The organism is Streptomyces sp. NPDC042638 (assembly GCF_040647235.1).
In the GTDB taxonomy this organism is placed as follows: domain Bacteria; phylum Actinomycetota; class Actinomycetes; order Streptomycetales; family Streptomycetaceae; genus Streptomyces; species Streptomyces rameus.
Window position 1 is genome coordinate 1 of record NZ_JBEZBT010000040.1, and the last position, 55935, is coordinate 55935.

52 protein-coding genes (1 of these 52 only partly in view) are annotated in these 55935 nt (G+C 72.0%); 26 read left to right on the plus strand and 26 right to left on the minus strand.

The features are described 5' to 3' along the window. Together AB0B40_RS26925 and AB0B40_RS26930 are read left to right on the plus strand one after the other, a co-directional pair. The coding region (locus AB0B40_RS26925) for a hemolysin family protein (protein ID WP_362266005.1) at nt 1-812 on the plus strand (812 nt) is incomplete at its 5' end. Continuing rightward, the gene (locus AB0B40_RS26930; protein ID WP_345057907.1) at nt 809-1168 is read left to right on the plus strand and encodes an MmcQ/YjbR family DNA-binding protein; all 360 of its coding nucleotides are present in this window, start codon (nt 809-811) and stop codon (nt 1166-1168) included. The genes AB0B40_RS26925 and AB0B40_RS26930, both read left to right, overlap by 4 nt. Here the strand turns inward: AB0B40_RS26930 and AB0B40_RS26935 are convergent. Continuing rightward, the gene (locus tag AB0B40_RS26935; protein WP_362266007.1) at nt 1130-2569 is read right to left on the minus strand and encodes an MFS transporter; all 1440 of its coding nucleotides are present in this window, start codon (nt 2567-2569) and stop codon (nt 1130-1132) included. The two genes, AB0B40_RS26930 and AB0B40_RS26935, sit on opposite strands and share 39 nt — an antisense overlap. 148 nt (nt 2570-2717) lie before the next feature. Here AB0B40_RS26935 and AB0B40_RS26940 point away from each other — a divergent pair, with 148 nt between their 5' ends. From AB0B40_RS26940 to AB0B40_RS26960, 5 genes are all read left to right on the plus strand, one after another. After that, a complete protein-coding gene (locus tag AB0B40_RS26940; protein WP_345058057.1) occupies nt 2718-3539 on the plus strand; it encodes a helix-turn-helix transcriptional regulator in 822 nt (273 codons plus the stop codon). 28 nt (nt 3540-3567) lie between these two features. Next, nucleotides 3568-3921, plus strand: a complete 354-nt coding sequence (locus AB0B40_RS26945) for a cytidine deaminase (protein WP_345057902.1) — start codon at nt 3568-3570, stop codon at nt 3919-3921. A gap of 200 nt (nt 3922-4121) precedes the next feature. Continuing rightward, entirely contained in the window at nt 4122-4598 is a 477-nt protein-coding gene (locus tag AB0B40_RS26950) for a hypothetical protein (RefSeq protein WP_362266009.1), read from the plus strand. 151 nt (nt 4599-4749) lie between these two features. Continuing rightward, nucleotides 4750-6078 carry a beta-xylosidase gene (locus tag AB0B40_RS26955; protein ID WP_345057897.1) on the plus strand — a complete coding sequence of 443 codons (1329 nt, stop codon included), beginning with the start codon at nt 4750-4752 and terminating at the stop codon, nt 6076-6078. A gap of 103 nt (nt 6079-6181) precedes the next feature. Next, nucleotides 6182-7201, plus strand: a complete 1020-nt coding sequence (locus AB0B40_RS26960; RefSeq protein ID WP_362266011.1) for a DUF916 domain-containing protein — start codon at nt 6182-6184, stop codon at nt 7199-7201. Here AB0B40_RS26960 and AB0B40_RS26965 read toward each other — a convergent pair. Next, entirely contained in the window at nt 7095-7433 is a 339-nt protein-coding gene (locus AB0B40_RS26965; RefSeq protein ID WP_225821224.1) for a P-II family nitrogen regulator, read from the minus strand. The two genes, AB0B40_RS26960 and AB0B40_RS26965, sit on opposite strands and share 107 nt — an antisense overlap. Then, nucleotides 7430-8740, minus strand: coding sequence for an ammonium transporter (locus AB0B40_RS26970; RefSeq protein ID WP_345057887.1), 1311 nt, complete (start codon nt 8738-8740; stop codon nt 7430-7432). The genes AB0B40_RS26965 and AB0B40_RS26970 overlap by 4 nt, the downstream gene beginning before the upstream one ends. 152 nt (nt 8741-8892) lie before the next feature. Between AB0B40_RS26970 and era the strand changes: the two genes are divergently transcribed. Further along, nucleotides 8893-9846: a GTPase Era gene (gene era, locus AB0B40_RS26975; RefSeq protein ID WP_345057884.1), complete on the plus strand. Its 954-nt coding sequence runs from the start codon at nt 8893-8895 to the stop codon at nt 9844-9846. Here the strand turns inward: era and AB0B40_RS26980 are convergent. Beyond that, a complete protein-coding gene (locus tag AB0B40_RS26980) occupies nt 9843-10697 on the minus strand; it encodes a helix-turn-helix transcriptional regulator (protein WP_345057881.1) in 855 nt (284 codons plus the stop codon). The genes era and AB0B40_RS26980 overlap by 4 nt on opposite strands. A 123-nt stretch (nt 10698-10820) precedes the next feature. On the opposite strand from AB0B40_RS26980, the gene AB0B40_RS26985 reads away from it, so the two are divergent. Beyond that, a complete protein-coding gene (locus AB0B40_RS26985; RefSeq protein WP_362266014.1) occupies nt 10821-11669 on the plus strand; it encodes an NAD(P)-dependent oxidoreductase in 849 nt (282 codons plus the stop codon). A 37-nt stretch (nt 11670-11706) separates the two neighbouring features. Here AB0B40_RS26985 and AB0B40_RS26990 read toward each other — a convergent pair whose 3' ends face one another. Genes AB0B40_RS26990 through AB0B40_RS27000 form a run of 3 tightly spaced genes read right to left on the minus strand, consistent with a single transcriptional unit; the run spans nt 11707 to nt 14437 of the window. Continuing rightward, nucleotides 11707-13020, minus strand: coding sequence for a GH1 family beta-glucosidase (locus AB0B40_RS26990; protein ID WP_345057875.1), 1314 nt, complete (start codon nt 13018-13020; stop codon nt 11707-11709). A gap of 57 nt (nt 13021-13077) precedes the next feature. Next, the gene (locus tag AB0B40_RS26995; protein WP_362266016.1) at nt 13078-13344 is read right to left on the minus strand and encodes a protealysin inhibitor emfourin; all 267 of its coding nucleotides are present in this window, start codon (nt 13342-13344) and stop codon (nt 13078-13080) included. A 22-nt stretch (nt 13345-13366) separates the two neighbouring features. After that, entirely contained in the window at nt 13367-14437 is a 1071-nt protein-coding gene (locus tag AB0B40_RS27000) for a M4 family metallopeptidase (RefSeq protein ID WP_362266017.1), read from the minus strand. A gap of 334 nt (nt 14438-14771) precedes the next feature. Here AB0B40_RS27000 and leuA point away from each other — a divergent pair, with 334 nt between their 5' ends. From leuA to AB0B40_RS27025, 5 genes are all read left to right on the plus strand, one after another. Next, nucleotides 14772-16493: a 2-isopropylmalate synthase gene (gene leuA / locus AB0B40_RS27005; protein WP_362266019.1), complete on the plus strand. Its 1722-nt coding sequence runs from the start codon at nt 14772-14774 to the stop codon at nt 16491-16493. A gap of 185 nt (nt 16494-16678) precedes the next feature. Continuing rightward, nucleotides 16679-17374, plus strand: a complete 696-nt coding sequence (locus AB0B40_RS27010; protein WP_345057864.1) for a TerB family tellurite resistance protein — start codon at nt 16679-16681, stop codon at nt 17372-17374. 50 nt (nt 17375-17424) lie between these two features. After that, nucleotides 17425-18606 carry a sialidase family protein gene (locus tag AB0B40_RS27015; protein WP_345057862.1) on the plus strand — a complete coding sequence of 394 codons (1182 nt, stop codon included), beginning with the start codon at nt 17425-17427 and terminating at the stop codon, nt 18604-18606. Between the two features lie 75 nt (nt 18607-18681). Further along, a complete protein-coding gene (locus tag AB0B40_RS27020) occupies nt 18682-19047 on the plus strand; it encodes a DoxX family protein (protein ID WP_345058054.1) in 366 nt (121 codons plus the stop codon). Then, a complete protein-coding gene (locus AB0B40_RS27025) occupies nt 19044-19967 on the plus strand; it encodes an RNA polymerase sigma-70 factor (protein ID WP_345057859.1) in 924 nt (307 codons plus the stop codon). Before AB0B40_RS27020 ends, AB0B40_RS27025 begins: the two co-directional genes overlap by 4 nt. Before the next feature lie 13 nt (nt 19968-19980). Here AB0B40_RS27025 and AB0B40_RS27030 read toward each other — a convergent pair whose 3' ends face one another. The 5 genes from AB0B40_RS27030 to AB0B40_RS27050 are packed head-to-tail and all read right to left on the minus strand — an operon-like array spanning nt 19981 to nt 26486. Then, the gene (locus AB0B40_RS27030; RefSeq protein WP_345057856.1) at nt 19981-20928 is read right to left on the minus strand and encodes a dihydrodipicolinate synthase family protein; all 948 of its coding nucleotides are present in this window, start codon (nt 20926-20928) and stop codon (nt 19981-19983) included. Then, nucleotides 20929-21933, minus strand: a complete 1005-nt coding sequence (locus AB0B40_RS27035) for an ABC transporter ATP-binding protein (protein ID WP_345057853.1) — start codon at nt 21931-21933, stop codon at nt 20929-20931. It abuts the gene before it with no gap. Further along, complete coding sequence (locus AB0B40_RS27040) at nt 21930-23906, minus strand: dipeptide/oligopeptide/nickel ABC transporter permease/ATP-binding protein (protein ID WP_362266022.1); 1977 nt, start codon at nt 23904-23906, stop codon at nt 21930-21932. The genes AB0B40_RS27035 and AB0B40_RS27040 overlap by 4 nt, the downstream gene beginning before the upstream one ends. Then, nucleotides 23906-24862 carry an ABC transporter permease gene (locus tag AB0B40_RS27045; RefSeq protein ID WP_345057848.1) on the minus strand — a complete coding sequence of 319 codons (957 nt, stop codon included), beginning with the start codon at nt 24860-24862 and terminating at the stop codon, nt 23906-23908. The genes AB0B40_RS27040 and AB0B40_RS27045 overlap by 1 nt, the downstream gene beginning before the upstream one ends. A 4-nt stretch (nt 24863-24866) precedes the next feature. Continuing rightward, on the minus strand, nt 24867-26486 hold the full coding sequence (locus AB0B40_RS27050; protein ID WP_362266024.1) for an ABC transporter substrate-binding protein: 1620 nt from the start codon (nt 26484-26486) through the stop codon (nt 24867-24869). Nucleotides 26487-26842: 356 nt separating this feature from the next. Between AB0B40_RS27050 and AB0B40_RS27055 the strand changes: the two genes are divergently transcribed. The 4 genes from AB0B40_RS27055 to AB0B40_RS27070 are packed head-to-tail and all read left to right on the plus strand — an operon-like array spanning nt 26843 to nt 28943. Continuing rightward, entirely contained in the window at nt 26843-27070 is a 228-nt protein-coding gene (locus AB0B40_RS27055; RefSeq protein WP_345057843.1) for a hypothetical protein, read from the plus strand. Continuing rightward, nucleotides 27067-27282, plus strand: a complete 216-nt coding sequence (locus tag AB0B40_RS27060) for a hypothetical protein (RefSeq protein ID WP_345057840.1) — start codon at nt 27067-27069, stop codon at nt 27280-27282. Before AB0B40_RS27055 ends, AB0B40_RS27060 begins: the two co-directional genes overlap by 4 nt. Before the next feature lie 39 nt (nt 27283-27321). After that, the gene (gene recO, locus AB0B40_RS27065) at nt 27322-28068 is read left to right on the plus strand and encodes a DNA repair protein RecO (protein ID WP_345057837.1); all 747 of its coding nucleotides are present in this window, start codon (nt 27322-27324) and stop codon (nt 28066-28068) included. Between the two features lie 26 nt (nt 28069-28094). Continuing rightward, the gene (locus tag AB0B40_RS27070) at nt 28095-28943 is read left to right on the plus strand and encodes an isoprenyl transferase (protein ID WP_345057835.1); all 849 of its coding nucleotides are present in this window, start codon (nt 28095-28097) and stop codon (nt 28941-28943) included. Nucleotides 28944-29107: 164 nt separating this feature from the next. On the opposite strand, the gene AB0B40_RS27075 is transcribed toward AB0B40_RS27070, so the two are convergent. From AB0B40_RS27075 to AB0B40_RS27090, 4 genes are read right to left on the minus strand one after another with little or no spacing between them, the layout of a single operon-like run. Beyond that, nucleotides 29108-29524, minus strand: coding sequence for a transcriptional repressor (locus tag AB0B40_RS27075; RefSeq protein ID WP_345057833.1), 417 nt, complete (start codon nt 29522-29524; stop codon nt 29108-29110). Between the two features lie 60 nt (nt 29525-29584). Beyond that, the gene (locus tag AB0B40_RS27080; protein ID WP_345057830.1) at nt 29585-30487 is read right to left on the minus strand and encodes a metal ABC transporter permease; all 903 of its coding nucleotides are present in this window, start codon (nt 30485-30487) and stop codon (nt 29585-29587) included. Next, nucleotides 30487-31257 carry a metal ABC transporter ATP-binding protein gene (locus tag AB0B40_RS27085; RefSeq protein WP_345057827.1) on the minus strand — a complete coding sequence of 257 codons (771 nt, stop codon included), beginning with the start codon at nt 31255-31257 and terminating at the stop codon, nt 30487-30489. The genes AB0B40_RS27080 and AB0B40_RS27085 overlap by 1 nt, the downstream gene beginning before the upstream one ends. A 17-nt stretch (nt 31258-31274) precedes the next feature. Then, nucleotides 31275-32231: a metal ABC transporter substrate-binding protein gene (locus AB0B40_RS27090; RefSeq protein ID WP_345057824.1), complete on the minus strand. Its 957-nt coding sequence runs from the start codon at nt 32229-32231 to the stop codon at nt 31275-31277. 161 nt (nt 32232-32392) lie between these two features. Between AB0B40_RS27090 and AB0B40_RS27095 the strand changes: the two genes are divergently transcribed. After that, a complete protein-coding gene (locus AB0B40_RS27095) occupies nt 32393-33775 on the plus strand; it encodes a glycine--tRNA ligase (RefSeq protein WP_345057822.1) in 1383 nt (460 codons plus the stop codon). Nucleotides 33776-33842: 67 nt separating this feature from the next. On the opposite strand, the gene AB0B40_RS27100 is transcribed toward AB0B40_RS27095, so the two are convergent. Further along, nucleotides 33843-34895: a chitinase gene (locus tag AB0B40_RS27100; protein WP_362266029.1), complete on the minus strand. Its 1053-nt coding sequence runs from the start codon at nt 34893-34895 to the stop codon at nt 33843-33845. A 155-nt stretch (nt 34896-35050) separates the two neighbouring features. Between AB0B40_RS27100 and AB0B40_RS27105 the strand changes: the two genes are divergently transcribed. Together AB0B40_RS27105 and AB0B40_RS27110 are read left to right on the plus strand one after the other, a co-directional pair. After that, on the plus strand, nt 35051-36061 hold the full coding sequence (locus tag AB0B40_RS27105; RefSeq protein WP_345057817.1) for an aldo/keto reductase: 1011 nt from the start codon (nt 35051-35053) through the stop codon (nt 36059-36061). Between the two features lie 25 nt (nt 36062-36086). After that, nucleotides 36087-36677, plus strand: a complete 591-nt coding sequence (locus AB0B40_RS27110) for a TetR family transcriptional regulator (RefSeq protein WP_345057815.1) — start codon at nt 36087-36089, stop codon at nt 36675-36677. On the opposite strand, the gene AB0B40_RS27115 is transcribed toward AB0B40_RS27110, so the two are convergent. From AB0B40_RS27115 to AB0B40_RS27125, 3 genes are all read right to left on the minus strand, one after another. Next, nucleotides 36664-37080: a hypothetical protein gene (locus tag AB0B40_RS27115; RefSeq protein ID WP_345057813.1), complete on the minus strand. Its 417-nt coding sequence runs from the start codon at nt 37078-37080 to the stop codon at nt 36664-36666. The genes AB0B40_RS27110 and AB0B40_RS27115 overlap by 14 nt on opposite strands. Before the next feature lie 189 nt (nt 37081-37269). Beyond that, on the minus strand, nt 37270-37494 hold the full coding sequence (locus tag AB0B40_RS27120; protein WP_345057810.1) for a hypothetical protein: 225 nt from the start codon (nt 37492-37494) through the stop codon (nt 37270-37272). A 102-nt stretch (nt 37495-37596) separates the two neighbouring features. Beyond that, nucleotides 37597-39024 (minus strand): MFS transporter, encoded by a 1428-nt coding sequence (locus AB0B40_RS27125; protein WP_345057809.1) that lies wholly within the window; start codon nt 39022-39024, stop codon nt 37597-37599. A 224-nt stretch (nt 39025-39248) separates the two neighbouring features. Between AB0B40_RS27125 and AB0B40_RS27130 the strand changes: the two genes are divergently transcribed. Continuing rightward, on the plus strand, nt 39249-40130 hold the full coding sequence (locus AB0B40_RS27130; RefSeq protein WP_362266032.1) for a helix-turn-helix transcriptional regulator: 882 nt from the start codon (nt 39249-39251) through the stop codon (nt 40128-40130). Between the two features lie 52 nt (nt 40131-40182). On the opposite strand, the gene AB0B40_RS27135 is transcribed toward AB0B40_RS27130, so the two are convergent. Then, complete coding sequence (locus AB0B40_RS27135; protein WP_345057806.1) at nt 40183-41634, minus strand: MFS transporter; 1452 nt, start codon at nt 41632-41634, stop codon at nt 40183-40185. An 87-nt stretch (nt 41635-41721) separates the two neighbouring features. Continuing rightward, nucleotides 41722-43146 (minus strand): MFS transporter, encoded by a 1425-nt coding sequence (locus AB0B40_RS27140; RefSeq protein WP_362266034.1) that lies wholly within the window; start codon nt 43144-43146, stop codon nt 41722-41724. 102 nt (nt 43147-43248) lie between these two features. On the opposite strand from AB0B40_RS27140, the gene AB0B40_RS27145 reads away from it, so the two are divergent. After that, nucleotides 43249-44118, plus strand: coding sequence for a helix-turn-helix transcriptional regulator (locus AB0B40_RS27145; RefSeq protein ID WP_362266036.1), 870 nt, complete (start codon nt 43249-43251; stop codon nt 44116-44118). 59 nt (nt 44119-44177) lie between these two features. After that, nucleotides 44178-45311 carry a tRNA dihydrouridine synthase DusB gene (dusB, locus tag AB0B40_RS27150; RefSeq protein WP_345057798.1) on the plus strand — a complete coding sequence of 378 codons (1134 nt, stop codon included), beginning with the start codon at nt 44178-44180 and terminating at the stop codon, nt 45309-45311. Between the two features lie 105 nt (nt 45312-45416). On the opposite strand, the gene AB0B40_RS27155 is transcribed toward dusB, so the two are convergent. The 3 genes from AB0B40_RS27155 to AB0B40_RS27165 all read right to left on the minus strand — a co-directional run bounded on the left by AB0B40_RS27155 (nt 45417) and on the right by AB0B40_RS27165 (nt 50901). Further along, the gene (locus tag AB0B40_RS27155) at nt 45417-46985 is read right to left on the minus strand and encodes a CDP-alcohol phosphatidyltransferase (RefSeq protein WP_362266058.1); all 1569 of its coding nucleotides are present in this window, start codon (nt 46983-46985) and stop codon (nt 45417-45419) included. A gap of 392 nt (nt 46986-47377) precedes the next feature. Beyond that, entirely contained in the window at nt 47378-49315 is a 1938-nt protein-coding gene (locus AB0B40_RS27160) for a glycogen debranching N-terminal domain-containing protein (RefSeq protein WP_345057795.1), read from the minus strand. Further along, the gene (locus AB0B40_RS27165) at nt 49312-50901 is read right to left on the minus strand and encodes a hypothetical protein (protein WP_345057793.1); all 1590 of its coding nucleotides are present in this window, start codon (nt 50899-50901) and stop codon (nt 49312-49314) included. The genes AB0B40_RS27160 and AB0B40_RS27165 overlap by 4 nt, the downstream gene beginning before the upstream one ends. A gap of 120 nt (nt 50902-51021) precedes the next feature. On the opposite strand from AB0B40_RS27165, the gene AB0B40_RS27170 reads away from it, so the two are divergent. Next, entirely contained in the window at nt 51022-52242 is a 1221-nt protein-coding gene (locus AB0B40_RS27170) for an ROK family protein (RefSeq protein ID WP_362266038.1), read from the plus strand. 408 nt (nt 52243-52650) lie between these two features. After that, on the plus strand, nt 52651-55371 hold the full coding sequence (gene ppdK / locus AB0B40_RS27175) for a pyruvate, phosphate dikinase (RefSeq protein WP_362266040.1): 2721 nt from the start codon (nt 52651-52653) through the stop codon (nt 55369-55371). A 297-nt stretch (nt 55372-55668) separates the two neighbouring features. Here ppdK and AB0B40_RS27180 read toward each other — a convergent pair whose 3' ends face one another. Continuing rightward, nucleotides 55669-55935, minus strand: partial view of a ricin-type beta-trefoil lectin domain protein gene (locus AB0B40_RS27180; RefSeq protein ID WP_345057787.1) — the 3' portion only. The gene runs 261 nt beyond the window's last position; only the last 267 of its 528 coding nucleotides appear in the window; its start codon lies off the right edge, out of view; its stop codon occupies nt 55669-55671.

The window sequence follows — 55935 nt, forward strand, 5'->3', positions numbered from 1 at the left end:
CCGAGGCGGAGCTGCGCGCGCTGGTCGACCTCGCCGAGAAGGAGTCCCTGATCGAGGACGAGGAGCGCCGGATGGTGCACTCGGTCTTCGAGCTGGGCGACACGCTGGTGCGCGAGGTGATGGTCCCGCGGACCGACCTGGTCGTCATCGAGCGGTACAAGACCATCCGCCAGGCCCTCACCCTCGCCCTGCGCTCCGGGTTCTCCCGCATCCCGGTCACCGGCGAGAGCGAGGACGACATCGTCGGGATCGTGTACCTGAAGGACCTGGTCCGCAAGACACACATCAGCCGTGAGGCGGAGGGCGACCTGGTGTCCACGGCCATGCGCCCGGCCGTGTTCGTACCCGACACCAAGAACGCCGGCGACCTGCTGCGCGAGATGCAGAAGGAACGCAACCACGTCGCCGTCGTCATCGACGAGTACGGCGGCACCGCCGGGATCGTCACCATCGAGGACATCCTGGAGGAGATCGTCGGCGAGATCACCGACGAGTACGACCGGGAGCTCCCGCCCGTGGAGGACCTCGGCGACGACCGCTTCCGGGTCACGGCCCGCCTGGACATCACCGACCTCGGCGAACTGTACGGGCTGGAGGAGTACGACGACGAGGACGTGGAGACCGTCGGCGGCCTGCTCGCCAAGGCGCTCGGCCGGGTGCCGATCGCCGGTGCCTCCGCCGAGGTCGAACTGCCCGACGGGCGCCGGCTGGAGCTGACGGCGGAGGCCGCCGCCGGCCGCCGGAACAAGATCGTCACCGTTCTGGTGGAGCCGGTGCCCATGCCCGTCGCCGAGGAGGCCGAACCGGAGTGACCCCGAAGGAGCTGCGGGCCTTCTGCCTGTCCTTCAACGCCGTGGTGGAGGACTTCCCGTTCAACCCGGAGACCTCGGTCTTCAAGGTGCTGGGCAAGATGTTCGCCCTGACCGACCTGAACGCGCGGCCCCTGACGGTCAACCTCAAGTGCGATCCGGAGGACGCGATCCGGCTGCGCGGCGAGCACGAGGGGCTGATCGTCCCCGGCTGGCACATGAACAAACGGCACTGGAACACCGTGACGGTGGACGGCCGGCTCCCGGACCGGCTGGTCCGGGAGCTGATCGAGGACTCGTACGACCTGGTCGTCGCCGGTCTACCGCGCGCCGAGCGGCTGCGCCTCGACCGTCCGTGACCTGAGTCCCAGACCGATCAGGACGGCCGCCACGAGGACCACGCCCGCGTCCAGGGCGAGGACCGTGTGCGCCCCGGCCAGCAGGTCGTCCGAGGTGGTTGCCAGCACGCCCAGCAGCGGGATGCCGACCGTGATACCGACCTGCTGGGTGGAGGTCACCAGGCCGGTGGCCAGGCCCTGCTCCTCGTCGGGGACCCCGGAGGTCACGGTGAGCCCGTACGAGATGATCGCGCCCAGGTGGCACATGCTCGCCAGGGACACCGCGGCGGTGGCGAGCCACACCGACCAGACGTGGGCGTTCAGCAGGACCAGGGTCGCCACCAGCGTGCCCTGGCCGGCCAGCGAGCCCACCAGGGTGCGGCGGGCGCCGAAACGGCCGATGACCCTGGCCGCGAGGGTGCCGGCGACGGCCGACAGGACGCCCTGGACGCCGAAGACCAGCCCGGTCTCGAAGGCCGACAGACGCAGGACCTCCTGGAGGTACAGGGTCAGCACGAAGACCACCGTCGACATCATCGAGAAGGTGACCAGACCGCCCAGATTGCCCCAGGCCACCGTGCGGCGGCGCAGCATGGGCAGCGAGACGAGGGGGGCCGCCGAACGGGACTCGATCACGGTGAACGCGGTCAGCAGCAGCAGGCCGGCGACCAGCGTGGTGATGACGTCCGTGTGGCCGAAGCCGTGGTCGGCGGCCGTGGACAGGGCGTAGATCAGCGACAGCAGACCGGTGGTGACGGTGACCGCTCCGGGGATGTCCAGCCGCGGGCGCTGGGGGGTGCGGGACTCCGGCAGCAGGCCGGGCGCCAGCGGCAGGACGATCAGCGCGAACACCGTGAGCAGGGCCATCGTGGAGCGCCAGCCCAGCGTGTCGGTGAGTACGCCGCCCGCGACCATGCCGATGGTGAAGCCCAGCGACAGCAGCGTGCCGGAGATGCCGAGGGCGCGGTCCCGGGCCGGGCCCTCCGGGAAGGTGGTGGTCAGCAGGGACATGCCGGTCGGCACGATCGCCGCCGCGCCGAGGCCCTGCAGCGCGCGTCCGGCCAGGAAGGACGCCGGGTCCCAGGCCAGCGTCGCCAGCAGCGAGGCCGCGCCGAACAGGGCCAGACCGATCAGGAACAGTCTGCGGCGGCCGTACAGGTCGCCGATGCGGCCGAACAGGAGCAGGAAGCCGCCGGAGGGCAGCGCGAACGCGGTGACCGCCCACTGCAGGGCGGACTGGCTCATGCCGAGGTCGCTCCCGAGAACGGGCAGGGCGACGTTGAGGACGGAGAAGTCCAGCGCGACCATGAACTGGGCCGCGCACAGGACGAACAGGACGAGCTTGTCGCGCGTCGACAGCCGGGGGGTGCCGAGCGATTCGCCCGCGGGGGCGGTGGGTTGGGTGGTGGTGTCGATCGCCATGGCAAGAGCTTGTGGCCGCCGGAACAATCCTGGGGAGTCGGAACTTATGGTGGTGGTGGTACCACCAGAGACGACGGGGGAGGAGCGGTACGTGCCTGCTGTGGGGGCGACGAGGAGCGAACGGCACAACGAGCTGCGCGAGTTCCTGATGAGCCGGCGGGCCCGGGTCAGTCCCGAGGACGCCGGACTGCCGGTCGGCGGGGGCCGGCGCCGTACGCCCGGACTGCGCCGTGAGGAGGTCGCCGTGCTCGCCGGCGTGGGCGCCTCCTGGTACCAGTGGCTGGAGCAGGGACGGGACATCTCCGTCTCCCCCCAGGTCCTCGACGCCGTCGCCCGGGTGCTCCGGCTCAGCGACGCCGAACGCCGGCACCTGTACCTGCTGGCCGGGCTGAACCCGCCCACGCCCGAGGTGGCCCCGGGGAGGCGGGACATGTGCGACGGGCTGCGACGGCTGATCGACACCTGGATGCCGTACCCGGCGCACATCATGGACCTGTACTACAACTGCGTGATGTACAACGACGCGGCGGCCATCGTGCTCGGGATGCGGCCGGGGAGCACGCAGAACTGCCTGGTCGACTTCTTCGTCGATCCGCTGTACCGGTCGCGCAGCAACAGCTGGGAGCGGAACGCGCGCACGGTCGTGGCGCAGTTCCGGGCCGCGTGCGCGGCCCGGCCGGACGACGAGGGGTTCCAGTCGGTGCTCGCCGAGGTCAGCGCGGCCAGCGCCGAGTTCCGGCAGATGTGGGCGCAGCGGGACATCGAGGACCAGGGGCAGATCCGCAAGGAGCTGAACCATCCGGCGGCCGGGCTGCTGGTGGTGGAGTCGACCGCGATGAAGGTGCCGGCCCGGCCCGACCTGCTGATCGTGCTGCACACCCCGCTGGACGAGGCGAACACCGCGGCGAAGCTGGAGTGGCTGGCCTCCCCCGAGGGGCGGCGGGGCGCGATGTACCCCGTGGCGGGATGACGGCGCGAGGGCTTCGTATGCTCTGGGCATGACTGAGAGCAGCGGGCTTGACCCCGAGGACCGCAAGATCGTGACCCTGGCCCGTTCCGTGCGGGCCCGCAACGGTGTGCCCGAGGGGGCGGCCGTACGGGACGACACCGGGCGTACGTATGCCGCCGGGTCGGTGGAGCTCGCGTCGCTGAAGCTGAGCGCGCTGCGCACGGCCGTCGCCATGGCGGTGGCGTCCGGTGCCACGTCCCTGGAGGCGGCGGCGGTGGTGAGCGAGGCGGAGTCGGTGCGGGACGAGGACCGGGCCGCCGTCGCCGACCTGGGGGGCGCTCGGACGCCGGTACTGCTCGCCGGGCCCGACGGGAGTGTGCGGGTCACGGTCACCGCCGGCTGAGCGGGCGTCGAACCGAACAGAAGGTCGGCTGGAATTCAACCTTGTTGGGTCCTCCGTGTCGCGGGTCAATGGGCCATAGGTTCCGACGGACCGTCAGATCCGCACCGCCGTGCAGTGTGCCGCACCCGCCTGCTCAGGCCTCCCCGTCCGTCGGCGTCGCCACATGGCACCCCCCCACACGGAAAGGGAAGCGGATCCCCATGAGAGGCAAGCGCACGGCAACAGGTGCGGCTCTGGCCGCCGGGGCCCTCGCGGTCACCGGACTCGCCTTCGCGCCCACCGCGGCCGCCGTCACTCCCCAGACGGCGACCATCAACGCGAGCTGCGGCATCTTCGGCGGTGGTGCGGCCACGCTCACCGCCACCCAGAGCGGCACCTCGGCCACCCTCACCCTCACCTCGTCCGCGATCACCACGCCGGTCGCGGTGGCCAAGGACTCGATCAGCTCCACGCTCACCATGGCCAAGGCCAGCGGCGGCACCGTCGTGTTCAGCGGCACGAAGAACCCGGCCATGAGCGCGGGCTCCCCGGTCAGCGTCGGCCCGCTCCCCGGCACCGTCACCTCCGGCGCCATCCTGGACGCCTACGGCGGCTCGCTGAAGATGGTGATCTTCGGCGTCACCGTGACCTGTACGGCGACGGCGAAGCAGTCGCCCGGCCCGTTCGTCTTCAGCTGACGGGACCGAGCGATCTGTTCCGGATGCCGCAGAAACTGATGAACCGTCAGCTTTCTGCGGCATCTCCATTGACTTCTCACCCCCGCTCCACATCAATGCCCCCTGTCGGCGCAGACGAGCCGCTGCGCCAGCAACCCTCAGGAGGGGGCCCATGGGTCCGACACCCCGAAGAGCCCGACGGTGGCGCTGGGCGTCACTGCTCGGGGCGACCGCCCTCGCGGTCACCGCGGGCGGAGCGCTGGCCTGTCCGGCCGGCGCCGCCGGCACGAACGTGGACTTCGCCACGCACTGCATTCCGCCCGCCGTCGCCGGCATCCCGCCGATCGACGGCACCACCACCGCGAACGTGTCGGTGGACAACACCACTCCCAAGGTCGGCGACACGGTCACCGTGACGTACACCGTGGTCACCGCCGCCGCCAGCAACCCCACCGACCTGGCCCTGCCGGCCGACATCATGACCCCCACCGGCAAGGTCACCCTCGGCGGCGCCCAGACCGGGGGCGTCACCGTCGCCGGACCGAAGAAGAACCCGCCGGTGCCGGGGAAGGCCGCCTTCCCGTCCTTCTCCATGACCGGCACCTTCACCGTCACCAAGGCCGGGCGGATCACCCTCTCGCCGGGCGACTACAACATCCACACCAGCTACATCCTGGAGCTGGACACCCCCTGCACGGTCATCTCCCCGCCCGCCCCGGCCTCGCAGACCATCACCGCGACCGACGGCACCCCGGCCAACACCCGCGCCATCTCGCTGAGTTCCGCCTCCGGTGACGCCGGTGCCGGGGTCACCGTCAGCGGGTCGCACTTCACCCCGGGCGCGACCGTGACCCTGGCCGGGCGGGCCGGCGACACCCAGACCGCGGACACCGCGACCGTGACCGCGAACGCCCAGGGTTCCTTCAGCGGCTCCCTCGTCGTCAACGACAGGACGACGACCGGGATCGTGGCCTACGAGGGCGGCTCCTGGAACGCGGACAAGGGCGCCGGTCCCGCGGCCTACGTCGTCAACGACACCACGCCCGTCCCGGACGGCAGCCAGAAGCTGACCACCACCGTCAAGGCGGGCACCCTGTCCATGTCCCAGGCCGGGGACTCCGTCGCCCTGTCGGCGGTCGACTTCGGCCAGGGCGGGGCCTCCACCGGCAGCCTGAACACGGTGACCGTCAAGGACTTCCGCGGCGGCCCCGCGGGCTGGTCCCTGACCGGCAAGGTCACCGACTTCACCGGCCCCGGCGCCAAGATCGACGCGGGCGCGCTGAGCTGGACGCCGGACTGCGCGACCAAGGCGGGCAGCCCCAGCACCTGCCAGGCCGGTTCGGCGGGCACCGTGGGCACCTCGGGAGCGACTCTCGCGTCCACCCCGAACGGCACGCTCACCGGCGGCGAGTTCACCGTCGGCGCCGGCCTCTCCCTGGACGTACCGGCGTTCACGCCCCCGGGCGCGTACTCCGCCGTCCTGACCCTCACCCTCACCTGACCGACCGCACCCCGCCACCGGTGGCCGGGCGCCCCGCCGTACGACCGGGGCCGCATCCGCCCGACCGCCGCCGCCCGCCCGAGCCCATGGGGGGTCCGCACCCGTGCGCAAGCCGTACGTCCTCCTGCTGAGCCTTCTCGCCCTGCTCCTCGCAGGCGCCGAAGTCCCCGCCCACGCCGCCGACAACGGCAGCTGGGCCGTCTACCCGGTCGCCTCGCAGACCGCCGCGCGGCCCTACTTCACCCTCGCCGCCGAACCCGGCCAGACCCTCACCGACAAGGTCGCCGTCCAGAACAGGACCGGCCGGCCGCTCACCTTCCGGCTGTACGCGGCCGACGCCTACAACACCGCCCGGGACGGCGGATTCGCCGTGCGGACCGTCCGGGAACGCATGCGCGGGGTCGGCGCCTGGGCCAAGCCCGCGAAGTCCCGGATCACCGTGCCCGCCCACCGGACCGTCACCGTGCCCTTCACCCTGCGCGTCCCCGACGGAGCCGGGCCCGGCGACCACCCTGGCGCCCTCGTGGCCCTGGACGAGCGGGTCGACCGGGGCGGCGGCGGACTCGCGCTCGGCGTGCAGCGGGCCGTCGGCGCCCGCGTCTACCTCCGCGTCGGCGGACCCGCACTGACCGCGCTCTCCGTGGAGCACGTGCACATCAGCCACCACCAGCCGCTGCTCCCCGGCCTCGGCGACAGCACGGCGACCGTCTCCTACACCCTGCGCAACACCGGGAACGTCACCCTCGCCCCCAGGGTGCGACTGACGGCGCGCGGGCTGTTCGGCCGGACGCTGCTCGACCGGGACCTCACCCGCGTGCCCGCCGAACTGCTGCCGGGCCAGCGGGTGCGGCTCACCGAGACCTGGCCCGGAGCGCCCCAGTTCGACCGGGGCGAGGTGACGCTCACCGCCCGCGCCCGGGACACCCGCCAGTCGGCGAGCGCATCCTTCCTCGCGCTGCCCTGGCTGCCGGTGCTGCTGGTGTTCGCCGCCGCCGCGCTGGCCGGGGCGCTGCTGGTCAGAGCGCGTCGGGTCCGCGCTCGCCGGTCCGCACCCGCACGACCGTCTCCACGGGGACGGACCACACCTTCCCGTCCCCGATCTTCCCCGTCTGCGCGGCCCTGACGATCGCGTCGATCACGTCCTCCGCCACGGCGTCCTCCACCACGACCTCGATACGCACCTTCGGCACCAGGTCGACCCGGTACTCGGCCCCCCGGTACACCTCGGTGTGGCCGCGCTGCCGGCCGTAGCCGCTCGCCTCGGTCACGGTCAGACCGTGCACCCCCAGCTCCTGCAGGGCGGTCTTGACCTCGTCCAGACGGTACGGCTTGACGATCGCGGTGATGAGCTTCATGCCTGGCTCTTGCCCTTCTGGGCGGGGGAGAGGACGGACGAGCTGACCGGGGCGCCGTGGCCCAGGACGCCGTGATCGTATGCCGTCTCGGCATGCACCGTCAGGTCCAGTCCGGTGTGCTCCTGCTCCTCACTCGCCCGGAAGCCCAGCACCCTGCCGATCAGCCTGCCGAGCCCGTACGTCACCGCGAAGGCGTACCCGGCCACGGCCGCCACGGCGAGCAGCTGCCTGCCGAGTGGGGCGAGCCCGCCGCCGTACAGCAGACCCTGCGTGCCGCCGGTCATCGCCTTGTCGGCGAACAGGCCGATCAGCACGGTGCCGATGATCCCGCCGACCAGGTGCACACCGACGACGTCCAGGGAGTCGTCGTAGTTCAGCCTGAACTTCCAGCTCACGGCGTAGGAGCAGACGACACCGGCGGCGAGGCCCACGACGAGCGCGCCGAGCAGGGAGACCGTGCCGCAGGACGGGGTGATCGCGACCAGGCCGGCCACCGCGCCGGAGGCGGCACCCAGGGTGGTGGGGTGGCCGTCGCGCCGCTGCTCCACGAAGAGCCAGCCGAGCAGCCCGGTGCAGCCGGCGGCCAGGGTGTTGAGGAACGCGGCGGCGGCCAGGCCGTTCGCGCCGAGCGCCGAGCCCGCGTTGAAGCCGAACCAGCCGAACCAGAGCAGACCGGCGCCGAGGATCACCATCGGCAGGTTGTGCGGGCGCATGGCGTCCTTCTTGAAGCCCAGGCGGGGGCCGAGGACGAGGCACAGGGCGAGACCGGAGGCGCCGGAGGTGATCTCGACCGGCAGACCGCCGGCGAAGTCCAGCGCGCCGAGCCCGTCGAGAATCCAGCCGCCCGGCCCCCACACCCAGTGCGTCACCGGAACGTATACGAGGAGCGCCCAGAGGGGGACGAACACCAGCCAGGCCGAGAACTTCGTCCGGTCGGCGACCGCGCCGCTGACCAGCGCGGCGGTGATGACCGCGAAGGTCAGCTGGAAGGTGGCGAAGAGGAGGGTGGGGACCGTGCCGTGGACGCTGTCCGGGCCGAGGCCGCGCATGCCGGCGTGCCCGAGCCCGCCGATCAGCCCGCCGCCGATGTCGTCCCCGAAGGCGAGGGAGTAACCGGCCGCCAGCCACACCACCGTGACCAGGGCGATCGACACGAAGCTCATCATCAGCATGTTCAGGACGCTCTTCGTGCGGACCATGCCGCCGTAGAACAGGGCCAGGCCCGGCGTCATCAGCAGGACGAGGGCGGTCGCGGCGAGCAGCCAGGCGGTGTCGCCGGTGTCGACGTGGGCTGCGGCGAGGGTCACGGGCGTCTCCAACGGTGCGGGGGCTGCGTCAGAGGGTCACGGGTGTGCGTTTCCGGCCGCCTACGGGTGTGTTTCCGTGACGTTTCATCGCCTGAGGGTCACCGGAAGCGTGCGGTACGGCGGACCTCCGTGGATCAGGGACAATGAACGCCATGAGCGTTCGCACCCCGTCATCCGAGCAGCCGGCCGAGACCGTCCACCGCGCCGGCTTCGCCTGCTTCGTGGGCCGCCCCAACGCGGGCAAGTCCACCCTCACGAACGCTCTGGTCGGGCAGAAGGTGGCGATCACCGCGAACCAGCCGCAGACCACGCGGCACACGGTCCGCGGCATCGTGCACCGGCCCGACGCCCAGCTGATCCTGGTGGACACGCCCGGGCTGCACAAACCGCGCACCCTGCTCGGCGAGCGGCTCAACGACGTCGTGCGCACGACGTGGGCCGAGGTCGACGTGATCGGCTTCTGCCTGCCGGCGAACGAGAAGATCGGCCCCGGTGACCGGTTCATCGCCAAGGAACTGGCCGGGATCAAGAAGTCCCCGAAGGTCGCCATCGTGACGAAGACCGACCTCGTCGACTCCAAGGCCCTCGCCGAACAGCTGATCGCCATCGACCAGCTGGGCAAGGAGCTGGGCATCGAGTGGGCGGAGATCGTGCCGGTGTCGGCGGAGGGGGCCAAGCAGGTGGACCTGCTGGCCGACCTGCTGATCCCGCTGCTGCCCGAGGGGCCGGCCCTCTACCCGGAGGGCGACCTCACGGACGAGCCCGAGCAGGTCATGATCGCGGAGCTGATCCGCGAGGCCGCGCTGGAGGGCGTCCGGGACGAGCTGCCGCACTCGATCGCCGTGGTCGTGGAGGAGATGCTCCCGCGCGAGGACCGGCCGGCGGACAAGCCGCTGCTGGACATCCACGCCAACGTCTACATCGAGCGCCCCAGCCAGAAGGGCATCATCATCGGCCCCAAGGGCAAGCGCCTGAAGGAGGTCGGCATCAAGTCCCGCAAGCAGATCGAGGCCCTGCTCGGCACCCCCGTCTTCCTCGACCTCCACGTGAAGGTGGCGAAGGACTGGCAGCGGGACCCCAAGCAGCTGCGCAAGCTGGGCTTCTAGCCGACGGCTCCCCGCGGAGCCATGTCCTGCAGACCCACCACCCGCAGCAGCTGCAGCCTGTCGTGGGACTCCGTGCCCGGGCGGGCCGTGTGCAGGACGAGGTGGTGGTGGTCCTCGTGGCTCAGCAGGACCTCGCAGTCCACTTCCAGCAGACCCACCACCGGGTGCAGGAACCGTTTCGTGGCCGGGTGGCGCAGGGACACCTCGTGGGTGTCCCAGAGCCGGGCGAACTCCTCGCTCGCCGCGCGCAGTTCGGCCACCAGGGCGGCCGGTTCCGGGTCGTCGGGACGGGCCGCCGCCACCGCGCGCAGGTGGGCCACATGGTCGCGGGCCCGCGCCGGGTGGTCCTCCGGCGGGAACAGCTCGCGGGCGGCGGGGTCCAGGAAGAACCGCCGGGTCAGGTTCCGCTCCCGCGGCGGGCGGGCGAGCACGTCGCCGATCAGGGCCCGGGCCAGCGCGTTCTGCGCGAGCACCGTGCCGCAGTCCGTCACCACCTGGGCCGGTGAGTCGTACACCCGGTCCAGCACCAGCAGCAGCCCGGGCCGGACGTGGGCCGAGGCCGGGTCCCGGCGCGGCGGCTGCTCGCCCACCAGGTGGAAGAGATGGTCCCGCTCGTCGTCGGTCAGCCGCAGCGCACGGGCCAGCGCCGTCAGCATCTGGCGGGAGGGGCGCGGGCCACGGCTCTGCTCCAGGCGCGTGTAGTAGTCCACGGACATCCCGGCCAGCAACGCCACCTCCTCCCGGCGCAGTCCGGGCGTACGGCGGCGGGCGCCGGGCGCGAGGCCCACGTCGGAGGGCTCCAGACGGGCACGGCCACGGCGCAGGAAGTCGGCGAGTTCCGTTCGGTTCACCCCTCCAGGCTGCGCCGGACCGGCGCACTTATCCAGGGACTGCCGGTCCCCCGATCAGGAGGTCTCTCCCGCCCCCGCCGGCACCGGCCGAGGGTGGGAGCACCGAACGAGAGGAAAACAGCCATGCTGACCCTGATCACCGGCGCCACCGGACAGGTGGGACGCGGCTTCGTCCCCCGGCTGCTCGCCCAGGCCCGGCCCGACGAGCGGATCCGGGTGATCGTCCGCGACGAGAGCCGTGCCGCCGCCCTCGCCGACCGCGGCGCCGAGGTGGTCGTCGGCGACCTGCGCGACACGGAGGTCCTCGGCAAGGCGCTCGCCGGAGCGGACGCCGTCGTCAACATCGCGGCGTCCTTCCGGGGCGTGCCCGACGAGGAGGTGTGGGCCGTCAACCGGGACGCCGCGCTGGAGCTGGGCCGGGCGGCCGTCGCCTCCGGGGTACGCCGGTTCGTGCAGGCCAGCACCGTCCTGGTGTACGGCGCCGGGCGCGGCCGGCCACTGGTGGAGGACGACCCCACCGTGCCGGGAGGACCGCTGTGGACGGCGTACCCGCGGTCCAAGGCGGAGGCCGAGCGCGGGCTGCTGGCGCTGGACGGGCTGGACGTCCGGGTGGGCCGCCTCGGCTTCGTCTACGGCGACGGCGACCCGCACCTGGTCAACGCCCTGCCGCAGACCGCCGGCTGGCCCGCCGCCAAGCGCTTCTTCCAGCTCGCGCACGTCGCCGACGTCGCCCAGGGCCTGCTGCGCCTGCTGTACGCCCCCGGTGCGGCCGGCCGCGCCTACAACATCGCCGACGACGCCCCCGTCACCCTCCTGGAAGTCCACCAGCTCCTCGGCATGGAGCCGCCGGCGGACGGCCCCGACCCCGACCCCTGGTACGCGATCGCGTCCACCGACCGCATCCGCCGCGAGCTGGGCTACCGGCCGCTGTTCCCGACCCTGTGGTCCGCCCGCGACGCCGGAGCCCTCTGACGCACTCCGCCCCTCGGTCCGCCCGCGCGGCGGGTGGTCATCTCTGCGCCCGCAGCAGCTCCCGGAACCAGTGGTAGGAGGACTTGGGCGTGCGGGCGAGCGTCGTGCGGTCCACGTGCACCAGGCCGAACCGGCGGGCGTAGCCCTCCGCCCACTCGAAGTTGTCCATCAGGGACCACACGAAGTAGCCGCGCACGTCGACCCCGGCCTCGACCGCCCGGTGCAGGGCCCGGATGTGGGCGTCCAGGTAGGTGATGCGGTCCTGGTCGTCGACGCCCTCGTAGGAGCAGCCGTTCTCGGTGATGACGACGGGCGGGAGCCGGTCGCCGTAGCGGTCGCGGAAGCCGGTGAGCAGTTCGGTGAGCCCCTCCGGTACGACCGGCCAGCCGAAGTCGGTCACCGGGCGGTCCCGGATCTCCCGCACCGAGAAGGGGAGTCCGGCGGGGAGGGCGAGCCCGCCGTACTCCCCGCCGCCGCTGCCGGGAGCGCCCACCAGGGAGGGCGCGTAGTAGTTGACGCCGTACCAGTCGACCGGCTCGGCGATGACCAGCAGGTCCTCCGGCACGTCCCCGGGCATCAGCTCGCCCATGCCGTCCGGGTAGGCGCCGAGGATGACCGGCTCGGCGAACAGCCGGTTGAGCAGGAGGTCGTAGAAGCCCGCCGCCTCCACGTCGGCCGGTTCCCCGGAGGCGGGCCAGGTGGGGCCGTGGGAGTTGGCGATCCCGATGTCCGTGGCGCCGGCCGCGCGCAGCGCCCGTACCGCGAGGCCGTGCGCGAGGAGCTGGTGGTGGGCGACCGGGAGGGCGTCGAAGAGCAGCCGCCCGCCGGGGGCGTGGGCGCCGATCGCGTGCCCCAGCAGGGTGTGCTCGGCGGGCTCGTTCAGCGTGATCCAGGTGCCGACGCGGTCGCCGAGCCGCGCGGCGACGGCCGTCACGTAGTCGGCGAACCGGGCCGCGGTGTCCCGTTCCAGCCAGTCCAGCGAGGCGGGCAGGTCCCAGTGGAAGAGGGTGGGGACGGGGCGTACGCCGGCCGCGCACAGCTCGTCCACCAGACGGTCGTAGAAGTCCAGGCCGCCGGGGGAGTTCACCCGGGGCCAGGAGACCGAGAAGCGGTACGCGTCCACGCCCAGACCGGCGAGCAGGGCCACGTCCTCGGCGTAGCGGTGGTAGTGGTCACAGGCCACCGCCGCAGTCGAGCCGTCCTTCACCCGCCCGGGCTCGGCCGTGAACACGTCCCACACGGACGCCTCCCGCTCCTCGGCCGCCCCCTCGATCTGATGGGCGGAGGTCGACACGCCCCACAGGAAGCCGGCCGGGAACCGGGGGATCTCGGTGCCTGCGTCAGTCGCCATGGGCGGATCATCCGTACCCCCGGTAACAGAAGTCAACGCCCCGGAGGGGAACGGTCCTCACGCCCCCTCCTTCAGCACCCGTGACACCAACTCCCTTTCCGTCTCCGTCAGCCGGGGGTCCGCCGTGTACACCGTGCGGCCGTCCACCGTGATCTCGTAGCCGAAGCCGTCCGGGACGCCTGCCGGAGGCGTGCCCCGGCCGCACGTGAGGACCTCTTCGGCCAGGGTCTGCCACTCGTGGGCGTCGGGCCGGCCCGAGGTGTCCACCTCGGCCCGGCGCTCGATGCCCGCGAAACCGCCTGTGCGTCGTACTCGAATCCGCATGGGTCCGATGTCTAGTACGGAACTACAGAGTCCGCACCCCCACCTGTTCCCACGCCTTCTGCACGGCCCGGAGTTCGTCCCCGGCGCCGTACCGCTCCCGGGTCGCCTTCACCGTCAGTGTGGCGAAGTCGGCGAAGAGGGCGTCCTTCTTCAGCTCGCCGCCGGTGAGCACGTCGTACCAGATCTGCCCGGCCTTCTCCCAGGCGTGGCCGCCGAGGGCGGTGGCGGCCAGGTAGAAGGCGTGGTTGGGGATGCCGGAGTTGATGTGCACCCCGCCGTTGTCGCGGCCGGTGCGGACGTAGTCCTCCATCGTCGCCGGCTGCGGGTCCTTGCCGAGGACGTCGTCGTCGTACGCCGTGCCCGGGGCCTTCATCGAGCGCAGGGCGGTGCCGGTGACGCGCGGGGCGAGGAGCCCGGCGCCGATCAGCCAGTCGGCCTCGGCGGCGGTCTGGCCCAGCGTGTACTGCTTGATCAGCGAGCCGAAGACGTCGGAGACCGACTCGTTGAGCGCACCGGGCTGCCCGAAGTAGGTCAGGTTGGCGGTGTGCTGGGTGACGCCGTGGGTCAGCTCGTGGCCGATGACGTCGACCGGGATGGTGAAGTCGAGGAAGATCTCGTTGTCGCCGTCGCCGAACACCATCTGCTCGCCGTTCCAGAAGGCGTTGTCGTAGCCCTCGCCGAAGTGCACCGTGGCGTCGAGGGGGAGCCCGCTGTCGTCGATGGAGTGCCGGCCGTACGCCTTCAGGTACAGCTCGAAGGTGGCGCCGAGACCCGCGTAGGCCCGGTTGACGGTGGCGTCGGAGCCGGGCTCGGAGCCCTCCTCGCGGACCTTGGTGCCGGGCAGGTCCTGGGTGTGCCCGGCGTCGTAGACCGTGCGGTGCGGCCGGTCGGCGGCGGCGCCCGCGGGCGGGGCGACGGAGGGTGCGCCGATCACCGTGGTCAGCCGGCGCTTGGTGCGCTGGTAGGCGTCGTGCTCCAGGGACCGGCGGGCCGGGCCGGAGAGTGCGGGGTCCTCGTGGCGGGCGAGCCTGTCGAGGACGTGCGGCGGCACGATCGTGCAGAAGACGGGCTCGAAGCCCCCGTTGGTCGTCATGTCCGGCACCATCGCACTGCGTGACCCAGGTGTCACTACCTGCCACCATGATTGGTGAAATACCAGGACACGGAGCGCGACGCTCCGTGACGATGTGGTAGAGCGATGTGGGGCGGCGCACTTTTTGTCCCCTTTTGCCGCACGGTCCCGCATACTGGGACAGGCCCGCGCACCCCGGAGCGGCTCGGCTAGGCTGCGGAGCATCATGCGTTTCGGGCTGCTTCTTCTTAGCTGCCGCGGCGAGGGCCTGTAGTCGAGGCCGACTCCCTCCCCGCGGAGCTTGGCGTTGCGTCGTCGGCCGTCCTTCCGGACACTCTGAGGAGCCTTACGCATCATGGCCAACCGCCAGCAGCCCAGCCCCATGCCGATCCACAAGTACGGCCGCTACGAGCAGGTCGACATCCCGGACCGCACCTGGCCCGGCAAGCGGATCACCACCGCGCCCCGCTGGCTCTCCACCGACCTGCGTGACGGCAACCAGTCCCTGATCGACCCCATGTCGCCCGAGCGCAAGCGCCGGATGTTCGACCAGCTGGTCAAGATGGGCTACAAGGAGATCGAGGTCGGCTTCCCCGCCTCCGGCCAGACCGACTTCGACTTCGTGCGCTCGATCATCGAGGAAGAGGGCGCGATCCCGGACGACGTCACCATCTCCGTGCTGACCCAGGCCCGCGAGGACCTGATCGAGCGGACGGTGGAGTCCCTGAAGGGCGCCAGGCGGGCCACCGTCCACCTGTACAACGCCACGGCCCCCGTCTTCCGCCGGGTGGTGTTCCGCGGCTCCAAGGACGACATCAAGCAGATCGCCGTCGACGGCACCCGCCTGGTGATGGAGTACGCCGAGAAACTGCTCGGCCCGGAGACGGACTTCGGCTACCAGTACAGCCCCGAGATCTTCACCGACACCGAGCTGGACTTCGCGCTGGAGGTCTGCGAGGCGGTCATGGACGTCTACCAGCCCGGCCCGGGCCGCGAGATCATCCTCAACCTGCCCGCCACCGTGGAGCGTTCGACCCCGTCCACGCACGCGGACCGCTTCGAGTGGATGCACCGCAACCTCTCCCGCCGTGAGTACGTCTGCCTGTCCGTCCACCCGCACAACGACCGCGGTACGGCCGTGGCGGCGGCCGAGCTGGCCCTGATGGCCGGCGCCGACCGCATCGAGGGCTGCCTGTTCGGGCAGGGCGAGCGCACCGGCAACGTCGACCTGGTCACGCTGGGCATGAATCTCTTCTCCCAGGGCGTCGACCCGCAGATCGACTTCTCCGACATCGACGAGATCCGTCGTACGTGGGAGTACTGCAACCAGATGGAGGTCCACCCGCGCCACCCGTACGTGGGCGACCTGGTCTACACGTCCTTCTCCGGCTCCCACCAGGACGCCATCAAGAAGGGCTTCGACGCCATGGAGGCCGACGCCAAGGCCAAGGGCGTCACGGTCGACGACATCGAGTGGGCGGTGCCGTACCTGCCGATCGACCCGAAGGACGTCGGCCGCTCCTACGAGGCCGTCATCCGGGTCAACTCGCAGTCCGGCAAGGGCGGTGTCTCCTACGTCCTGAAGAACGACCACAAGCTGGAACTGCCGCGCCGGATGCAGATCGAGTTCTCCCGGCTCATCCAGGCCAAGACCGACGCCGAGGGCGGCGAGATCACGCCGAAGGAGATCTGGGCGGTCTTCCAGGACGAGTACCTGCCGAACCCGGACAATCCCTGGGGCCGCATCCAGGTGAGGACCGGCCAGTCGACCACCGACACCGACGGCGTGGACACCCTGACCGTCGAGGCCACCGTCGACGGCGAGGACACCGTCCTGACCGGCTCCGGCAACGGACCGATCTCGGCCTTCTTCGACGCCCTGCAGTCCATCGGCATCGACGTACGCCTGCTGGACTACCAGGAGCACACGATGAGCGAGGGCGCCTCCGCGCAGGCCGCCTCCTACATCGAATGCGCGATCGACGGCAAGGTCCTGTGGGGGATCGGCATCGACGCGAACACGACGCGTGCTTCGCTCAAGGCGGTCGTCTCCGCGGTGAACCGCGCGACCCGCTGACCCCGCCCGACCGGGCCTTTCGACGCCCTGACCGCCGCTCACGGCGGTCAGGGCGCCGTCGATTGTCGGCCATCGCGCCCCTCAGATCACGGAAAGGTCTCCGACGGGGTACTGACTCCACCTCGGTGATGTGGCTAACATCACGCCAGCGCGGCGATGTTGCCGCGCGGTTACGGAGGTGCGACGTGCTGCCAGTACGGGGACGAGACGGCCGTGCCGCCAGGGCTGCGCGCATCCTGGGCACCCGCACCGCGTGGACACCCGTCGGGGACGGCGAGTTCTTCTGCCCCGGCTGCGGCGGTGACCGCAACTACCAGCGGCTCACCGGCCGCCGCAGGCTCACCCTCCTCGGGGTGCCCGTCCTGCCGCGCGGCGCCACCGGGCCCGTCGTGGAGTGCGCGGCCTGCCGGCACCACTTCGGCACCGAGGTCCTGGACCACCCCACCACCCGCCGCTTCTCCGCGATGCTCCGCGACGCCGTGCACACCGTCGCCCTCGCGGTGCTCGCCGCGGGCGGCACCTGTTCCCGTCCGGCCCTGGAGACGGCCGCCGCCGCGGTCCGCGCGGCCGGCTTCGCCGACTGCACCGAGGACCAGCTGGCCGCCCTCGTCGAGGCCCTCGCCGCCGACACCGGCCGGTTCTTCGAGCAGCCCTGCGGGGCCGGGCTGACCATAGAGCTGCACGAGGCCCTGGACCCGCTCGCCCCGCACCTGGCCCCGGCCGGCCGCGAGTCCCTGCTCCTCCAGGCCGCCCGCATCGCCCTCGCCGACGGCCCCTACACCCCCGCCGAACGCGACGCCCTCGCCACCGTCGGCGCGGCCCTCACCATCTGCGCCGACGACGTGACCCGCTTGCTGGCGGCGGCGCGCACCCCCTCCTGATCACCCGTTCGGAGTAAGAGCGGCGCCCCCGTCGCGGGCAGCATCAGGGCGTGATCCCGCGCAGCCGTTCCCTCCTCGCCAGCCTGGTGCTCCTCACCTCGCTCACCGTCCGGATGCCCGCGCACGCCGCGCCCGGCGGCTGCGGATCCTCCGAGCCGTACGTCTCCGGGCAGGGCGGCTACGCCGTCTACCGCATCCCCGCCGTGGTCAAGACCCGGCACGGCACCGTCCTGGCCTTCGCCGAGGGCCGCCGCGGCGGCGCCGGTGACACCGGTGACATCGACGTCGTCCTGCGCCGCTCCACCGACGACGGCTGCACCTGGGGCCCGCTGACGGTGGTGACCGCCGGGCGGGGCCACACCCGGGGCAACCCGGCGCCCGTCATCGACCCGCGCACCGGCGCGGTCGTCCTGGTGACCTGCGCCAACGGCGGAACCGTGACGGAGGCGCAGATCATGCGCGGCGAGGCGGCCCCGGGGCAGGGCCGCCGGGTGTTCGTGCAGCGCAGCTGGGACGACGGCAGGCGCTTCACCGCACCCCTGGACATCACGGCCCAGGTGACGCGGCCGGGCTGGCGCTGGTACGCCACCGGCCCCGGCCACGCGCTCGCGCTCACCCGGGGCCCGCACTCCGGCCGGCTGGTGATCCCCGCCAACCACTCCGCGGCCCCGCGCCCCGGCTCCCGCGACACCGGGCGGGAGCCCCGGTACTACGGCGGGCACGCCCTCTACAGCGACGACGGCGGCCGGCACTGGCACCTCGGCTTCGTGGACGGCGGGTACGACGGCGTGACCAACGCCAACGAGACCAGCGCCGCCCAGCTCCCGGACGGCCGCGTCTACTTCAGCGCCCGCGACCAGAACGGCACCGCCCCGGGCAACCGGCTCGACACCTACTCCAGCGACGGCGGCCGGACCCTGGACCGCCCCTACGCCCCCCAGCCGGCCCTGAACGCCGTCCCCGTGGTCCAGGGCAGCGTCCTGCAGATGCGCGGCCCCTGGGGTCCCCTGCTGTTCTCCGGGCCCTCCGTGCCGACCGCCCGCCGCGCCCTGGCCCTGTGGGACAGCACGGACGCCGGCCGCACCTTCACCGGGCTCGGCACCCTCACCCGCCGCCCGGCGGCCTACTCCGACCTCGTCCAGCTCACCCCCGGCACGGTCGGCGTCCTCTACGAGACCGGCGCCGAGAGCCCGTACGAGACCCTGACGTTCCGCAGGATCCGGCTGTCCTAGACGCCGGCGCGTGTCACGGGCGGGACGGCTGTCCCGTCGTACGGGGTGCGACATTCCTCGATCAAGGAGCGGATGATGAACCTCGTCCTGTGGCTCGCCGCCGGACTGCTCGCTGCGGTGGCTCTCCTCGGCGGCGTCACGAAGACCTTCGTGCCCAGGGAGAGACTGGCCGCCGTGCACGGCGGTGGATGGACCGGGGACGCCGGCGCCGGCTTCGTGAAGGCCCTCGGGATCCTGGAACTCCTGGCCGCCGCCGGCCTCGTCCTGCCCGCCGCGCTCGGCGTCGCGCCGGTACTGGTGCCGGTGACCGCCGGGTGCTGGATCCTGTTGATGGCCGGTGCGATGATCACACACGGCCGGCGCGGCGAGACCGCGTTCGTGCTGCTGAACCTCGTCTATCTGGCACTTGCCGCGTTCATCGCATGGGGGCGTTTCCTGTGAGCAGGACCGAGGAGTTCCAGGAACTGCGGCCCCTGCTGTTCTCGATCGCGTACCGGATCCTGGGCAGTGTGAGCGAGGCGGAGGACGCCGTCCAGGAGACCTGGCTGCGCTACTCCGCCACCCCCACCGAGCCCAGGTCGGCCAGGGCGTTCCTGTCGACCACGGTCACCCGGCTCTCCATCGACGTGCTGCGCTCGGCCCGCGTCCGCCGCGAGACCTACGCCGGGCCGTGGTTCCCCGAGCCGCTGCTCGCCGACCCCTACGAGGACCCCGCGCGATCGGCGGAGCTGGCCGACTCGGTGTCCATGGCGGCCCTGCTGCTGCTCGAACGGCTCAGCCCGCTGGAGCGGGCGGTCTTCGTCCTGCGGGAGGTGTTCGACTTCGGTTTCCCCGAGATCGCCTCTGCGGTGGGGCGCTCGGAGGCGGCCTGCCGCCAGCTGGTGGTACGGGCACGGCGCCACATGACCGAGGGCCGGCCCCGCTTCGAGGCGGACCGCACCGAACGGGAGGAACTGGCGTCCCGCTTCTTCGACGCCCTGCGCGAGGGTGACGTCGCCGGGCTGCGGGAACTGCTCGCCGCCGATGTGTCGATGGTCGGCGACGGCGGCGGCAAGGCACCCCAGCTGGCCCGGGCCCTCCTGGGCGCCGAGCGCGTCTCCCGGGTGCTCGGCACCGTCTTCCCCCAGATGGCCGGACTCGACGTCACGTTCGAGCCGCACGAGGTCAACGCCCAGCCGGGCGCGGTCTTCCGGGACCGGGACGGCAAGGTGCTGCACACCATGACACTCGACGTGCTCGACGGCCGGATCCAGGCGATCCGGCTGGTGGCCAACCCCGACAAGCTCGGACACGTGGGCCCGGTCGCGGACGCCTGGGCGGTCCACCGGGAACTGGGGCGGGCCCGCCGGACCGCGCGATGACGGCCCCCCGGCCTCAGCGCCGGTCCGTCCCCGCGCCGAGCAGCCCGGCCGCGGCCAGGAACTTGCCGACCTGTTCGACCTCCTCGCCGGACAGCGGCACCTGCGGCTCCGCCGTCACCGGGCAGTCGATGACACCGCGCAGATGCAGCGCCGCCTTGAACGCGCCCAGGGCCGAGGAACTGCCGCCCATCCGCGCCGGGGCGCCGGCGCCGACGATCCCGAACAGGGCGCACAGCCGCTCCTGCTCGGCCCGCGCGCCCTCCCAGTCGCCCGCCCGGCACTGCCGGTACAGACGCACGTAGCCGTGCGGGTCGACGTTGGCGAGACCCGGGACGGCCCCGTCGGCGCCCAGCGCCAGCGCGGAGTCGGTCACCAGCTCGGAGCCGGTCAGGACACTGAACCCGGGGTGGCTGCGGGCACCCGTGACGATCTCCCGGAAGGCCGCCAGATCCCCGCTGGAGTCCTTGATCCCGGCCAGTACGCCGTCCCCGGCGAGCCCCAGCACCAGATCGGCGGGGAGTTTGGTGTGCACGGCGACGGGGATGTCGTAGGCGATCACCGGGACCGGGCTGGCGGCGGCGATCCGGCGGTAGTGGTGGACGATCTCCGAGGGATGGGTGCGGGCGTAGAACGGGGCGGTGACGACGACGGCCTGCGCGCCGGCCGCGGCGACCGCCGAGACGTGTTCCAGGACGCGCGGGGTGGTCATGTCGATCGCACCCGCCAGGACGGGCAGCTGACCGCCCACGTGCGCGGTGACCGCCTCCACCACCTGCCTGCGCTGCCCGTCCGTCAGGAAGGCCGCCTCCGAGGTCGAGCCGAGCAGGAACAGCCCGTGCACCCCGGCCTCCAGCAGGAAGTCCACCAGACGCAGCAGCGAGGGAACGTCCACCTCCCGCCCGGGCGTGAGCGGCGTGCAGACGGGCGGGACGACACCGGTGAGGGGCGCGGGGAAGGTCATTCAGGGCTCCTGGCGAGCTAGGTCTCGGGTCGACGTGTCCTCCTCCACAGGATGGTGACAACGGTAGCGGTGTCCGGGCTGCGACGCGGCCGAGAAGTCCGGCATCACCCGGGCGCACACCTCGTCGGCCTTCCAGCAGCGGGTGCGGAACGGGCAGCCGCTCGGCGGCCGGGTCGCCGAGGGCACCGGCCCGCTCAGCGGGATCGGTTCGATCGGGTCCAGCAGGCCGGGCGTGGCCGAGAACAGGGCACGGGTGTACGGGTGCCGGGCGGCGTCGGTGACCCGGCCCGCCGGGGTCTCCTCCACGATCCGGCCGAGGTACATGGTGACCACCCGGTCGCTCATCCGCCGTACCGTCTGGATGTCGTGCGAGACGAACACCAGGGCGAGACCGAGGCGTTCCTTCAGGTCGAGCAGCAGATTGAGGATCTGCGCCCGGACCGAGACGTCCAGGGCGCTGGTCGGCTCGTCGGCGACGACCAGGGCCGGGTCCAGGGCGAGCGCGCGGGCGATGGCGACGCGCTGCCGCTGCCCGCCGGACAGCTGCCCCGGCAGCGCGTCGGCCAGCGCCCGGGGCAGGCCCACCAGGGCCATCAACTCCCGGACCCGGTCCTCCCGTTCGGACCGGGTACCGCGCCGGTGGACGTCCAGCGGGTCCCGCAGGACCCGGCGGACCGTCAGCCGGCGGTTCAGTGCGGTCGACGGGTCCTGGAAGATCATGCCGGTGCCCGCGCCGACCGTGGCCCGGCGCTCCGCGGCCGGCATCGCCCACAGGTCCCGGCCACCGAACGACACCGACCCGGAGACCGGTCGCTCGATGCCCACCAGCACCTTCGCCAGCGTCGACTTCCCGCACCCCGACTCGCCGACCACGCCGACCGTCTCACCGGGCGCGACGCGGAGATCGGCGCCGGTCAGGGCGTACACCCGGTCCCGCCGGAACAGGCCGCCGCTGCGCGCCCTGTGCACGACGTGCGCGTCCCGCACCTCCACGACAGCGGTCACGACAGGGCCTCCTCGCTCTCCGCGGACGTCAGCTCCACCGCCGGGTGGTGGCAGGCGGCCGTGTGCACCGGGGTGCCCGCGAGGACCGGGGCGGTGCGGTGGCACACCTCGGTGGCGAGCGGGCAGCGGTCGGCGAACCGGCAGCCCGCCGGGAAGTCGGCGGGCGCCGGTACGACCCCCTGGATCTGCGTCATCCGCTCCTCGGCCGACTCCAGCGAGAGCACGCTGCCGAGGAGCCCGCGCGTGTAGTGGTGGGCGGGTGCCGCCACCAGGTCCGCGGTCACCCCGGTCTCCACGATCTGCCCGCCGTACATCACCACCACCCGGTCGGTGATGTCGGCGACCAGCGCCAGGTCGTGCGAGACCAGGATCAGCGCGAAGCCCAGCTCCGCCCGCAGCCTGAGCAGCAGCTCCATGACCTGTGCCTGCACGGTGACGTCCAGGGCGGTGGTCGGCTCGTCGGCGACGATCAGCTTCGGCTCGCGGGACAGGGCCATGGCGATGAGCACGCGCTGGCGCTGCCCCCCGGACAACTCGTGCGGATAACTGCGCAGGGTGCGCTCGGGATCCAGGCCGACCAGCGACAGCAGCTCCCGTGGGCCGCGGCGGCCACCGCGCCGGACGAGCTGCTTCAGCTGGGCCCGGATGGTCATGGCCGGGTTCAGCGAGGACAGGGCGTCCTGGTAGACCATGGCCATCTCGTGGCCGAGCAGCCGCCGCCGTGCCCGCATCGGCTCGGCGAGCAGATTCCGCTGCCGGAACCGCACCTGGCCGCTGATCCGGGCGCCCTTCGGCTGCAGGCCCATGACCGTGAGCGCGGTCAGCGACTTCCCGCACCCCGACTCGCCCACCAGGCCGAGCACCTCACCGGGGTGCACCTCGAAGCTGACCCCCGCCACGATGTCCACGCCCCGGTGCCGGTCCGGGAAGCCGATGGCCAGGTTCTCCACGGCCAGCACCGGCTGCCCGCTCCGGTCGGGCAGCGGCCGGGCCCGGGAGCGCAGCCGCCGGGCGGCCTCGGTGAGCTCGGGCAGCGGGAGCACCTCGCCGCTGCCGGGCCCGGGCGTCTCCAGCCGGTCCTGCGGCGCCCGCACCTCCCGCGGGGCGGGCGCGGCCCACGCGTCCGACACGCCCTCGGACAGGACGTTCAGCGACAGCACGGTGAGCAGGATCAGCAGCCCGGGGAAGACGGTCGCCCACCAGCCGCCCGTCAGCACCATGTTCTTGCCGTCGGCGATGACACTGCCCCAGGACGGGTCCGGGGGCCGCACGCCCGCGCCGATGAAGGACAGCGACGCCTCGAAGACGATGGCCTCGGCGACCTGGACCGTGCAGAACACCAGCACCGGGGCGGCACAGTTGACGGCCACGTGCCGCAGCACGATGTGCGGGGTGCGGGCGCCGATCACCCGCTCGGCGGTGACGTAGTCCTCCCCGTACTGGTCCAGCACGTTGGCCCGCACCACCCGCGCCACCGGCGGTGTGAACAGGAAGGCGATCGCGCAGATCAGCACGGTGATCCCACCGCCGAACACGGCGACCAGCACGGCCGCCAGCGCGATCCCCGGGAACGCCATCACGACGTCCAGGCAGCGCATCAGCGTCTCGTCCACCGCCTTGCGGGAGGTGGCGGCCAGCGCCCCGAGCAGGGCACCGGCGACGAGCGCGAGCGCCGTCGCGCCCAGACCGATCGCCAGCGACCAGCGGGCGCCGTACATCAGCCGGCTCAGGATGTCCCGGCCCAGGCTGTCCTGCCCCATCCAGTGCGCGGCGGACGGCGCCCCGGACCCGCCGGCCGGGTCCTGCTGGTCGAGCGGGTCGTCCGGCGCCAGCACCGGCGCGAGGACGGCGACCAGGACGACCAGGGCCAGGAAGCAGACGGCGACCTTCGACGGCAGCGGCAGCCGGCGCGGGCCGCGCAGCCGGACGCCGGGCCGGGACAGCCGCTCCGTGAGGCTCGCGCGCGTGACCATCAGCCCGCCCTCAGTCGTGGGTTGACCAGCAGATACAGGATGTCGATGACGAGGTTGACGACGACGAACCCGGTGGCCGTGGTGAGGACGACCCCCTGGACGACGGCCGGGTCGCCGTTCTGCACGGCGTCGATCATCAGCTTGCCCATGCCGGGCAGCGAGAAGATCGTCTCGATCACGACGGCGCCGCCGAGCAGATAGCCGACCCGCAGACCGAGCACGGTCAGCGGATTGACCAGGGCGTTGCGCAGCACGTTCCGTCCGACCACGACCCGGGGCGGCAGTCCGCTCCCGATGGCCGTACGGACGTAGTCCTTGTCCAGCTCCTCCACCACGGAGGTCCTGACGATCCGGGTCAGCTGGGCGGCGACCGGCAGGGACAGGGCGAAGGCGGGCAGGGCCATCGTCCTCAGCCAGCCGGTGACGGAGTCGGCGGGGTTGACGTAGCCGCCGGTCGGGAACCAGCCCCGGTCCACGGCCAGGTACTGGATCATCAGCAGCGCCAGCCAGAACCCCGGCGCGGCCACCCCGACCAGCGAGACGACCCGGATGACCTGGTCCGGCAGCCGGTCCCGGTACACCGCCGCCGTCACCCCGCCGGCCAGCGCCAGCACGACCGCGACGGCGAGGCCGAGGAAGGTCAGCTGGAGGGTGAGCGGCAGGGCGGTGGTGACCTGGTCGACCACCGGGGCGCGGGTCAGGGCGCTGGTGCCGAGGTCGCCGTGGACCAGATCGCCGACGAAGTGGACGTAGCGCACGGGCAGCGGGTCCAGCAGCCCGTTGCGCTCCCGGAAGTCGTGCAGCTGCCGCGGGGTCGGATTGGCGCCCTGGAAGAACGCGGACGCCGGGTCGACGTCCGAGAACCGCATCACCAGGAACACGAACAGCACGATGCCGAGGAGCAGCGGCACCAGCAGGGCGACCCGGCGGAGCAGGATCCGTACGACGGTCGTCATCCGGTCAGATCCACTGGGCCTGGAGGAGGTTGACGCCCGGGTACGGCTGCGCCCTTATCCCGCTGAGCTTGCGCGCGTCCCAGGCGGTCATCAGCTCGTTGTGGACGACCGGGTAGAGCACGGCCTGCTCGGCGACGACGTCGACGTAGTCCTGGACCATCGCCTTCTTCTTCGCGGGATCCGGCTCCCGGGTCGCCCGGTCCATGTCCTTGAAGAGCTGTTTGGCGACCGGGTCGTCGGCCCACCGCGTGTACTGCATCCACAGGTTCCCGGGCCCGTAGTTGTAGTGCATGATCAGGTCGGCGTCGAGCCCGAACTGGTTGGGGTTGGAGGCCGCCGCCACCACCTGGTAGTCCTGCTTCTGGTCCATCTTGGTGAACACGGCCGTGGTCTCCTGCGGCGCCAGGGTGGTCCGCACGCCGATCGCGTCCCAGGAGGACTTGATGGTCGGCAGGCAGTCCACGATCCAGCTGACGTTGACCGCCAGGATGTCGACCTTCAGGTTCGTCACCCCGGCGGCCTTGAGCAGCGCCTTGGCCCGGTCGGGGTCGTAGTCGTAGACGGTCCTGGCCCGCCGGTAGCTGGGATTGCCCTCGTTGAGGAACGAGGACGCGGGCTTCCCGTGGCCCTTCAGCGCGACCTGCACCATCTTCTCGGTGTCGATGGCGTAGTGCAGGGCCTGCCGCACCCGGACGTCGTCGAAGGGCTTGTGCCGGGTGTTGAACATCAGGAAGAGGTTGTTCATCCCGGCGCCGCCGGCCACCTTCAGCCCGCCCTGCTCCAGGCGCGCGATGTTGGCGTAGGGGATGTTGTCGGCGATCTGCGCGCCGGCACCGGTGCCGGAGATCTTCGCCACGCGCGGGGCCGCGTCCACTATGGTCAGCCAGTTCATCCTGCGGAAGGCGGGCTTGCGGGGGCCGTTGTAGCCGGCGAACGCCTCGAAGGTGGTGTTCGACTTCGGGTGGTGCGCGGTCTGCCGGTACGGCCCCGAGCCCACGGCCAGCCCCTTGATCGCGTCGTCCCAGGCGCCGGGCCTGGAGTAGACGTGCTTCGGCATGACCTTGGCCAGCGTGAGCCGGGAGAGCCCGTCCGGGAAGGGGAACTTCAGGGCCAGTTCGACGGTACGCGCGTCGACCCTCCGCACCGAGTCCAGCCAGGGGGCGAAGAAACCCTTGGCGAGGGTCTGGGTCTTCGGGTCCAGGATCCGGTCGAAGACGAACACGACGTCGTCGGCGGTCACCGGCTTGCCGTCGTGGAAGGTGGCACCGGGGCGCAGGGCGAACCGCCAGCGGGTGGCGCCCGGATCCTTCGGCACCTCGGTGGCCAGTGCCGGATACGGCGCCCGGGTGATCGGGTCGGTGTCCAGCAGCCCCTCGTAGATGTGGTTGTTGGCGGCCATCGCGAACGCCGACGCCGTCTGGGTCGGGTCCCAGCTGCCGTCGTTGCCGTAGCCGATCACGGCGGTCAGTGTCCGGTTCCTGCCGGTGCCGCCGCCGGTCTCGTTGGTCGACTCCGGTCCGGTGGAACAGCCCGCCAGCAGCGCGCCCGCCCCCAGCGCTCCGGCGCCCTTCAGCAACGACCGGCGGCGCGGTGCCGGTACGTCGGGGTTCACGTCGTCGCGCACGGGTCCTCCAGCAGGTGGGTGGGGGAGGGGTGGGGTGATACGACGTCCTACGTCCTACGTCCGGTCGGTAGCGCGACCATAAGAGGGCCTGTGGGGGCGGTCAAGACAGCGCACACGAATGGCCTAGCCGCCAGAGGTCGCACCACTGGGGGTGCCGCCCGGGCGGCCGGCCCCAGCTCCCGGCGCCTCTTCAACTCCGCGCTGAAGAACTCCGGACCGCCTGCCGTGAACCGCTGGCCATAGCCAACCCCCTTGACCTGCCATGCACTTGTAGGGCGCAGACGCCTGTCGAGTGTAGACGCGGAGCGTCACCCTGGATGTACGAAGCGTGAAATCCGGAAAGGAAGGGGAGCACGGTGAAGGCGCGACGTACCACCCACGCGGCGCTGTGTGTCGAAGAAGCGGAGGAAGCGTTGAAAGAATTGCGGTCGGCTCTCGAAAAGGCCGGAGTTGTTCTCCCGTCATTGGGGCTCGACCCGCTGAGTCTCGCGCGGGAGGCGCCCTGTCCGCTCGTTGAGCTGGGGCGCTGTTCCCCGGAGACCGCACGCCGGCTCGCGGCGGCGCTGGCGGCGGTGGCGCGGTGAGGCCCGCCGTCGGCAGCCATGTGATGGACACCGGCACCGGAAGGGTCGGCATCGTCATGGGGCACGAGGGACCGTACGTACAGCTGAGACCGTACGGCGGCGGGCGGGAGTGGGACGCCGAGCCGGACGCGCTGCGCAGCGCGACCCCCGCCGAACGGCTGAGCGCGGCGACCGCTTACGCCAACGCCCGCAGCCGCGGCGAGGCGCTCTAGCCGTCCGGACCGCTTCCGGCATGGGCGAGAATGGTGGGCATGAGTCTGTTCCGCGACGACGGCATCGTGCTGCGCACCCAGAAGCTGGGTGAGGCGGACCGGATCATCACGCTGCTCACGCGTGGTCACGGGCGGGTGCGGGCAGTGGCGCGCGGGGTGCGGCGCACCAAGTCGAAGTTCGGGGCCCGGCTGGAGCCGTTCTCCCATGTCGACGTGCAGTTCTTCGCGCGGGGCAGCGAGCTGGTCGGGCGCGGTCTGCCCCTGTGCACACAGAGCGAGACGATCGCTCCCTACGGTGGCGGGATCGTCACCGACTACGCCCGGTACACCGCCGGGACGGTCATGCTGGAGACGGCCGAGCGGTTCACGGACCACGAGGGCGAGCCGGCCGTCCAGCAGTACCTGCTGCTGGTCGGGGGCCTGCGGACGCTCGCCCGGGGCGAGCACGCCCCGCACCTCGTCCTCGACGCCTTCCTGCTGCGCTCCCTGGCCGTCAACGGGTACGCGCCCACCTTCACCGACTGCGCGAAGTGCGGGATGCCCGGCCCGAACCGGTTCTTCTCGGTCGCCTCCGGCGGCTCCGTCTGCGTCGACTGCCGGGTGCCCGGCAGCGTCGTACCGTCCCCGCAGACCCTGGTGCTGCTCGGGGCGCTGCTTACGGGAGACTGGGAGACGGCCGACGCGTGCGAGGCGCGGTACGTCCGCGAGGGCAGCGGGCTGGTGTCCGCCTATCTGCACTGGCATCTGGAGCGCGGGCTGCGCTCCCTCAGGTACGTAGAGAAGTAGTTCACGGTCGAGGAGACGAGAAGGACATGGTCGTACGCGGGATCCTGGGGCGCCAGCGGCGCGAGTACACGGCGCCCGAGCCGCATCCGTCCGGTGCCCGCGCGCCCAAGCTCCCGGGTGAGCTGGTGCCGAACCACGTCGCGATCGTCATGGACGGCAACGGGCGGTGGGCGAAGGACCGCGGTCTGCCGCGCACGGAGGGGCACAAGGTCGGTGCCGAGCGGGTGCTGGACGTGCTCCAGGGCTCGATCGAGGTCGGTGTGCGCAACATCTCCCTGTACGCCTTCTCCACCGAGAACTGGAAGCGTTCCCCCGACGAGGTCCGCTTCCTGATGAACTTCAACCGCGACTTCATCCGCAAGACCCGTGACCAGCTCGACGCGCTCGGCATCCGGGTGCGCTGGGTGGGCCGCATGCCCAGGCTGTGGAAGTCGGTGGCCAAGGAGCTTCAGGTCGCCCAGGAGCAGACCAAGGACAACGACCTGCTCACCCTGTACTTCTGCATGAACTACGGCGGCCGGGCCGAGCTGGCCGACGCGGCGAAGGCCCTCGCCGAGGACGTGAAGGCCGGTCGCCTCGACCCGTCGAAGGTCAGCGAGAAGACCATCCAGAAGTACCTGTACTACCCGGACATGCCGGACGTCGACCTGTTCCTGCGCCCGAGCGGCGAGCAGCGCACCTCCAACTACCTGCTCTGGCAGAGCGCGTACGCCGAGATGGTCTTCCAGGACGTGCTGTGGCCCGACTTCGACCGCCGTGACCTGTGGCGGGCCTGCATGGAGTTCGCCTCCCGGGACCGGCGCTTCGGCGGGGCCGTGCCGAACGAGGAACTGCTCGCCATGGAGGCCGGCATCAAGGGTGACTCCACCTCGTAGCCGCCCGGCATCCACGCGGACCGCCGAGGACGCGGGACTCATGAGGCCCCTGTCCTGCCCTCGGCGCCCTGCTGCTCGCGGCTCTGCCCGCGCCCGCCGCGTCCTGTACGCCGTGCTGCTGTACTTCTGGCCGCGCTAGTCGGACCCTCTCCGCGAGACGTGCCTCAGTCGGTCGGCACCGCGCAGTCGGCGCACGTGCCGAAGATCTCCACCGTGTGGGCCACGTTGACGTAGCCGTGTTCGGCGGCGATGGCCTCCGCCCACTTCTCCACCGCGGGGCCCTCCACCTCCACCGCCTTGCCGCAGGTGCGGCAGACCAGGTGGTGGTGGTGTTCGCCGGTCGAGCAGCGGCGGTAGACCGACTCGCCGTCGGACGTGCGCAGGACGTCGACCTCGCCGGCCTCGGCGAGGGACTGGAGGGTGCGGTAGACCGTGGTCAGACCGACCGAGTCGCCCTTGTGCTTGAGCATGTCGTGCAAGTCCTGCGCGCTGCGGAACTCGTCGACCTCGTCCAGGGCCGCCGCCACGGCTGCACGCTGGCGGGTCGCGCGGCCCTTCACGGGCGGTCCAGCGGTCGTCACCGTTGCCTCCTCACGTCTGGCGTCTGCCGGGGCCATTGTGCCAGCCCGGGCCACCCGCGGTCAGACGCCGACCTCTTCCCCGGTCCCCCGCGCGGCCGGAATGGTGCACTCCGCCGGGTCTCCGGCGCTCTGTGCCTCGGCCGCCGCACGGGCGCGCCGCCGGGCCAGCGGGGTGGCCAGTGCGGTCAGTGCGACGAACGCGGCGATGGTCAGCAGGACGATCGTGGCGCCGGGCGGGACGTCCTGGTAGTACGAGGTGATCGTGCCGCTCACGGTCACGGCCACGCCGATCGCCACGGCGATCACGAAGGTGACCAGAAAGCTGCGGGTGAGCTGCTGCGCCGCCGCCACGGGCACGACCATCAGCGCGGACACCAGCAGCAGGCCCACGACCCGCATGGCGACCGTCACGGTCACGGCCGCGGTGACCGCCGTCAGCAGGTTCAGGGCGCGCACCGGCAGCCCGGTGACCCGCGCGAACTCCTCGTCCTGGCTGACCGCGAACAGCTGGCGGCGCAGGCCCAGCGTGACCAGCAGCACGAAGGCCGCCAGGACGCAGATGGCCGTCACGTCGGACGCGGACACCGTCGACAGCGAGCCGAACAGGTACGAGGTCAGGTTGGCGTTGGAGCCGCCCGGCGCGAGGTTGATCAGCATCACGCCGCCAGCCATACCGCCGTAGAACAGCATGGCGAGGGCGATGTCGCCGCGTGTCCTGCCGTACCAGCGGATCAGCTCCATCAGGACCGCGCCGAGGACGGAGACGGCCGTCGCCATCCACACGGGGGAGGTGGACAGCAGGAAGCCGAGGCCGACGCCGGTCATGGCCACGTGCCCGATGCCGTCGCCCATCAGGGCCTGGCGGCGCTGGACCAGGTAGATGCCGACCGCGGGCGCGGTGATGCCGACCAGGACGGCCGCGAGGAGCGCCCGCTGCATGAATGCGTAGTTCAGGAAGTCCATCAGCTCAGCAGTCCCGTGCGGATCGGTTCGACGCCCGCGGGGGCGTGCGGGTGTACGTGGTCGTGGCCGGGCAGCGCGTGCTGGCCGACCGCCCGCGGGGGCGGGCCGTCGTGCAGGACGCAGCCGTCGCGCAGGACGACCGCCCGGTCGATCAGCGGCTCCAGCGGGCCCAGTTCGTGCAGCACCAGCAGCACCGTCGTACCGGCCTCGACCTGCTGCCGCAGTGTCCGGGCCAGCACCTCCTGGCTGGCCAGGTCGACGCCGGCCATCGGCTCGTCCATGATCAGCAGTTCGGGCTCGGCGACCAGCGCGCGGGCGATCAGCACCCGCTGGTGCTGGCCGCCGGAGAGGGCGGTCACCGAGTCCTTGGCGCGATCGGCCATGCCGACCAGCTCCAGGGCACGGCGGACGGCTTCCCGGTCGGCCTTGCGGAAGAGCCCGAAGCGGGTGCGGGAGAGGCGGCCGGAGGAGACGATCTCGGTGACCGTCGCCGGGACGCCGCCCGCGGCGGTCGTCCGCTGCGGTACGTAGCCCACGCGCGCCCAGTCCCGGAAGGACCGCCGCGGGGTGCCGAACAGCTCGACCGTGCCGCCGGCGGCCGGTACCTGCCCGATGATCGTGCGGATCGCCGTGGACTTGCCGGAGCCGTTCGCGCCCAGCAGCGCGACGACCTCGCCGCGGCCGACGGTCAGGTCGATGCCGCGCAGTACGGGCCGCGCGCCGAGTTCCGCGGTGACCCCGCGCAGGGCTATGACGGGCTCACTGGTCATCTTCTCTCCCGTGCCGCTCATTTGGCGCCCAGGGCCTGGCGCAGGGCCTTGAGGTTGGCCTCCTGGACGGCGAAGTAGTCCTTGCCGCGGGACTTGTCGGTGATGCCCTCGATCGGGTCGAGGACGTCGGTCTTCAGGCCCGCGTCGCCCGCGATGGTCCGGGCGGTCTTGTCGCTCACCAGCGTCTCGTAGAAGACGGTGCTGACGCCGTCGGCCTTGGCCATCTTCTCCAGCTGCCGCACCCGGGCCGCGCTCGGCTCCGACTCGGGGTCGAGGCCGTTGATGGCCTCCTCGGTGAGGCCGTAGCGCTCGGCGAGGTAGCCGAAGGCGGCGTGCGTGGTGATGAAGACCTTGCTCCTGGTGTGCGCGAGTTCCTGCTTGAACCGGAAGTTCAGGGCGTCCAGTTCGCCGACGAGCCGCACGGTGTTCTTGCGGTAGTCGGCGGCGTGCCCGGGGTCGGCCTTCTCGAAGGCCGCGCCGACGCCCTGGGCGACCTGGGCGTAGCGCTGCGGGTCGAGCCAGATGTGCGGGTCCCTGGCCGCCCCCTCCTCGCCCTGGTGGGTGTCGTGCTCGGCCGCGTGGCCGCCCACCTCGTTGCCGTGGTTCTCCAGCGTGGTCAGGGAGGCGGCGTCGATCTTCGTCTTGACCGGGGACTGGGCCACCGCCTCGTCGACGGAGGGCTGGAGGTCCTTCAGGTACAGGACCGCGTCGGACTCCTCCAGCGAGGCGATCTGCCGGGGGCTGATCTCCAGGTCGTGGGGTTCCTGGCCGGGGGAGGTGAGCGTGGTGACGTGGACGTGGTCCCCGCCGATCCGCTCGGCCAGGAAGGTCATCGGGTAGAACGACGCGACGACGTCGAACTTGCCGGTGCCACCCGCCGCCGCGGTGTCCGGGGAGCAGGCGGTGAGCGTGCCGGTCCCGAGCGTGACCGCGGCGAGGGCGGCGGCCGGTATGAGGTGTCGTCGTACGTTCATGACAGTCATTTTCAACAAATATGGAAACCGTTGTCAACAATGCTCACCAGGTGGTCGGAGCGGGGGCCGATTTGGTCGTGGGGGAGCCTGCGCCGGTAACCTGAATCATTCGCTGGAAGCATCTCGCTTCACACGCCCGTCGTCGTAATGAAGAGAGCACCGTGGCCGCCGACAAGATCGACACCATCGTCAGCCTGAGCAAGCGCCGTGGCTTCGTTTTCCCGTGCAGTGAGATCTACGGCGGACAGCGTGCCGCCTGGGACTACGGACCCCTGGGTGTCGAGCTCAAGGAGAACATCAAGCGCCAGTGGTGGCGCTACATGGTGACGTCGCGCGAGGACGTCGTCGGTATCGACTCGTCCGTCATCCTGGCCCCCGAGGTCTGGGTCGCCTCCGGCCACGTCGCCACCTTCACGGACCCGCTGACCGAGTGCACCTCGTGCCACAAGCGGTTCCGCGCCGACCACCTGGAGGAGGCGTACGAGGAGAAGAAGGGCCACGCCCCGGCGAACGGCCTGGCGGACATCAACTGCCCGAACTGCGGCAACAAGGGCCAGTTCACCGAGCCCAAGCAGTTCTCCGGCCTGCTGTCGACGCACCTCGGCCCGACCCAGGACTCCGGCTCCGTCGCCTACCTGCGCCCCGAGACCGCCCAGGGCATCTTCACCAACTTCGCCCAGGTGCAGACCACCTCGCGCCGCAAGCCCCCGTTCGGCATCGCCCAGATGGGCAAGTCCTTCCGCAACGAGATCACGCCGGGCAACTTCATCTTCCGCACCCGCGAGTTCGAGCAGATGGAGATGGAGTTCTTCGTCAAGCCCGGCGAGGACGAGCAGTGGCAGGAATACTGGATGGAGCAGCGCTGGAACTGGTACCGGGGCCTGGGCCTGCGTGAGGAGAACATGCGCTGGTACGAGCACCCGAAGGAGAAGCTCTCCCACTACTCCAAGCGCACCGCCGACATCGAGTACCGCTTCCAGTTCGGCGGCAGCGAGTGGGGCGAGCTGGAGGGTGTCGCCAACCGCACCGACTACGACCTCGGCGCCCACGCCAAGGCCTCCGGCCAGGACCTGTCCTTCTTCGACCAGGAGGCCGGCGAGCGCTGGACGCCGTACGTCATCGAGCCCGCGGCCGGTGTCGGCCGCGCGATGCTGGCGTTCCTGCTCGACGCCTACGTCGAGGACGAGGCGCCGAACGCCAAGGGCAAGATGGAGAAGCGGACCGTCCTGCGGCTCGACCACCGGCTGGCCCCGGTGAAGGTCGCGGTGCTCCCGCTCTCCCGCAACGCGGAGCTGTCCCCGAAGGCCAAGGGTCTCGCGCAGGCGCTGCGGCAGAACTGGAACATCGAGTTCGACGACGCCGGTGCCATCGGCCGCCGCTACCGCCGTCAGGACGAGATCGGTACGCCGTTCTGCGTGACCGTCGACTTCGACACGCTCGAGGACAACGCCGTCACCGTGCGCGAGCGTGACTCCATGAAGCAGGAGCGCGTCTCGCTGGACCAGATCGAGGGTTACCTGGCCCAGCGCCTGATCGGCGCCTAGTCACCACGCCGGATGCCGGACGAGCTGATCCGCTCAGCTCGTCCGGCATTCGTGTGTCCGCCCTCGCTCAGCGGCCCTGCAGCGCCTTGACGTTGTCGCCGAAGGTCCAGTTCTTCGATCCGTCCCAGTTGACCGACCAGGTCATCAGGCCCTTGAGCGATGTGCCGTAGTGCTTCCACGCCTGGGAGACCAGGGACGGCGGCAGGTAGCCGCCGCCCGCGCCGGGCTGGGCGGGCAGGCCCGGGACCTGCTTGTCGTACGGCACCCTGACCGTCGTGCCCTGCACCACCAGGCCCTTGTCGAGGCAGTCGGTCTGCGCGGTGAAGCCCTGCACGGTGCCGGCCGAGTAGGAGTCGCCGGAGCAGCCGTACATGCTGCCGTTGTAGTACTGCATGTTCAGCCACCACAGGCGGCCGTTGTCCGCGTACTTCTTGATGACCGGCAGGTACGCGCCCCAGATCGAGCCGTAGGTGATGCTGCCGCCGGTCACGTAGGCCGTCTCGGGGGCCATCGTCAGCCCGAAGTTCGACGGCATCTTCGAGAGGACGCCGTCGATGATGCGGATCAGGTTGGCCTGCGACGCGGAGGGCTGGTTGATGTTCCCGCCGCCCGTCAGGCCCGTCTCGATGTCGATGTCGATGCCGTCGAAGTTGTACTTCTTCAGGATCGGGACGATCGTCGCCACGAAGCGGTCGGCGACGGCGGAGGAGTTCAGGTCGATGCCGGCCGCCGCGCCGCCGATGGAGAGCAGGATCGTCTGGCCGGACGCCTTGGCCGCGCACATCTCGGCGGGCGTGGCCACCTTCACGCCGGTGTCCATGCCGTCCTCCCACAGGGCCGTGCCGTCGGAGCGGATCACCGGGAAGGCCGCGTTGATCACGTTGTAGCCGTGGGCGGGGATGCGGGAGTCGGTGACCGGGGTCCAGCCGAAGGGCGGGTGGACGCCGTTGGCGGAGCCGTCCCAGTTCTCCCAGTAGCCCTGGAGCACCTTGCCGGCGGGTCGTGACTTCACCGCGCAGGTGTCGGCGGCGGAGGCGGTGGGCGCGGCGGCGATCGCGAGCGGGGCGAGGACGGCGGTGGTGAGGGCGGCGGTGAGCAGGCGCAGGGTGCGGCGGAGCATCGGGCCTCCCGGCGGGGATCGGCGAGGTGTCGTAGACATGACAGTCCTATGGTCCAGACCTCTCGTCAATAGGTCTGGACCACGCCAGAGACAGGGTCGACAAAAATGGAATGACAGATATTGAAATCTGTCAGCCGTCATGCCACTCTGGTGGCATGACGATGCGAACCCGAACCCTCGGAACCACCGGCCCCCAGGTCTCCGCCCTCGGCCTCGGCTGCATGGGCATGTCCGCGCTGTACGGCGACGCCGACCGCGCGGAGTCCGTCGCGACGATCCACGCCGCCCTGGAGGCGGGCGTGACGCTGCTGGACACCGGCGACTTCTACGCCATGGGCCACAACGAGATGCTCATCGGCGAGGCCCTGCGCACCGCGCCCCCCGCCTTGCGCGAACAGGCCCTGACCAGCGTCAAGTTCGGCGCCCTGCGCGACCCGGACGGCAACTGGAACGGCTACGACGGCCGGCCCGCCGCTGTGAAGAACTTCGCCGCCTACTCCCTGCAGCGCCTCGGCGTCGACCACATCGACGTCTACCGGATCGCGCGCCTCGACCCGGACGTGCCGATCGAGGAGACCGTCGGCGCGATCTCCGAACTGATCGAGAAGGGACACGTGCGGCACGTCGGCCTGAGCGAGGTCGGCGCCGAGACCATCCGGCGGGCCGCCGCCACCGCGCCGGTCGCCGACCTCCAGATCGAGTACTCGCTGATCTCCCGGGGCATCGAGCGGGAGATCCTGCCGGCCACCCGCGAACTGGGCATCGGCATCACCGCGTACGGCGTGCTCTCCCGCGGGCTGATCTCCGGCCACTTCACCGGCGACCGGCAGCTGTCCCCGACCGACTTCCGCGCCCACTCGCCCCGCTTCCAGGGCGAGAACCTCCGGCACAACCTGAGCCTGGTCGAGGCGCTGCGCAAGATCGCCGAGCAGAAGGGCGTCACGGTCGCCCAGACCGCCATCGCCTGGGTGCTCTCCCGCGGCGAGGACATCGTGCCGCTGGTCGGCGCCCGCACCCGCGAGCGGCTGGGCGAGTCGCTGGGCGCGCTGGACGTCACGCTGGACGAGGCCGACCTGACGGCGATCGAGGAGGCGGTGCCGGCGGGCGCGGCGGCCGGTGACCGCTACCCGGGTGCGCAGATGACGCACCTCGACAGCGAGCGCTGACACGGGTGCCGGGTACGGTCTAGCCATGCCACCGACCAGCCAGACCCTGACCGCCGAGCGCATCCTCGAAGCCACCGAGGAGGTGCTGCGCCGGCACGGCCCGGCCAAGGCCACCGTGGTCGACGTGGCCCGCGCGCTCGGCGTCAGCCACGGCAGCGTCTACCGGCACTTCCGCACCAAGGCGGCGCTGCGCGAGGCGGTCACCAAGCGCTGGCTGGACCGGACCTCGGAGCGGCTCGCCCGGATCGTCACCGCCGGCGGCAGCCCAGAGGAGCGGCTGCGGGCCTGGCTCGCGGCCCTGTTCGAGGCCAAGCGGCACAAGGCGGGCGACGATCCCGAGCTGTTCGCGACCTACACGGTGCTGACCGACGAGAACGGCACGGTGGTCGGCGAACACATCGCCGACCTGACCGGGCAGCTGACCCGGATCATCGAGGCGGGGACCGGCTCGGGCGCCTTCATGGCACCCGACCCGGCCGCCGCGGCCCGCGCCGTCTTCCACGCCACCGGCCGCTTCCACGACCCCGGGTACGCCCGGGAGTGGCAGCGGCCCGGCGTCCAGGAGGAGTTCGAGGCGGTCGTGGATCTGCTGCTGCGCGGGCTCACTTCACCTTGACCGTCACGGTCGGTGAGTAGACCTTCCCGGAGGAGTTCACGCTCGCGATCCGCAGATGCTCGGTGCCCTTGGTGTTGAGCTTCGCGGTCAGGGCGTACGAACTGCCCTTCTTGACCTTCGCGGTCGCCTTCAGCGAGGTCCACTTGCCGGACTTCTCGTGCTGGAGCACCAGCGGGTTGCCGATCTTCAGGCCCTTGGTGCGCCCGGTGAACACCACCTTGTCGCCGGCCTTCACCGATGTCTTGTCGGCCTTGACGCTGATCGAGGCGGTGCCCTCGTTGGGGCTGGGGCTCGGGGTGCCGCCGGCGGCCAGGGCTCCGGCCGTTCCGCCGGAGAGCAGCGCCATGGACAGGGCGCCGGTGCCGAGCAGCCGCAGGCAGTGGTGGCGGAGTACGGAGGTCATGTGTGTCTCCCGTCCTGTCGCTCGATGGACCTTCCCAGGCTGGCGCCCGACCGCCGAACCGGCCACTCGAGACAGCCGGAAAAACCCCCGCTTTCCGGTAAAAAGAGCAGGTCAGAGCCGGTGAAAAGACAGTGGCCGACTCACCGTGTCCGTACCCGCCGTACCCGCCGTACCCGCCCCGCGCGGTCCTCAGCGCTGCGGCTGGCGGGGCACCGTGGGGTCGACCGTCGCCTGGTGGGCCTCGGCCAGGTGCTCCTCCGCCTTCAGCCACGGCAGGAACTGCGCGCCGCGCCGCCAGCCGCAGGTCTCGCACCGGATCGTGCGCTGCACACCGGTGCGCAGCACCTGGACCACGTGCTCCCGGCCGTGCTGGTCCCACCGGCTGACCCTGCTCGTGCCGCTGTCCCTAGGCATCACGCCCCCTCCCCGCCGGACCGCCCGGCCGCAAGGAGTGTGCGGCAGGACCGGCACCGACGGGGCGCGGTCACGCCGAGTCGGCCAAGCCGTGCTCTCGGCTCAGCCGACCGTCCGGGGCAGCCGCAAACTCAGCAGGCCCGTCAGCACGATCCCGGCCAGCTGCACCAGCAGCGTGCTGACCAGCGCGTCCCGCATACCCAGGTGCGGCACGAGGGTCAGGAACAAGGTGCCCAGCGTGGCCACACCCAGGGCCAGCGCCGACTGCTGAGTGGTGACCATCACACCGCTGCCGACGCCGGCCCGGGCGGGCGGCACCTCGGACATCACGATCCGCAGCACATTGGGCAGTTGGAGCGCCTGGCCGGCACCGGCCACGGCCGCGCCCGGCAGCAGCGGTCCGAAGCCCAGATGCGGCCAGTCCCGCCAGGCGGCCAGCACGATCAGCAGCACGCCCACGCCCTGGAGCACGGACCCGGCGGTGACCACCCGGGTGCCGTAACGGGCGATCAGCCGGGGCCCGGCCAGCGAGACGAACAGGAACGTCACGGCCATCGGCGCGAGCGCGAGTCCGGCCGGCACCGGGCCGAGCCGGGCGCCCTGCTGCAGCGCCAGCGCGATCACGAACATGAAGCCGCTGAAGCCGATGGAGAACGGCACCATCAGCTCCAGACCACGCCGCATCGACGGCACCCGGAACAGGCTCGGCGGCACCAGCGGGGTCCGCCCGGCCCGGTCCGCCCGCCGCTCCACCGCCCAGAACGCGGCCACGGCGAACGGGAACGCGGCCAGCGACAGCCAGGTCCACAGCGGCCAGCCGGCGGCCCGGCCCTCGGTGAGGGGCGCGAGCAGCGTCAGCAGGGACACCGCGAGCAGCACGGTGCCCGGCCCGTCGACGGGCTCGGGGTGCTGCGACCGCGTCTCCGGTACCAGCCGGGCGGCCAGCACCAGGCCCAGCACGACCACCGGCACGTTGACCAGGAAGATCGCCCGCCATCCGGTTCCGGCCACATCGGCGGCCACCAGCACCCCGCCGAGTATCTGCCCGGCCACCATGGACAGCCCGGCCGTGGCGCCGTACAGGCTCATGGCCCGCGCCCGGCGCGCCCCGCCCGTGGCGGACTGGATGGTCGCGAGCACCTGCGGGAGCATCGCGGCGGCCGAGGCGCCCTGCGCAACCCGGGCCGCGACCAGGCTCCAGGCGCCGGGTGCGAGCCCGCAGGCCAGCGAGGTGAGTCCGAAGGCGGCCATGCCGCCGAGGAACAGCCGGCGCCGGCCGAACAGGTCCCCGAGCCGCCCGCCGAGCACGAGCAGCACGGCGTACGCGACCCCGTACCCGGCCACGACCAGTTCCAGCACGGACTCGCCCGCGGCGAGATCGCTGCCGATCGTCGGCAGGGCCACGTTGACGATGAAGAAGTCGACCAGCGGCAGCGCCGCGGCGAGCAGGACGGTGAACAGCCCGGGGCCGCCGAGCGTGGGCGGCGCGGCCGTCGTCCGGACGACAGGGGCGGTGACGGTTTCACTCATGGTCCCGAGCCTGCGCGAGGGCCCAGCCTGGTACCAGAGTCTGCTCATCCTGGTAGCGGGACTACCCGGCAACCACGGTCGGCCGGCAGGGCGGGGCCGGAGGGGAGTGGGGCCGGTCACCAGGGAGGATTCCCTTCCCGTCCCTTCAGCCTGGTGGCAGGCGCGCCTCATCCTGGTACCCGAAGCACCTGGAAACGGGCTGCCCGGCACGGCACCCTTGGCGTATGACCACCATGGCCCAGGAGACCTCGCCGCAGCCCGTCCGGGGCGCGGAGATCCGCCGGCACGAGCTGGCCGCGTTCCTGCGCAGCCGGCGCGAGCGCATCGCGCCGGAGGAGGTGGGCCTGCCGCGCGGCACCCGCCGGCGGACCCCCGGACTGCGCCGGGAGGAGGTCGCCCAGCTCTCCGCGGTCGGTGTCACCTGGTACACCTGGCTCGAACAGGCCCGTGACATCCAGGTCTCCGTGCAGGTCCTGGACGCCCTGGCGCGCGCCCTGCGGCTGGACGCCAGCGAGCGCGCCCACCTCTTCCAGCTGGCCGGCGCGACCGATCCGACCCCGGCCGCGAGCTGCCCGAGCGTCACGCCCGCCCTGCGCGAGATGCTGACCCGGCTGGAGCCGGTCCCGGCCTGCATCCAGAACAGCCGGTACGACATCCTCGCCTACAACCGCACCTACGGCCGCCTCCTGTGCGACCTGGACGCGATCCCGCCCGAGGACCGCAACTGCATGCTCCTCATCCACACCGACAAGGACTGGCAGGCGGCCGTCGTCCATCTGGAGGAGTCCCGGCGCCTGATGGTCGCCCGGCTGCGCGCCGCCATGGCCGGCCACCTCGGCGAGCCGGCCTGGAAGATGCTCCTCGGACGGCTGGAGGAGATCCCGGAGTTCCGCGAGAACTGGCAGCGGTACGAGGTGGTCGGCACCCGCTCCAAGACCAAGGAGTTCCTCAACCCGCACGTCGGCCACCTCACCCTGGTCCACACCGACCTGTGGCTGGGACCCCAGCTGGGCGCCCGGATGGTGACGTACACACCGGTGAACGACGAGACCCGGCGACGGCTGGAGCGGCTGCACGAGATCGCGTCCGGGGTGCCGGGGCGCTGAGCCGGGTCCGCCGCAGGCGCTGAGCCGGGGTCCGCCGCACCCGGCGGCGGCTTCAGGACCGCCCGGTGGCTCCGACGGCCTCGCGGATCTCCGCCGACTCCAGCCTGCGGGACGTCTCCTCGGCGGTGCGGCGGGCCCAGGAGCCGCTGGTGAGCAGGCCCAGGACCAGGACGGCCAGGCCACAGCCGGTGAGGATCCACCAGCCGGGGCGGGCCGCCGGGACGAACGCCTGCCGGTACGGGGACGAGCCGATGCCGGAGGCCAGGACGGCGCCGACCACCGCGACGCCGAGCGTCTGGCCCAGCTGCCGGCTCGTGGAGGCGACGGCGGCGGCGACGCCGGCCTGGGTACGCGGCATGCCGGACACCGCGGTGTTGGTGATCGGCGCGTTGACGAAGCCGAAGCCGATGCCGAAGAGGACGTAGCCGAGGACCAGGGTGGCGTTCGTCGTCTCCGCCTCGAAGACCGCGAACAGGACGCCGCTCGCGGTCATCGCCGTACCGGCGATCAGGAGGGGCAGCCGGGGGCCCCGGGTGCCGACCAGGCGGCCGGACAGCGGGGCGCACAGGAAGGTCGGCACGGCCATCGGCAGCATCCACAGGCCCGCGTGCAGGGCGTCGAGTCCGCGCACGTTCTGCAGGTACAGCGTGGACAGGAACAGGAAGCCGCCGAGCGCCGCGAACGCGCCGACCGCTATGACGGTGGCGCCGCTGAACGGGGCCGAGCGGAAGAAGCGCAGGTCGATGAGGGGCTCCACGCGTCGACGCTCGTACCGCAGGAGGGCGAGCAGGGCGGCCACGGCGACCGCGGCGAACGGTGCCACCGGACCGGCGCCCGACTCCGGCGCCTCGATGATCGCGTACGTCAGCGAGCCGAACAGGGCGATCACCAGCAGCTGGCCGACCGGGTCGGGGCGGCGGGCCCTGGGCGCGCGGGACTCGGGGACGAAGCGGAGGGTGAGCAGGAGGGCGGCGAGGCCGACGGGGAGGTTGATCCAGAAGATCGAGCGCCAGCTCACCGACTGCACCAGCAGCCCGCCGACCAGCGGACCGGCCGCCATGGAGATGCCGACCACCGCGCCCCACACACCGATCGCGCGGGCGCGCTCGCGGGCGTCGGTGAAGGTGTTGGTGATGATCGACATGGCGACCGGGTTGAGCATCGAGCCGCCCACCGCCTGGACCATGCGGAAGACGATCAGCAGTTCCAGGCTGGGGGCGAGGGAGCAGAGCAGGGAACCGACGGTGAACACCACCAGGCCCGCCATGAAGACGCGTTTGCGCCCGATGCGGTCGGCCGTGGAGCCCGCGAGCATCAGCAGCGAGGCCAGGACGAGCGTGTACGCGTCGATCGTCCACTGCAGGCCGGAGGTGGTGGCGTGCAGGTCCCGCTGCATGGACGGCAGCGCCACGTTCAGCACGGTGTTGTCGAGGCTCACGATCAGCAGGCTCATGCAGCAGATCCCGAGCACGAGCATGCGGCGGCGATGGCTCAACTCTGGCATGCGCCCCATCGTACGCCGATTTCAATAGTGCGGTTAACTAATGACTGCTACATGATGTTCGGGAGGGCGGTGGTTCCGGCCGGCCGTTCAGTGCAGTACCCGGGGCAGCCGCAGGCCGAGCAGCGCCAGCCCCGCCAGCCCCGCCGCCTGTACCGCAAGGACCACCACCAGCGCGTGGCGCATCCCGGCCGCGGGCGCGAGCGACAGGAACAGCGAGCCGAGCGTCGCCACCCCGACCGCGAGACACGACTGCTGGAGTGTGGCCGCGAGCCCGCTGCCCGCGCCGGCCAGCCGGTCCGGGACCGCGGCCAGCAGGATCCGGAAGTACAGCGGTAACTGCATGCCCTGGCCCGCTCCGCACAGCGCCAGACCCGGGGCCAGGGCGAGCGGGCTCAGCCGCGGCCAGGGCCCCAGCAGCGCGGTCCCCGCCAGCACCGCCAGACCCGCGATGTGCAGCACCGCCGCCGCCGACACCGCCCGCGCCCCGAGGCGCCGTACGGCACGAGGGACCAGCAGCGACGCGCCGAACTGCGCCACCCCCATCGGCACCAGCGTCAGCCCGGCCCGCAACGCCCCGTACCCGAGGCCCTGTTGCAGGGTGACCGCCGTCACGAACATCCAGCCCCCGAAGCCGACGAACACCGGCAGCCCCAGCAGCAGACCCCGGCGCACGTCCGCCGCGGCCGACAGCGACGGCGGCAGCAGCGGGTCGCCGCCCCCGCGCTCCGCCCGCCGCTCCACCGCGTGGAAGGCCAGGGCGAGCAGCGGAGCCGCGCACAGCAGCAGCACCGACCACAGCGGCCAGCCCGCCGCCCGGCCCTCGGTCAGCGGCAGCAGCAGCGCGCTCAGGGCCGCCGCCAGCAGCGCCGTACCGGCCAGGTCCGCACGCCCCGGCCGCTCCGCCCGGCTGTCCGGCACCGACCGCAGCGCACAGCCGAACGCCGCCACCGCCACCGGCACGTTCACCAGGAACACCGCGCGCCAGCCGGTGCCCGCCGGGTCGGCGGCGACCAGCACCCCGCCCAGCATCTGCCCCAGCACGACGGACACCCCGCCCACCGAGCCGTACAGCGCGACCGCGCGGGCCCGGCGCTCCCCGGACGTCGTCGCGTGGATGGTGGCCAGCACCTGCGGCAGCAGCGCCGCCGACGCGGCACCCTGCGCCGCCCGCGCGGCCACCAGCCACCAGGCACCGGGCGCCAGCCCGCAGGCCAGCGAGGTCAGTCCGAAGCCCGCCACCCCCCACAGGAACAGCCGCCGCCGGCCGAAGGAGTCCCCGAGCCGGCCGCCGAGGACGAGCAGCACGGCGTACGCCACCGCATAGCCGGCCACCACCATCTCCAGGGTCGCCGGGGGCGCGTGCAGATCGCGTTCGATCGTCGGCAGCGCCACGTTGACGACGAAGAAGTCGATCATCGGCAGCGCGGCGCCCAGGAGGAGCGTGAGCAGGCCGAGCGGGCTGAGGGCCGCCCGGGGCGGGGCGGCGGTCACGGGTGAGGTCGTCGTGGTCACGCCTCGACCCTGCGCCCGCTCCCAGCCGGGTACCAGGCGGTGCTCATCCAGGTACTGGCACCAACTGGAACACGGCCGCCTCCTGACGGCACCCTTGGTGTCATGACCACCGCAGCGCCCGAGCAGACCCAGCACGTCCGGCGCCGGGAACTGGCCGCCTTCCTGCGCAGCCGGCGCGAGCGGATCACCCCGGAACAGGTGGGGCTGCCCCGCGGCACCCGCCGCCGGACGCCGGGACTGCGCCGCGAGGAGGTCGCCCAGCTCTCCGCGGTCGGCATCACCTGGTACACCTGGATCGAGCAGGCCCGGGCCGCGCACGTCTCCGCGCAGGTGCTGGACGCCGTCGCCCGCGCCCTGCTCATGGACCCCGCCGAGCGCGCCCACCTGTTCGCCCTCGCCGGGACCGCCGACCCGCGCACCGGGGTGGACCGCCCGGCCGCCTCCGGGACCGCGCTGAAGGTCGTCGAACGGCTCGCCCCCTACCCGGCCTCCCTCCAGAACGCCCGTTACGACCTCCTCGCCGTCAACCGCCCCTTCGCCCAGCTCTTCGGCGATCCCGCCGGGCTGCCCCCGGCCGACCGGAACTGCCTGTGGCTGCTGACCACCAGCGAACGCTGGAAGCGGGACTTCCTGGACCGGGACGAGATGCTGCGGGACCTCATCGCCAAGTACCGGGCGGGCATGGCCGAGCATGTGGCCGAGCCCGCCTGGAAGGAACAGCTGGGGCGGCTGCTGCGGGCCTCCGACGAGTTCCGCGAGCTGTGGCAGCGGCACGAGGTCGCGCCGATGTCCCCGCACGTCAAGCGGTACATGCACCCGCGGGTCGGGCTGGTCCGCCTGGAACACCGGAACATGTGGCTCGCCCCACAGACCCCGGCCCACCGGGTGGTCGCCTACCTGCCCGCCGACGAGGAGAGCGAGGAGCGGCTGGAGCGGCTGGCGGAGCTGCCGGACGAGCAGCCGGCCGGGTGAGGGACAATGGTTGCTCGCCCCGTGTCCCTGTGCCGTCCATCCGTTCCGGAGCCCTGACGATGACCCACCCGCTCTCCATCGGCCCGCACGCCGTGACACCGCCCGTCGTGCTCGCACCCATGGCGGGGATCACCAACGCGCCCTTCCGCACCCTGTGCAGGGAGTTCAGCGGCGGCAAGGGCCTGTTCGTCAGCGAGATGATCACGACCCGGGCGCTGGTCGAGCGCAACGAGAAGACCATGCAGCTGATCAGGTTCGACGCCAGCGAGCGACCGCGCTCGATCCAGCTGTACGGCGTCGACCCGGCGACCGTCGGCAAGGCCGTCCGCATGATCGCGGAAGAGGACCTGGCCGACCACATCGACCTGAACTTCGGCTGCCCGGTGCCGAAGGTGACGCGCAAGGGCGGCGGGTCCGCGCTGCCGTACAAGCGGAACCTGCTGCGGGCGATCCTGCGCGAGGCCGTCTCCGGCGCCGGGGACCTGCCGGTGACCATGAAGATGCGCAAGGGCATCGACGACGACCACATCACCTTCCTCGACGCCGGCCGCATCGCCGTGGAGGAGGGTGTCACGGCGATCGCCCTGCACGGCCGTACCGCCGCCCAGCACTACGGCGGCACCGCCGACTGGGACGCCATCGCCCGGCTGAAGGAGCACGTGCCGGAGATCCCCGTGCTCGGCAACGGCGACATCTGGTCGGCCGAGGACGCCCTGCGGATGGTGCGCGAGACCGGCTGCGACGGGGTCGTCGTGGGGCGCGGCTGCCTGGGCCGCCCGTGGCTGTTCGCGGACCTGGTGGCGGCGTTCGAGGGGCGGCTCCAGGACGTCGCCCGTCCGACCCTGCGGGTGGTGGCCGACGTCATGGTCCGCCATGCCCGGCTGCTCGGCGAGTGGACCGGTGACGAGTCCAAGGGCGTGGTCGACTTCCGCAAGCACGTCGCCTGGTATCTGAAGGGCTTCGCCGTCGGCTCCGAGATGCGCAAGCGGCTCGCGATCACCTCGTCGCTCCAGGAGCTGCGGGCCGGCCTGGACGAGCTGGACCTGGACCAGGCGTGGCCGGCCGGCGCGGAGGGGCCGCGCGGCCGTACGTCCGGCAACAACCGGGTGGTGCTGCCGGACGGGTGGCTGAAGGATCCCTACGACTGCGCGGGCGTGAGCGAGGACGCCGAACTGGACACGTCCGGAGGCTGAGCCACCCCTCCCGGGGCTCCGCCCCGGCCCCGGCCCCGTCCGCCACCCGGTTCGGCCGGCCGGGAAGCGGGCCACCGGGCCTGCCCGGGTGGGATGCGGGATGCGTCAGTTCGTCTTCGGGTGTGGTGTCGAGCCGTATGCCGTCAGGAAGCGGTCGCGGAACGCGCTCATCTTCCACACCGGTGCGTCATGGGCGGGGCGCAGCCCGTCCGTCCAGCCCCAGTCGGCGATCCTGTCCAGCACCTTCGGGTCCTTGGCGACGACCGACACCGGCACGTCACGGCTGGCGTGGTCGCCGCTGACCCGGGCGATCGGCTGGTGGTCGCCGAGGAAGACCAGCACGGTGTCCTCGCTGCCGTAGCGCTCCAGCCACTCGGTCAGCGCGGTCACCGAGTACTGGATCGACTTCCCGTACTCCTCGCGGGACCTGGTGGTGTCGGCGATGATGTCGGCCGGCTTGTTGCCCGCCGCCTCGATGTCCTTGAAGACCGAGCCGTCACCGAGCCGGTCCCAGCCGACCATCTTCGGGATGGGCGCCCAGGGCTGGTGGCTGGAGGTCAGGATGAGCAGCGACATCCGCGACCTGCCGGCGGTCGGCCGCTTGCTGTGCACCCGCTCCTGGTACTGCTGGAGCGTGTACTGGTCCGGCATCGTCGACCAGCTGAACTTCGGCCCCCGGTAGCCGAGCCGGAAGGCGTTGTAGACCTTGTCGAGGCCGTACCACTTCTGCTCCGGCCAGCCCTTCTGCACACCCGGCATCACCCCGACCGTGTCGAACGCGCCGGTCTTCTTGAAGGCGTCCGTCAGGCTCATGTGGTCGCTCGCCATGACGGTGCGGTACCGCTGCTGGTTGCTGATCCACAGGCCGGACATGGTGGTGGAGTGGCCGAGCCAGCTGCTGCCGCCGTAGGTCGCCGAGGTCAGCCAGCCGCTCCTGGCGTGGAAACCCGCCTTGGCCAGGGCCTTGGTGCGCACGTCCAGGGTCCTGTCCACCCCCGGCGCCATGATCGGGTCCTCGATCGCGCTGCGGCCGTAGCTCTCGATGAACGTGAAGATCATGTCCTTGCCGCGCAGATCGGGCACCAGCTGGCTGCCCGGAGTGTTCCCGAAGGCGTCGACCCGGGCCACCTTCCGGAACTCCGCCTCGTCGTGCAGGGTGTCCGAGACCCGGCGGGTCTGATCCCGCAGTGCCGTCGCCGTCCGGTCGGAGGCGAGCGGCACGCCCGCCACCTGGAGGCCGAGGGAGGAGCAGGTGATCCAGACGACGCCGGCGACGAGGGTGCCGCGGGTCGCGGTGCCGGGGTGCCGGGCGAGGACGCCGCTCACCCGGACCACGGACAGCGCCAGCAGCACGAGGAGCAGCAGCACCAGGGTGATCACCCCGGCCACGGCGGCCAGGGTGGCGGTGCGGCCGAGGGAGTCCTCCAGATACGACTCCGCGTCCCCGAACAGGCTCCAGTCGAGGATGACGTTGAACTTGCGGCCGAGGTACTGGTTGAAGCCCATGTCGAGCGCGTTCAGCACGGTCATGGCCCCGAGCAGGACCCCGGACACCGCCGCCACCGCCACCCGGGGCCGGCGTGGCAGCGCGAGCAGCACGGCGGCTCCCACGACGGCTTCCGCCGGCAGCCGCAGGAAGGCGCCGGGCTCCAGCCGGGCGACGGAGTCGGGCATCACGAGCGCGGCGACGACGAGCGCGGCGGCGAGCACGGTGAGGGTGACGGACAGGACCTGGGCACCGCGGGGATGCCGTTGCCGCCAGCCCTGGCTCCACGCGGACCAGAGCGCCCGGAGCGCCCAGGGCGGGCGCCGGGGGCGACGTGCGGCGGGCAGCGGCGCGGAAGCCTCCTCCGGCTCCGTCTCCTCTGTCGTTGCCGGCTGGTGTGTGCTCATGTCCTGAGACAACCCGGAGTCCTTCCCTTGCAGCCCGTCGACCGCTCTCCCGTACGGCTCACCCCGGACCACTGTTCACCCCGGCCGGGCAAACACCTGGCAATACGGCCGACGGCGCGTCGGGTCAGGACGGCCGGGTGCCCCCGACGGTGCGTCAGGTCATGGCGGCTGGGCTAGGCGCCCCCGACGGCCGTCAGCAGGGCCAGCGGGGCCGCCGCGGACCGCGCCTCCCGGCCGCACGCGTGCGGGTACGGCACCGGCTCGCTGTGCGTGTCCCGCCCGTACCCCGCCAGCACCTCCGGCAGCCGGTGCCCGGACACCGTCGCCGCGTCGACCAGTGCCTGCGCCACCGTCCGGGCCTCGTCGTGCAGCCCGTACCGCGCCAGCCCCAGCGTGATCAGCGCGTTGTCGTGCGGCCAGACGGAGCCGCGGTGATAGGACAGCGGGTGGTACGCCGGCTGCCCGGAGGCCACCGTGCGTACGCCCCAGCCGGAGAAGAAGTCCGGCTCCAGCAGCCGCCGGCCCACCACCTCGCCGTACTCCTTGTCCAGCAGTCCCGACCACAGCAGATGCCCGGCGTCGGAGGCCAGCGCGTCGATCCGGCGGCCCTGCCCGTCCAGCGCCAGCGCCGGGAAACACCGCTCCGGCATCCAGAAGTCCCGCTGGAAACGGTCACGGAGGTCGGCCGCGGCCTGCTCGAGCAGCGCGGCGTACGTCGCGTCGGCCCACACCGCGCGCGCCACGCCCGCCGTGCGGCGCAGCGCGTCGTACGCGTAGCCCTGGGCGCCCGCCGCCATCACCGCGCCGGTGGGCCGGGTGCCGTCGGCGCAGCAGATGGCGCCGGGGGAGTCCTTCCAGTTCTGGTTGGCGAGGCCGCCCGCGTCGGCGCGGTAGACGAGATAGCCGCGGGAGGTCAGCCCGCCGTGGTCGAGCATCCAGCCGACGGCGGCGCGGGCGTGCGGCTCCAGGCGGCGGGCCAGCGCGGTGTCCCCGGTCTGTTCGACGTACGCCCCGAGCAGGATCAGGAACAGCGGGGTGGCGTCGACCGAGCCGTAGTAGCGGCGGAACGGCACCTGGCCGAAGTGCGCCAGCTCCCCGTGCCGTACCTCGTGCACGATCTTGCCGGGCTGGGCGACCGGGGACGCGCCGGTGCCGGTCGCCTGGGTGGCGGCCAGGGCGAGGAGGGTGGCGGCGGCCGGCCGGGGGCGGTAGGGCAGGGCGAAGAGGGAGGTGAGGAGGGCGTCGCGGCCGAGCAGGGTGAGGAACCAGGGGGCGCCGGCCGCCGGGACGTGCAGCTCCTCGCCGTCCGGTCCGGTGGCCGGGACCTGGAGCGCCGCCAGGTCGGCGAGGCCCCTCGCGCAGGCGGAGGCCAGCTCCGGCCAGCCGGCCGGGAAGGCCACCCCCTCCATGAACTCGCCCTCCGACTCGCTGAGTTGCCGGCGCACGGCGGCGGGGTCGCGGGGCACGCGCAGGGCACGCTTCTCGCCGTGCGGGCGGGCGATCACCCGCAGCAGCAGCTCGGTCGTGCCGTGCGGCGCCAGGTCGAGGGTCCACACCAGGCGGCGGGCGCCGGTGCCCGTCTCCTCCACGGCGTCGGGGGCCGGGTCGGCCGTGATCGTCGTGCAGGACCGCCATTCGGCCCGCCGGTAGGTGAACTCGATGCCGTCGCCGAGGACCTGACGGGAGCGTACGGCGCCGGCCTTGACGTAGGTGCGGTGGTCGGAGCGTAGCTCGAACTGGTCGGTGAAGTCGGCGTCGACGGTGAGCGCGAGCCGGACCGTGGTGGGCACCGGGCGGTTGCTGGTCACCCGCACGGACTCCACCAACGAGCTGTCCCCGACGGCCTGTTCCCGGAAGAGGGCGTGGGCCGGGGGCTCCTGGCGACCGCCGCGCGGGACCAGTACGCACCGGGCCGCGTCCCCGTCCGCCACCGGGGTCAGCACCTCGGGCACCGCGCCGTCGACGGTGAGCTGCCAGCGGCTGAGGTGCCGCGCGTCCCGGACGAACAACCCGTCCGGTGAGCTGCCGCCGCGCACCCCGCTGATGTCACCACGGTCGCCCACGGCGGCGAAGGTGGCGCCGTGCACGAGCAGATGATGCCGGTCGGTCATCCCTGGTCCCCTCCTCTGTCCCTCGTGTCAAACGTGCCGGTGCCTGAGGCGGACACGTCGTTTTGTGGGCTCTTGTCCAGCTTTTGACGCTCGTGTGGTGCGCAACCCCGGTGGTACAGGTCGAGCGCGAGTGCGGCCGTCCAGCTGAAGCCGCTCGCGCCGCAGGGCTCGCCGGTGTACGGATCGACGTACTCGGCGAAGTCGGTGGTATCGGCCAGGTGCAGCACCGCGGCGCGCAGGGCGTCGGCCGCCGCCGTCTCGCCGTGTGCGCGCAGCCCGCGTTCCAGCAGCCAGTTCGTGTTGAACCAGGCCGGGCCGCGCCAGTACCGGTGCGGGTCGAACGCCTCCCCGAGGAGGTCGTAGCTCGGGACCAGCCGGGTGCGGTCGCCGAGCGAGAAGTGCGGCCCGCGGACGGTACGGACGAGGGCGGCGGCGAGGTCGCGGGGGAGGCCGGGCAGGAGCAGCGGAACCAGTCCGGAGACACTGCGCTCGGGGACGAGCGCGTCGCCGCCGCGCAGGTCCCGGCACCGGAACATCCCCGCCCGTCCGTCCCACAGCCGCGCCACCAGGGCCTCCGTCAGCCGCTCGGCGCGGGCCCGCCGGGCGGAGCCGGCCGCGCCCAGTTCCTCGGCGATCCGCGCGAGGGCCTGCTCGGAGGCGATGAGCAGGGCGTTGAACGCCGGGTCCTCCACGGCGAACCCGCCACCTCCGTCGCCCCGGTCGCCCCCGCCCGGCCCGTCGCCCGGCCTCCCGCCCGGCCCGTCGCCCGGCCTCCCGCCCGGCCCGTCCCTGTGGCCGCGGTCCCGATACCCCCCGTCCCGATACCCCCCGTCCCGATACCCCCCGTCCCGGTAGTCGGCGGCCAGCCGCACGTACCGCCCGTAGTCCAGATCCGTGGGCCGGTCCTCGGGCGCGCCGTGGTCGAGGTCGGCGCGGCGGAAGGAGCGGGCCGGGGCCGGGGTGATCCGGGCCAGCGGGGCGTCCCAGCAGGGGCTGTTGTCCATGCCCTGCTCCCACGGGTGGACCACGCAGGCCAGTCCGGCGCCGCCCAGGTCCCGCCGGTGCAGCAGATACCGGTGCCAGGCGGCCAGCCTCGGATACATCCGGGCCAGGAAGCCGCGGGCCCGGGACAGGGCGGGGTCGGCGCGGTGCACCAGCCAGGCCGCCAGCGCGTGCACCGGTGGCTGCACGATGCCGGAGGTCTGTACGGTGCGCGGGGCGCCCGCGGTGCGCCCCGCGCTGGAGGAGCGCCAGAAGTCGGGGCTCGGGAAGTACGCGTCGAGCGGTACGGAGGGGTTGAAGACGATGTGGGGGACGCGTCCGTCGGCCCACTGGGCCCTGAAGAGGGTCTCCAGCTCCGTCTGGGCCCGCAGCGGCGAGACGTGCCGCAGTCCGATGGCGATGAACGCGGAGTCCCAGGACCACTGGTGCGGATACAGGTTCCGGGAGGGGACCGTCGAGCTGCCCGTCCAGTTCGCCTCCAGGACCCGGGCGGCCCTGACGTGCGGGGACGCCGACGCGGACGGTGGATCGTATGCGGTCTCGAACGCGGCGGGACGGGCAGTGAGCTGGGCGGTGCGGTCCACTCGGGGCTCCCCGGAGACGTCCGGCCGACCGGGTTCGGCTGCGGCCACCGTAGGGTTACGTCTATTTAACACGCAAAACCCACTATGTAATGCATGGTTGGGAAGCACAAGGGGGTGCGCATGACCGGACGTCCGGGAAGAACCGGCAGGGGCGGCAGCCAGGCGGGTGCCGGCGATCTGCTCGAACTCGTGCGCCACGGACGGGCCGTGACGCGCGGTGCGCTCCAGGAGGCGACCGGACTGTCCCGGGCCACCGTGGGCCAGCGTCTGGACCGGCTGTTCCGGGCGGGCTGGCTGCGTGAGGGCGCCGGCGGCCCCGTCGGCTCACCGCTCGGCGGACGCCCCTCCGTCACACTGGAGTTCGACGACTCCCACGCCGTGGTGCTCGCCGCCGACCTGGACACCCGGCACGCCTGCGCGGCCGTCCTCTCCCTGACCGGCGAGATCCTCGCCGAGCACACCGGCCCGCTGGTGGTCGAGGACGGCCCGGAGGCCGTGCTCGGCGAGCTGGGCCGCTGGTTGGCCGAGCTGCCGGCCGAGGCCGGGCACCGGGCGGCGGAGGTGTGCGGGATCGGTCTCGCGGTGCCGGGGCCGGTGGACCGCGAGACCGGCCGGGTGGTCCAGCCGCCGATCATGCCGGGCTGGGACGGCTACGACATACGGAGCCGGCTGTCCCGCGCCTTCACCGAGCACACCGGCGTCCCGGCGGTGCCGGTCCTCGTCGACAACGACGCCAACCTCATGGCCTACGGCGAGCAGCGCACCGGACACCGCGACTGCACGGCCTTCGTCCTGGTGAAGGTCTCCACCGGCATCGGCGCCGGGGTCGTCGTGGACGGCTCGATCTACCGGGGCGTCGACGGCGGCGCGGGCGACCTCGGGCACATCCGGGTCGGCGCCGACGCGCTGTGCCGGTGCGGCTCGTACGGCTGTCTCGCGGCGGTCGCGAGCGGCGGTGCCGTGGCCCGGCGGCTCGCCGCGTCCGGGGTGCCGGCCGCCTCCGGCTCGGACGTACGGGACCTGCTCGCCGCCGGGCACCCGGAGGCCGCCGCGCTCGCCCGTGAGGCCGGGCGCCGGGTCGGGGACGTGCTGGCGACGGTCGTGACCCTGCTCAACCCGGGCGTACTGATGATCGCCGGCGATCTGGCCGGAACGCCCTTCCTGACCGGCGTGCGCGAGCTGCTCTACCAGCGCGCGCTGCCCCGCTCCACGGCCCACCTGGAGGTGGTCACCTCCCGGCTCGGGGAGCGGGCCGGTCTGATCGGTGCCGGAGCGCTCGTGGTGGAGCACCTGTACGCGCCGGAGCGGGCGGAGGAGCGGCTCGCGGCGATGGGTGTGTGACCGGGGGTGCGTGCGGTCCCGTCCGCGGTCCGCATGGTGAAATCCGGCGCTCTGTGGCAGCGTGATTCTCGCCACCCTTGATAAGGGCTGCGCTCAGATGAGCGGATCATGGGCGACTGCACTTCTCCAAGGGGTGGCACTCGGTGCCACCCCTTGATCGTTCATCGATCGAAATCAGACGTGCAGGAGTACTGCTCATCTGAGCGAAATACAGCACCTATGGACCCTATTGCCTTCAAGAAGTGAACACATACTTCGGTCAACCGTTGCCAAGCTTTGACTTTCGATCCGCTGGCGGACGAGTGGTTACAGGCGCATGACGCGCAAGTGGACGTACCCAGGAACCTTCGATCTGGGTATGTTCCTGGCCGTCAGGGCAGCCACCGTGGCCTCAAGGAGTCGAGACCCGTGTCGGAAAACAAAGAACCCCACGTAGCGAAGTTCGTTTACGACTTCACCGAGGGCAACAAGGACCTCAAGGACCTTCTCGGCGGCAAGGGCGCCAACCTCGCCGAGATGACCAACCTCGGTCTCCCGGTCCCTCCCGGCTTCACCATCACCACGGAGGCCTGCAAGGTCTACCTGGACAGCGGTGAGGAGCCCGCGGCACTGCGTGACGAGGTGAGTGCCCACCTCGACGCCCTGGAAGCGAAGATGGGCAAGAAGCTCGGCCAGGCCGACGACCCGCTGCTGGTCTCCGTCCGCTCCGGCGCCAAGTTCTCCATGCCCGGCATGATGGACACCGTCCTGAACATCGGCCTCTCCGACAAGTCGGTGCAGGGCCTGGCCAAGCAGGCCGGCGACGACCGCTTCGCGTGGGACTCCTACCGCCGCCTCATCCAGATGTTCGGCAAGACCGTCCTCGGCGTCGACGGCGAGCTGTTCGAGGAGGCCCTGGAGAAGACCAAGGAGGCCAAGAAGGTCACGGTCGACACCGACCTGGAGGCCGCCGACCTGAAGAAGCTGGTCACCGCCTTCAAGAAGATCGTCAAGAAGGAGGCCGGCCGGGACTTCCCGCAGGACCCGCGCGAGCAGATGGACCTCGCCATCAAGGCCGTCTTCGACTCCTGGAACGGCGACCGCGCCAAGCTGTACCGCCGTCAGGAGCGCATCCCGCACGACCTGGGCACGGCCGTCAACGTCTGCTCGATGGTCTTCGGCAACCTGGGCCCCGACTCCGGCACGGGCGTGGCGTTCACCCGTGACCCCGCCTCCGGCCACCAGGGCGTCTACGGCGACTACCTGCAGAACGCGCAGGGCGAGGACGTGGTGGCGGGCATCCGCAACACCGTCCCGCTCGCCGAGCTGGAGCGGATCGACAAGAAGTCGTACGACCAGCTGATGCAGATCATGGAGACCCTGGAGAACCACTACAAGGATCTCTGCGACATCGAGTTCACCATCGAGCGCGGCCAGCTCTGGATGCTCCAGACCCGCGTCGGCAAGCGCACGGCGGGCGCCGCCTTCCGTATCGCCACCCAGCTCGTCGACCAGGGCCTGATCGACGAGACGGAGGCGCTCCAGCGCGTCACCGGCGCCCAGCTGGCGCAGCTGATGTTCCCGCGCTTCGACGACGAGGCCAGGACCGAGCAGGTCGGCCGGGGCATCGCGGCCTCGCCGGGCGCCGCGGTCGGCAAGGCGGTCTTCGACTCGTACACGGCCGTCAAGTGGTCCCGCTCGGGCGAGAAGGTCATCCTGGTCCGCCGGGAGACCAACCCCGACGACCTGGACGGCATGATCGCGGCGGAGGGCATCCTGACCAGCCGCGGCGGCAAGACCTCCCACGCGGCCGTGGTCGCCCGTGGCATGGGCAAGACCTGTGTCTGCGGCGCGGAGGAGCTGGAGGTCGACACCAAGCGCCGCCGTATGACGGTGCCCGGCGGTCACGTCGTCGAGGAAGGCGACCTGATCTCCATCGACGGCTCGACGGGCAAGGTCTACCTGGGCGAGGTCCCGGTCGTGCCGTCCCCCGTGGTCGAGTACTTCGAAGGCCGCATGCACCCCGGCGCCGACGACGCGGACGAGCTGGTCGAGGCGGTCCACCGCATGATGGCCTTCGCCGACCGCAAGCGCCGTCTGCGGGTCCGCGCCAACGCGGACAACGCGGAAGACGCCCTGCGGGCCCGCCGCTTCGGAGCCCAGGGCATCGGCCTGTGCCGAACCGAGCACATGTTCCTCGGCGAGCGCCGCGAGATGGTCGAGAAGCTGATCCTCGCCGACACCGAGGAGGAGCGCGAGGCCGCCCTGTCGGAGCTGCTGCCGCTGCAGAAGAAGGACTTCGTCGAACTCTTCGAGGCGATGGACGGCCTCCCGGTGACGGTCCGTCTCCTCGACCCGCCGCTGCACGAGTTCCTGCCCGACATCACGGAACTCTCCGTCCGCGTGGCCCTGGCGGAGTCCCGCCAGGAGCCGCACGAGAACGAGCTGCGCCTGCTCCAGGCCGTGCACCGCCTGCACGAGCAGAACCCGATGCTGGGCCTGCGCGGCGTGCGCCTCGGTCTGGTCATCCCCGGTCTGTTCACCATGCAGGTCCGCGCCATCGCGGAGGCCGCGGCCGAGCGCAAGACGGCCAAGGGCGACCCGCGCGCGGAGGTCATGATCCCGCTCGTCGGCACGGTCCAGGAACTGGAGATCGTCCGCGAGGAGGCGGACCAGGTCATCGCCGAGGTCGAGGCGGCGACGGGTACGTCGCTCAAGCTGGCGATCGGCACGATGATCGAGCTGCCGCGCGCCGCGCTGACGGCGGGCCAGATCGCCGAGGCGGCGGAGTTCTTCTCCTTCGGCACGAACGACCTGACCCAGACGGTGTGGGGCTTCAGCCGCGACGACGTCGAGGCGTCCTTCTTCACGGCGTACCTCGAAAAGGGCATCTTCGGCGTCTCCCCCTTCGAGACGATCGACAAGGACGGCGTCGGCTCCCTGGTGAAGGCGGCGGCGGAAGCGGGCCGTCGCACCCGCCCCGACCTCAAGCTCGGCGTCTGCGGCGAGCACGGCGGTGACCCGGAGTCGGTCCACTTCTTCCACGAGGCCGGCCTGGACTACGTCTCCTGCTCCCCGTTCCGCATCCCGGTCGCCCGCCTGGAGGCCGGCCGCGCGGCGACCCAGTCGGCGGGCAGCGACCACCGCTAGGGCCGGCTGAACCCCAAGGCCGCCGCCGGTCCCCGACCCTCACCGACCGACGACGGCCCCGGCCCACGAAAGAGAAGAGGCGGCACCCTGTGCGGGGGTGCCGCCTCTTCGCGCATTATCTGCGCAGACTGTCAATGTACGCCGCCGACCAGGAAAATGGCGTTGCCGGCGGCCGGCGGTCCAAGGGATCGCCGCGGGCGGTCCCACCGGAAGAAGCTCCTCCGACGTCCTGACGCCGGAGGAGCTGTTCACCGGCCAGGGACAGAATCCGCTTTCGGCCCTGTTCCCGGATCGGGCCTACTGCCAGATCTGCCAGTCGCTGCCGTTGCACCTGTTGGTATAGACGCGGCCATTGGCATCACCGTCAAGGCACAGGCCGGTCTGCCGGTTGACGATCTGCATGCCGTCACCCGTCCACTTCTCATACCACTGCTGGTAGTAATTCGCCGGACTGCCGCAGGGCTCGATGTAAACCTTGCCGACACCGCTCCCGTCGGCGTACCAGCTGGCCAGGCACTGGCCATAGAAGAACGTGTTCCTGGTGGTGATCTTCCAGGCTCCGTC

Coding starts and splice junctions, on each gene's coding strand:
- AB0B40_RS26935 (WP_362266007.1), bottom strand. CDS start 2,569: ATGGCGATCGACACCACCACCCAACCCACCGCCCCCGCGGGCGAATCG.
- AB0B40_RS26940 (WP_345058057.1), top strand. CDS start 2,718: ATGAGCCGGCGGGCCCGGGTCAGTCCCGAGGACGCCGGACTGCCGGTC.
- AB0B40_RS26945 (WP_345057902.1), top strand. CDS start 3,568: ATGACTGAGAGCAGCGGGCTTGACCCCGAGGACCGCAAGATCGTGACC.
- AB0B40_RS26950 (WP_362266009.1), top strand. CDS start 4,122: ATGAGAGGCAAGCGCACGGCAACAGGTGCGGCTCTGGCCGCCGGGGCC.
- AB0B40_RS26955 (WP_345057897.1), top strand. CDS start 4,750: ATGGGTCCGACACCCCGAAGAGCCCGACGGTGGCGCTGGGCGTCACTG.
- AB0B40_RS26965 (WP_225821224.1), bottom strand. CDS start 7,433: ATGAAGCTCATCACCGCGATCGTCAAGCCGTACCGTCTGGACGAGGTC.
- era (WP_345057884.1), top strand. CDS start 8,893: ATGAGCGTTCGCACCCCGTCATCCGAGCAGCCGGCCGAGACCGTCCAC.
- AB0B40_RS26985 (WP_362266014.1), top strand. CDS start 10,821: ATGCTGACCCTGATCACCGGCGCCACCGGACAGGTGGGACGCGGCTTC.
- AB0B40_RS26990 (WP_345057875.1), bottom strand. CDS start 13,020: ATGGCGACTGACGCAGGCACCGAGATCCCCCGGTTCCCGGCCGGCTTC.
- AB0B40_RS26995 (WP_362266016.1), bottom strand. CDS start 13,344: ATGCGGATTCGAGTACGACGCACAGGCGGTTTCGCGGGCATCGAGCGC.
- AB0B40_RS27000 (WP_362266017.1), bottom strand. CDS start 14,437: ATGACGACCAACGGGGGCTTCGAGCCCGTCTTCTGCACGATCGTGCCG.
- leuA (WP_362266019.1), top strand. CDS start 14,772: ATGGCCAACCGCCAGCAGCCCAGCCCCATGCCGATCCACAAGTACGGC.
- AB0B40_RS27020 (WP_345058054.1), top strand. CDS start 18,682: ATGAACCTCGTCCTGTGGCTCGCCGCCGGACTGCTCGCTGCGGTGGCT.
- AB0B40_RS27030 (WP_345057856.1), bottom strand. CDS start 20,928: ATGACCTTCCCCGCGCCCCTCACCGGTGTCGTCCCGCCCGTCTGCACG.
- AB0B40_RS27040 (WP_362266022.1), bottom strand. CDS start 23,906: ATGGTCACGCGCGCGAGCCTCACGGAGCGGCTGTCCCGGCCCGGCGTC.
- AB0B40_RS27045 (WP_345057848.1), bottom strand. CDS start 24,862: ATGACGACCGTCGTACGGATCCTGCTCCGCCGGGTCGCCCTGCTGGTG.
- recO (WP_345057837.1), top strand. CDS start 27,322: ATGAGTCTGTTCCGCGACGACGGCATCGTGCTGCGCACCCAGAAGCTG.
- AB0B40_RS27070 (WP_345057835.1), top strand. CDS start 28,095: ATGGTCGTACGCGGGATCCTGGGGCGCCAGCGGCGCGAGTACACGGCG.
- AB0B40_RS27080 (WP_345057830.1), bottom strand. CDS start 30,487: ATGGACTTCCTGAACTACGCATTCATGCAGCGGGCGCTCCTCGCGGCC.
- AB0B40_RS27085 (WP_345057827.1), bottom strand. CDS start 31,257: ATGACCAGTGAGCCCGTCATAGCCCTGCGCGGGGTCACCGCGGAACTC.
- AB0B40_RS27090 (WP_345057824.1), bottom strand. CDS start 32,231: ATGAACGTACGACGACACCTCATACCGGCCGCCGCCCTCGCCGCGGTC.
- AB0B40_RS27100 (WP_362266029.1), bottom strand. CDS start 34,895: ATGCTCCGCCGCACCCTGCGCCTGCTCACCGCCGCCCTCACCACCGCC.
- AB0B40_RS27105 (WP_345057817.1), top strand. CDS start 35,051: ATGACGATGCGAACCCGAACCCTCGGAACCACCGGCCCCCAGGTCTCC.
- AB0B40_RS27110 (WP_345057815.1), top strand. CDS start 36,087: ATGCCACCGACCAGCCAGACCCTGACCGCCGAGCGCATCCTCGAAGCC.
- AB0B40_RS27115 (WP_345057813.1), bottom strand. CDS start 37,080: ATGACCTCCGTACTCCGCCACCACTGCCTGCGGCTGCTCGGCACCGGC.
- AB0B40_RS27120 (WP_345057810.1), bottom strand. CDS start 37,494: ATGCCTAGGGACAGCGGCACGAGCAGGGTCAGCCGGTGGGACCAGCAC.
- AB0B40_RS27125 (WP_345057809.1), bottom strand. CDS start 39,024: ATGAGTGAAACCGTCACCGCCCCTGTCGTCCGGACGACGGCCGCGCCG.
- AB0B40_RS27130 (WP_362266032.1), top strand. CDS start 39,249: ATGACCACCATGGCCCAGGAGACCTCGCCGCAGCCCGTCCGGGGCGCG.
- AB0B40_RS27135 (WP_345057806.1), bottom strand. CDS start 41,634: ATGCCAGAGTTGAGCCATCGCCGCCGCATGCTCGTGCTCGGGATCTGC.
- AB0B40_RS27145 (WP_362266036.1), top strand. CDS start 43,249: ATGACCACCGCAGCGCCCGAGCAGACCCAGCACGTCCGGCGCCGGGAA.
- dusB (WP_345057798.1), top strand. CDS start 44,178: ATGACCCACCCGCTCTCCATCGGCCCGCACGCCGTGACACCGCCCGTC.
- AB0B40_RS27155 (WP_362266058.1), bottom strand. CDS start 46,985: ATGCCCGACTCCGTCGCCCGGCTGGAGCCCGGCGCCTTCCTGCGGCTG.
- AB0B40_RS27160 (WP_345057795.1), bottom strand. CDS start 49,315: ATGACCGACCGGCATCATCTGCTCGTGCACGGCGCCACCTTCGCCGCC.
- AB0B40_RS27170 (WP_362266038.1), top strand. CDS start 51,022: ATGACCGGACGTCCGGGAAGAACCGGCAGGGGCGGCAGCCAGGCGGGT.